Source organism: Streptomyces sp. NPDC020597 (assembly GCF_044335095.1).
Classification (GTDB): Bacteria; Actinomycetota; Actinomycetes; order Streptomycetales; family Streptomycetaceae; genus Streptomyces.
This window is the reverse complement of the sequence record NZ_JBIRUL010000020.1, coordinates 115,027-156,585: the sequence shown is the minus strand read 5'-3', so window position 1 is coordinate 156,585 and position 41,559 is coordinate 115,027. Positions and strand designations below refer to the sequence as shown.

At 72.2% G+C, this 41,559-nt stretch carries 33 protein-coding genes and 1 pseudogene (1 of these 34 only partly in view); 13 read left to right on the top strand and 21 right to left on the bottom strand.

The window, feature by feature from the left end; all coding sequences use genetic code 11:
• Positions 1-479: pseudogene (locus tag ACH4ZA_RS28980) on the bottom strand (1,4-beta-xylanase); the annotation flags it as partial.
• Positions 480-1,037: 558 nt separating this feature from the next.
• On the opposite strand from ACH4ZA_RS28980, the gene ACH4ZA_RS28975 reads away from it, so the two are divergent.
• Entirely contained in the window at positions 1,038-2,975 is a 1,938-nt protein-coding gene (locus ACH4ZA_RS28975) for an RICIN domain-containing protein (protein WP_398432323.1), read from the top strand.
• A gap of 158 nt (positions 2,976-3,133) precedes the next feature.
• Here the strand turns inward: ACH4ZA_RS28975 and ACH4ZA_RS28970 are convergent, their stop codons facing one another.
• Complete coding sequence (locus tag ACH4ZA_RS28970; RefSeq protein ID WP_398432322.1) at positions 3,134-3,346, bottom strand: hypothetical protein; 213 nt, start codon at positions 3,344-3,346, stop codon at positions 3,134-3,136.
• A gap of 515 nt (positions 3,347-3,861) precedes the next feature.
• On the opposite strand from ACH4ZA_RS28970, the gene ACH4ZA_RS28965 reads away from it, so the two are divergent.
• The 4 genes from ACH4ZA_RS28965 (at position 3,862) to ACH4ZA_RS28950 (ending at position 12,618) form a co-directional block, all read left to right on the top strand.
• On the top strand, positions 3,862-5,193 hold the full coding sequence (locus tag ACH4ZA_RS28965; protein WP_398432321.1) for a hypothetical protein: 1,332 nt from the start codon (positions 3,862-3,864) through the stop codon (positions 5,191-5,193).
• A gap of 1,151 nt (positions 5,194-6,344) precedes the next feature.
• Entirely contained in the window at positions 6,345-10,016 is a 3,672-nt protein-coding gene (locus tag ACH4ZA_RS28960; RefSeq protein WP_398432320.1) for a LamG-like jellyroll fold domain-containing protein, read from the top strand.
• Positions 10,017-10,235: 219 nt separating this feature from the next.
• Positions 10,236-11,744 (top strand): DUF4246 domain-containing protein, encoded by a 1,509-nt coding sequence (locus ACH4ZA_RS28955; RefSeq protein WP_398432319.1) that lies wholly within the window; start codon positions 10,236-10,238, stop codon positions 11,742-11,744.
• Positions 11,745-11,892: 148 nt separating this feature from the next.
• Positions 11,893-12,618, top strand: a complete 726-nt coding sequence (locus tag ACH4ZA_RS28950) for an ABC transporter ATP-binding protein (RefSeq protein ID WP_398432317.1) — start codon at positions 11,893-11,895, stop codon at positions 12,616-12,618.
• Positions 12,619-12,705: 87 nt separating this feature from the next.
• On the opposite strand, the gene ACH4ZA_RS28945 is transcribed toward ACH4ZA_RS28950, so the two are convergent.
• The 4 genes from ACH4ZA_RS28945 to ACH4ZA_RS28930 all read right to left on the bottom strand — a co-directional run bounded on the left by ACH4ZA_RS28945 (position 12,706) and on the right by ACH4ZA_RS28930 (position 20,975).
• Positions 12,706-13,662 (bottom strand): ABC transporter ATP-binding protein, encoded by a 957-nt coding sequence (locus tag ACH4ZA_RS28945; protein ID WP_398432316.1) that lies wholly within the window; start codon positions 13,660-13,662, stop codon positions 12,706-12,708.
• Positions 13,663-13,759: 97 nt separating this feature from the next.
• Positions 13,760-16,519, bottom strand: coding sequence for an FtsX-like permease family protein (locus ACH4ZA_RS28940; RefSeq protein WP_398432314.1), 2,760 nt, complete (start codon positions 16,517-16,519; stop codon positions 13,760-13,762).
• A gap of 1 nt (position 16,520) precedes the next feature.
• On the bottom strand, positions 16,521-19,823 hold the full coding sequence (locus tag ACH4ZA_RS28935) for an FtsX-like permease family protein (protein ID WP_398432313.1): 3,303 nt from the start codon (positions 19,821-19,823) through the stop codon (positions 16,521-16,523).
• A 180-nt stretch (positions 19,824-20,003) separates the two neighbouring features.
• Positions 20,004-20,975, bottom strand: a complete 972-nt coding sequence (locus ACH4ZA_RS28930; protein WP_398432312.1) for a LysR family transcriptional regulator — start codon at positions 20,973-20,975, stop codon at positions 20,004-20,006.
• A gap of 183 nt (positions 20,976-21,158) precedes the next feature.
• Between ACH4ZA_RS28930 and snpA the strand changes: the two genes are divergently transcribed.
• The gene (gene snpA, locus ACH4ZA_RS28925) at positions 21,159-21,839 is read left to right on the top strand and encodes a snapalysin (protein ID WP_398432311.1); all 681 of its coding nucleotides are present in this window, start codon (positions 21,159-21,161) and stop codon (positions 21,837-21,839) included.
• 121 nt (positions 21,840-21,960) lie between these two features.
• On the opposite strand, the gene ACH4ZA_RS28920 is transcribed toward snpA, so the two are convergent.
• Together ACH4ZA_RS28920 and ACH4ZA_RS28915 are read right to left on the bottom strand one after the other, a co-directional pair.
• Positions 21,961-22,506, bottom strand: a complete 546-nt coding sequence (locus ACH4ZA_RS28920) for a hypothetical protein (RefSeq protein WP_398432310.1) — start codon at positions 22,504-22,506, stop codon at positions 21,961-21,963.
• A 190-nt stretch (positions 22,507-22,696) separates the two neighbouring features.
• The gene (locus tag ACH4ZA_RS28915; RefSeq protein WP_398432309.1) at positions 22,697-23,047 is read right to left on the bottom strand and encodes a VOC family protein; all 351 of its coding nucleotides are present in this window, start codon (positions 23,045-23,047) and stop codon (positions 22,697-22,699) included.
• Positions 23,048-23,347: 300 nt separating this feature from the next.
• On the opposite strand from ACH4ZA_RS28915, the gene ACH4ZA_RS28910 reads away from it, so the two are divergent.
• Together ACH4ZA_RS28910 and ACH4ZA_RS28905 are read left to right on the top strand one after the other, a co-directional pair.
• Positions 23,348-24,619 (top strand): helix-turn-helix domain-containing protein, encoded by a 1,272-nt coding sequence (locus ACH4ZA_RS28910; RefSeq protein WP_398432308.1) that lies wholly within the window; start codon positions 23,348-23,350, stop codon positions 24,617-24,619.
• A 400-nt stretch (positions 24,620-25,019) separates the two neighbouring features.
• On the top strand, positions 25,020-25,454 hold the full coding sequence (locus ACH4ZA_RS28905; protein WP_398432307.1) for a hypothetical protein: 435 nt from the start codon (positions 25,020-25,022) through the stop codon (positions 25,452-25,454).
• On the opposite strand, the gene ACH4ZA_RS28900 is transcribed toward ACH4ZA_RS28905, so the two are convergent.
• From ACH4ZA_RS28900 to ACH4ZA_RS28875, 6 genes are all read right to left on the bottom strand, one after another.
• The gene (locus ACH4ZA_RS28900; RefSeq protein WP_398432306.1) at positions 25,393-26,892 is read right to left on the bottom strand and encodes an MFS transporter; all 1,500 of its coding nucleotides are present in this window, start codon (positions 26,890-26,892) and stop codon (positions 25,393-25,395) included. The genes ACH4ZA_RS28905 and ACH4ZA_RS28900 overlap by 62 nt on opposite strands.
• A gap of 58 nt (positions 26,893-26,950) precedes the next feature.
• Positions 26,951-27,340, bottom strand: coding sequence for a hypothetical protein (locus ACH4ZA_RS28895; protein ID WP_398432305.1), 390 nt, complete (start codon positions 27,338-27,340; stop codon positions 26,951-26,953).
• Positions 27,341-27,647: 307 nt separating this feature from the next.
• Positions 27,648-28,562: a hypothetical protein gene (locus tag ACH4ZA_RS28890; protein ID WP_398432304.1), complete on the bottom strand. Its 915-nt coding sequence runs from the start codon at positions 28,560-28,562 to the stop codon at positions 27,648-27,650.
• Positions 28,563-28,676: 114 nt separating this feature from the next.
• The gene (locus ACH4ZA_RS28885; protein ID WP_398432303.1) at positions 28,677-29,699 is read right to left on the bottom strand and encodes a TolB family protein; all 1,023 of its coding nucleotides are present in this window, start codon (positions 29,697-29,699) and stop codon (positions 28,677-28,679) included.
• Positions 29,696-31,027: an MFS transporter gene (locus ACH4ZA_RS28880; protein WP_398432302.1), complete on the bottom strand. Its 1,332-nt coding sequence runs from the start codon at positions 31,025-31,027 to the stop codon at positions 29,696-29,698. The genes ACH4ZA_RS28885 and ACH4ZA_RS28880 overlap by 4 nt, the downstream gene beginning before the upstream one ends.
• A gap of 5 nt (positions 31,028-31,032) precedes the next feature.
• Positions 31,033-31,923 (bottom strand): alkaline phosphatase family protein, encoded by an 891-nt coding sequence (locus tag ACH4ZA_RS28875; protein ID WP_398432301.1) that lies wholly within the window; start codon positions 31,921-31,923, stop codon positions 31,033-31,035.
• 553 nt (positions 31,924-32,476) lie between these two features.
• On the opposite strand from ACH4ZA_RS28875, the gene ACH4ZA_RS28870 reads away from it, so the two are divergent.
• Complete coding sequence (locus ACH4ZA_RS28870) at positions 32,477-32,902, top strand: hypothetical protein (RefSeq protein ID WP_398432300.1); 426 nt, start codon at positions 32,477-32,479, stop codon at positions 32,900-32,902.
• A gap of 6 nt (positions 32,903-32,908) precedes the next feature.
• On the opposite strand, the gene ACH4ZA_RS28865 is transcribed toward ACH4ZA_RS28870, so the two are convergent.
• Positions 32,909-33,091: a hypothetical protein gene (locus ACH4ZA_RS28865; RefSeq protein ID WP_398432299.1), complete on the bottom strand. Its 183-nt coding sequence runs from the start codon at positions 33,089-33,091 to the stop codon at positions 32,909-32,911.
• 85 nt (positions 33,092-33,176) lie between these two features.
• On the opposite strand from ACH4ZA_RS28865, the gene ACH4ZA_RS28860 reads away from it, so the two are divergent.
• From ACH4ZA_RS28860 to ACH4ZA_RS28850, 3 genes are all read left to right on the top strand, one after another.
• On the top strand, positions 33,177-34,448 hold the full coding sequence (locus ACH4ZA_RS28860; protein ID WP_398432297.1) for an APC family permease: 1,272 nt from the start codon (positions 33,177-33,179) through the stop codon (positions 34,446-34,448).
• Positions 34,449-34,864: 416 nt separating this feature from the next.
• Entirely contained in the window at positions 34,865-35,509 is a 645-nt protein-coding gene (locus ACH4ZA_RS28855; RefSeq protein WP_398432296.1) for a GAP family protein, read from the top strand.
• Positions 35,510-35,629: 120 nt separating this feature from the next.
• Positions 35,630-35,800, top strand: a complete 171-nt coding sequence (locus ACH4ZA_RS28850; protein WP_057577173.1) for a hypothetical protein — start codon at positions 35,630-35,632, stop codon at positions 35,798-35,800.
• A gap of 87 nt (positions 35,801-35,887) precedes the next feature.
• Here ACH4ZA_RS28850 and ACH4ZA_RS28845 read toward each other — a convergent pair whose 3' ends face one another.
• Positions 35,888-37,225: an MFS transporter gene (locus ACH4ZA_RS28845; RefSeq protein WP_398432295.1), complete on the bottom strand. Its 1,338-nt coding sequence runs from the start codon at positions 37,223-37,225 to the stop codon at positions 35,888-35,890.
• Between the two features lie 54 nt (positions 37,226-37,279).
• Here ACH4ZA_RS28845 and ACH4ZA_RS28840 point away from each other — a divergent pair, with 54 nt between their 5' ends.
• Positions 37,280-38,023 (top strand): AraC family transcriptional regulator, encoded by a 744-nt coding sequence (locus tag ACH4ZA_RS28840; protein WP_398432327.1) that lies wholly within the window; start codon positions 37,280-37,282, stop codon positions 38,021-38,023.
• A 154-nt stretch (positions 38,024-38,177) separates the two neighbouring features.
• Here ACH4ZA_RS28840 and ACH4ZA_RS28835 read toward each other — a convergent pair whose 3' ends face one another.
• The 5 genes in view from ACH4ZA_RS28835 to ACH4ZA_RS28815 are tightly spaced (at most 35 nt apart) and all read right to left on the bottom strand, a layout consistent with a single transcriptional unit that may run on beyond the window.
• Positions 38,178-38,681, bottom strand: coding sequence for a cysteine dioxygenase (locus tag ACH4ZA_RS28835; RefSeq protein WP_398432294.1), 504 nt, complete (start codon positions 38,679-38,681; stop codon positions 38,178-38,180).
• Positions 38,678-38,881 carry a hypothetical protein gene (locus tag ACH4ZA_RS28830; RefSeq protein ID WP_398432293.1) on the bottom strand — a complete coding sequence of 68 codons (204 nt, stop codon included), beginning with the start codon at positions 38,879-38,881 and terminating at the stop codon, positions 38,678-38,680. The genes ACH4ZA_RS28835 and ACH4ZA_RS28830 overlap by 4 nt, the downstream gene beginning before the upstream one ends.
• Before the next feature lie 35 nt (positions 38,882-38,916).
• Complete coding sequence (locus ACH4ZA_RS28825) at positions 38,917-39,666, bottom strand: thioesterase II family protein (protein WP_398432292.1); 750 nt, start codon at positions 39,664-39,666, stop codon at positions 38,917-38,919.
• 27 nt (positions 39,667-39,693) lie between these two features.
• Entirely contained in the window at positions 39,694-40,926 is a 1,233-nt protein-coding gene (locus ACH4ZA_RS28820) for an aminotransferase class V-fold PLP-dependent enzyme (protein ID WP_398432291.1), read from the bottom strand.
• Positions 40,923-41,559, bottom strand: the 3' end of a protein-coding gene (locus ACH4ZA_RS28815) for a phenylacetate--CoA ligase family protein (protein WP_398432290.1). Its footprint extends 650 nt past the window's final position; only the last 637 of its 1,287 coding nucleotides appear in the window; the start codon falls outside the window, past its right edge — the gene reads right to left on this strand; it ends in the stop codon at positions 40,923-40,925. Before ACH4ZA_RS28815 ends, ACH4ZA_RS28820 begins: the two co-directional genes overlap by 4 nt.

The window sequence follows — 41,559 nt, the reverse complement described above, 5'->3', positions numbered from 1 at the left end:
GGGTCCCAGATCGCCTCGGGGGCCCAGGCGTTGCGGCCGTCGGGGATCGCGCCGGCGACGTTGAGCAGCCACGGATCCGACCAGGAGACGAGGTCCGTCGACTCCCACACCACCAGGTTGCGGCTGCCGTTGTTGATGGAGCCGTCCACGGTCGAACCGCAGCCCCAGCACAGGTCGGTCGCGATGATCCAGTACTTGCTGCCGTCGGGGGAGCGCACGAGTGCGGGGTCGCGCACGCCCTTGGTGCCGATCGTGGAGCGCAGCACCATGGCGCCGCCGTTGAGGTCGTTCCAGTGCAGGCCGTCCGTGCTGTGCGAGAGGTACATCTGCTGGTTGGTGGCCCCCTCACCGGTGAAGTGCACCATCAGGTAGCCGGGGTCGGCGGCGGCCGCCTGCTGGGGTGTGAGCACGGCTTGGGATGTGAGGAGCAGGCACGCGGCGAGCAATATCGCCGACAGCCTTGCGCGAAGCGCGGACATCCACGTCTCCTGTCGTTCTGGAAAGCCACCGCCGGGCGAACGGACTCCCGGAACGGGGGCAGGGGGAAGTTCCGTCACCCGAGATCAAACTGTCCGATATATCGAACTATGTTCGTAAGATCGAGCAGACGTTAGAGGCGGGAAACGGAACGCGTCAATACCTCCGACAGCAGCAGACCGCGACCCGCCGGAACCCGCCGCGTCCAGCACCCGGTCGACGCCGTTTCGGGCCACGACCGTCGTCCGCCCTCCGACCGCACGGAGACCCCAGACATGCGATGTCTGACAGGGGATGTCTCGCAGTATTCTTCTCATATACGGTCATTCACCCTCTCATTGAAGCCGGTTCATCCCTTCACACCCGTTGACACGGACGGGTCGCATGGTCGAACTTCATGCGTATCACCCGACGCCTCGGCCCGGAGGGAAGGCCCACTTGCAGGCCCCTGCAAGCACTCGACGGCCTGCTTCCGAATCCCTCGGGCTGCTGTTCCGACCGCCTCACCCCGCACATCCGAGCCGCCTGAAAACGGGAGTAGAGCCATGCCGTCAGGAAAAATGTCACGCCGAACGCTGCTGGGCGCCGTCGGCGCCGCCGTGGCCTCGACAGCCCTGCCCGTGATCCCCGCGTTGTCGCCTTTGCTGGCCGAGGCTGCCGCCGCGGACCCGCAGACCAACCTGGAAAAGCTCGTGAACATGCGGTTCGGCATGTTCAACCACTTCAACCTGGGCACGTTCACCAACGAGGAGTGGGCCGCCCCCAACCAGAACCCCGCCCTGTTCGCGCCCACAGCCGTGGACTGTGCCCAGTGGGCCGATGCCGCGGCGGCGGCGAAGATGAGCTACGGCATCCTGACGACCAAGCATCATGACGGCTTCGCCCTGTGGCCGAGCGCATACGGCACCCAGAACGTCGCGAACAGCTCCTACAAGGGGGACGTGGTGAAGGCGTATTGCGACGCCTTCCGGGCCAAGGGGCTGAAGATCGGGCTCTATTACTCGATATGGGACCGCACCTTCGGCGTCGAGGCCTGGGAGAGCCGGCACAGGGTGCCGGGTCTCGACGTCACCGACGCCATCCAGCCCGGCGACATGACCTTCATCCTCGGTCAGATCACGGAGCTGCTCACCAACTACGGCACCATCGACATGTTCGTCACCGACGGCTACGGGTGGCAGATGGGCCAGCAGGCCGTCTCCTACCAGCGGATCCGCGAGCACGTGAAGTCACTCCAGCCGGACATCGTCATGCTCGACCACGGTGGACTGTCAGTGCCGTTCCTCGGTGACGCGATCTACTTCGAGGAGCCTCTGGGCATCGCGGCGCCGGCCGGGAACACCTACGCCGCCACGCAGGGCCAGACGATCAGCAACGGATGGTTCTGGCATCCGTCCACGCCGACCCAGGGCCTGATGAGCAAGGACGCGATCCTGTCGCACCTGGCAGACCTGGAACCGAAGTACACCTCGTTCATCCTCAACTGCCCGCCCAACCGCAACGGCAAGCTGGACACCAACATCGTCAACCGGCTCGCCGAAGTGGGGGCGGCCTGGAGCCCGAACACCTCCCGCCCGCCCCTGCCGACGCAGATGCTGCGCGCCGAGCACCCCGTGACGCCCGTCAGCGCCTACGCGACCGGATTCCACAGCGGCGAAGGACCACTCAACGCCATCGACGGGCTGAGCGACAGGGGCTACGAGACCTGTTGGTCGACGTGGGGACTGACCCCTGCCCTGCCCCACTCCCTCACGATCGACCTGGGCGGGGTGTGGAGCGATGTATCGACCCTGGAATACCTGCCCAAGCAGTGGAACCGCAACAACACCACCGACGGCGACATCACCTCCTACACCATCTCCACCAGCACCGACGGCACGAACTTCACCCAGGTCGCCACCGGCACATGGGCCGGCGACCACGCCACCAAGGTGACCGAATGGCCCGCCCGGAACGTGGGTTTCGTACGGATCCAGGCCAACGCGGCCACCGGCGGCTACGCCAACGTGGGCGGCGTCAGGATCGGCGGACGGACGGCCAAGCCAGCCCTGCTGTCGAATGTCCTCCCGGCCGGGAACACGGTCTACCGCATCGTCAACCGCAAGAGCGGCAAGGTCGTCGACGTGTACAACTTCGGCACCGCCAACGGCACCAACATCCAGCAGTGGCCGTGGCTGAACAACACCGCCCAGAAGTGGACCTTCGCCTCCACGGGCGACGGCTACTACGAGATCAAGAACGTGAACAGCGGCAAGCTGATGGAGGTGGCCGAACTCTCGCGGTCGAACGGCGGGAACGTCTCCATCTACGCGGACAGCAACGTTCCCCAGCAGCACTGGGCGATCACGCCGACCGGCGACGGCTACTACTACCTGACCAACCGGTTCAGCGGACTGTCCCTCAACGTCGACGCGGGCTCGACCGCCGACGGGGCCAACATCAACCAGTTCACGTACAACCGCGCGCCTGAGGAGCAGTGGCAGATCGTCCCCGTCTGACGATCCCGACGAACCGCCCGGCGGCCCAGTGCACCCTGTGCCCAGTGCCCCGTGACTGACGACCGGTACTCGACAGGGTCACTGAGGCGTGTTTCGAACGTCCCGTCCGCCGGGCGGCTTGCCCCTCGGGAAGACGCCGCCGACTGTCGAAACACGCCTCAGCCCCGGGCGACGCTCCCGGCATGCCGCGCCTCGATCGCGCCGACCACCCGCTCCCGGGCCAGCCTCCGGGCCTGCCTGAGTCTCACGTCGGCCAGCAGCAGGGGCACGCACCAGAGCCAGCCCCACACGCTGCAGGAAACGGTCCCGCTCAGCACCGGCGCCTTGTTGGTGGTGAAGACCAGCACGAGCGTGGCGGCGTACGCGGTCACCCGGTGGCGGACCAACAGGCGCAGCGGGGCCGAGATCGTCGGGCCATTGTGCGAGTCCGGCCTCGTAGGCCCGCTCCGCCTCCGCGTCGTGGTCGTCCTCGTCCTCCGCCGCGTGTGCGAGAGCGAGCCACCGGTAGAGCACCGGGTCGGGTCCGAGTTCCGCCACAGCGGATTCGGCCAGCTTCCGGACCTTCGTGAACGCGTTCACCGCGAAGAGCTCGTCGCAGCGGGCGGCGTATTCCTCGTGTGTCATGCTTCCCGCCCCCGTTGATCAGTGAGGTCACTCCCGCCACCCGAACCCGCCGGTCAAGGCGGGTCTGCGCGAGTCCCGGCGCGGGGCGGGACGGCGCCGGGCCACCCCGCGCAGGCCGGCCGACCGCGCCGCCGGGCGGATGCCCGGGCTGCGAAAGCCCTGACCGAACTGGCGTGTGGTGTGGGATGATCGGGACCATGATCGAAGCTCAAGCACGGAAGGGCGGCTGCCGCCCCGGCCGATGACATGGCCGGACGAGGCCGTGGCCGACGGCACCGCCGCGACACCCGCCCATCCTTCTCGTATCGCGCTCTTCGCGGCGGTACGCGCCGACCGCACCGGCCGCGTCGCCACCCGGCTGCTCCGGCTCGCCCACGCCGACTCCCCCGTCGTACGCCGGGAGGCCCTGGGTCTCCTCCACAGCATGGCCCGCGAACTGCCCTGGCCAGAAGCGGTAGACGCCGCCGCGGCCCGGCTCGCCGACCCCGACGAAGAGGTGCGGCGCCGAGCCGCGTGCCTCGTCGGCCACCGCGGCCGACCCGATCTGGTTCTCGCGGTCCTCGGCGAACTCGCCGATCCCGTCGTGCGCACCGGCCTGGCCAGGGCGCTCGGCCCGGGCGCCGCCCGCCTGACCGGCGACGGCCTCGCGTCGGTCCGCTTCCTCGCCCACCTGGAGACGCTGCGGGCAGCGCCACCCCGGCGATGGCGATCCCTGGACGACGCACTCCTCGAGGACGTCCGGGAAGCCGCCCGGCACCTCGAGGACGTCGGGAGCCTCTGGGGCGAGACCCTGTACGGACTCGGGCGCGAGCACGACACGTACGCCCTCGTGGTCCGCCTCCTCGCCGACCCCGGCACCCGGGACATCGGCGCCGACCTGGCCCGCGAGGCGTGCCACGACTGGCGGGCCGCCCCGGTCGAGCTGCTGCCGTTGCTCGTCCGACACCACAGCCGAAGGGCCACCCCGGCTCTCGACAGGGCCCTCACGACGGCTTCGATCTCCGAGGCGGCGACGCGGATTCACGGCGCCCTCCCGGCCGTAGCCGGTGTCACTTCGCCCAGGAGGACCCGCCGGGCCCCGTCCAACGCGACGGCGCACGACAGCACGTCCGCCGCCGAGCTCCTCGCCGACAGGCCCGTGGGCGTCACCCGACTCGCACACGCCTCCGAGGTCTTCGACGCCCTGCTGGACGCAGGCCCCTTGACCTTCCGGCAGGCGGCCCAGCTCTACAACCTGACGTTCTGTCGTCCCGGCCGCTCACAGGCGGAGTGCGCCCCGCTGTGGCTCCGACACGCCGGCCCTTCCGCACTGTCCCGGCTGCTCGCCCTCATGACACCGCACCTGGCCGACTACGCGTTCGGCGAGTACTACCTCGCGGGTCTCGCCCGGATGGGCGGCCACGCACGCCTCGCGCTGCCCGCCGTGACGGCCCTGATCGACAGGCGTACCCGCATCCCCGTCAACGACTCCACCCGTGACGCCGAGATGAGACTGGACGAGAACCTTCTGGCCGCCGCTCTGCGCACCCGCCGGGCGATCCTCGCCCACCCCGACCCGTCTCCTCCTGGCCCGCCGTCTCCCCCGGCAGATTGACCGCGCCGGCGCCCGGCGGAACTCCGGCAGCGACAGCCCGGAGACGGCCGCTCGCCCGCCCCGCAGCCGGAGCGATGCGGAGCGGGCGAGCGCCCGTCGACGTCAGTGCCGGGTCAGGTGGGGTGGGGTCTGGTCTGGTCTGGTCTGGTCAGGGGACGGCGCTCGCGACCACCGCGGCGTACCCGCCCGCCAGTTCCAGTTCCCGCGGGGGTCCGGCGAAGACCTTGCGGGACGCGCGGAGCACGATCGCGGTGTCGCAGAGGTGGTGCTGATCATCGGGACCTCAGATCGTTGAAGGAGTTCCGGCGCAGCACGAGCAGGGCGCTCAGCAGGCCGGACGCCGCTCCCCACACGCACTGGGCTCCGCCGTCCAGCAGGTTCTCGAGCACATTGAGCAGTGGCCGCCACCCACAGCAGCGGCAGCACCCGTGCCAGGAGCAGGAACGGAAGGGAGTCCGCTGCCCCGGCCGCGCGGCGAGCCGGGCGGCTCGGCGTCTGCGCGGCGAGCCGGGCGGCTGCCGCGCAGACGCCGGAGACGGCGAGCAGCCAGGGCCGGCGCAGTCCGGGCACGGCTCGGAGTCACGGCGGCGGGTGCGGTAGACGGGGCACGGTAGTCCTACTCCACTGGGGTTGAGGTCGGGGACGGCGGGCGGTCGGCTGCCGTGTTCGACGGCCGTCAGGTACTGGCCGATCCACGTCGCGCGTCGTTGTGCGGGCAGACGCGCCAGGCGGTCGCAGCGGGCTCTGGCTCGAACCGGTTCGACGTCGTCCCGACGCACGGTCGCGCAACCGGATACAGAACGTCTCGGCCCGCGGCAGGACAATCCGCACGATCCGTCCCCCTCGCCGGCTCTCGTCGCGTCAGGGGTATTGCTGCGTGATTTCCCCGGTGTTAGCTTCCTGCGAACCGATTCGATGGAGTGATCCTTCCGACGACCCGAGTCCACCCCCCACGACCTGCCGCCATGCCCGGCACCGGCCCGCCCTCGGCAGGCCCCCGCCCTCCGGGAGCCGCGACATCGAACCGATTCGATGTCGCGTGCCACCCGGGTCCGGTTCAGCGGCCCGGCATGCGCCGGCCGCCACGGGCCGGCCCCGGGCCGGCCCCGGGCCGACCGGGACCGCAACCCACAGGATTGAGGACCCAGTCCATGTCATCCGCGTCATCCGCGTCATCCGCCGACAGTCCGGGCCGCCGCCGGGCGTCCGCCGCCGCGGCCCTGGCCCTCGGCGCGGGCCTGCTGGCCGCACCGGCCGTGTCCGCACAGGCTGCCGAGACGCCCCACCCCACGGCCCGCTACACGTTCGACGAGGACGACCTCGCCTCCGGAAAGATCGCCGACAGTTCCGGCAACGGTCTGACGGCCAGCCTGGTCAACGGAGCCACCGCACGGGTCGTCGAAGGAGCCGCCGGCGGCCGGGCGCTCGCCCTGCCCGGCGGGGCGCCCGTCTCCGACGGCGCCTACGTGCGCCTGCCGCGCGAAGTGCTCGGCGACGCGACCGACCTGACGGTGTCCGCCCGCGTGAAGTGGGGCAACGACACATCGTCCTGGCAGCGGATCTTCGACCTGGGCACCGGCACGACGACATACCTCTTCACCACCCCGTCGAACAACGGCGGGGTGCTGCGCACCGCCGTGACCACCGGCGGAGGCGGTGCGGAGTCCCAGGTCTCCGGGTACGCGGCGCTCCCCGCCGACGCCTGGCGCACGGTCACGGTCACCCTCGACACCACGGCCGGAAAGGTCACCACGTACCTCGACGGCGTCGCGGTCTCCTCCTCCCCGACGTCCGTCAAGGCCAAGGACCTGCTGGACGGTTCGGCCACGGCCGCCGGCTACATCGGAAAGTCCTTCTACCCGGATCCGCTCCTCAAGGGCGCGATCGACGACTTCACGGTGTGGCACTCGGCGCTCAGCGCCGAGCAGGTGGCGGGTGTGGTGGGCGAAGTCCCCACGCTGCAGGCGCTGTCGAAGACGTCCTTCGACGTCCGGACCACCACGGGGACGGCCCCGGCCCTCCCTCCCGCGGTCCGCTCCACCTATTCCGACGGCTACGACCGCGACACGCCGATCGTCTGGGACGCCGTGCCGCCGGGCGCGTATGCCCGGCCCGGCACGTTCACGACGGCAGGCACGGCGGCCGGGCGCCGGGTCACAGCCACCGTCACCGTGGTCCGCGAAGGTGAACTCACCGTCGACCTCGCCTCGGACACCGGAGCCTTCCACGGCGGCGCCTCCGGCACCCTCTACGGCGTGTACGGACCGGACGTCCCCACCAACAACCTCATCGAAGGCATGGGCCTGCGCACCGTCTCCACCAAGGCGCAGGACGGCCCCCAGCATCCCGGTGCCGACGCCCTGGAGGTGGTCGGGCCGCTGGCCGACTCCACCGACGGCGACGTGTACATCTACATGACCGACATCCATCGCGGGTTCCCGTACGAGTGGCCGGGCGAGACGCCCGCGGAGAAGGTCGAGCTGTACGAGGAGAAGATCGCCAAGCAGGTCGACCAGGTGCTGCGCCTGCCGAAGCGGTACCAGGACAACGTCGTCTTCGTGCCGTTCAACGAGCCCGAGGGCAACATGTTCGGCACCGGCGAGTGGAGCTACGACAAGGTCAGCTGGTTGGACTCCCCCGCCGCCTTTTTCGCCGCGTGGGACTCCGCCTACAGGCTCATCAAGGGCAGGATGCCCGACGCCCGCATCGCCGGCCCCAACACCAGCATCCTGTACGACCAGGTGAAGGGCTTCCTCACGCACACCCTCGCCGCCGGCACCCTCCCGGACGTGATCACCTGGCACGAGCTGAGCCATCCGGAGGCCGTACGCGCCAGCGTCACCACCTACCGGGCCTGGGAGAAGGACCTGTTCGAGGGAACCGGCCGGGAAGGCACCCGGCTGCCCGTCAACATCAACGAGTACGCCTTCAACTACCACACGTCCGTCCCCGGTCAGATGATCCAGTGGGTGTCCGCGATCGAGGAGTCCAAGGTGGACGCCGACATCGCGTACTGGAACATCGACGGCAACCTCTCCGACTCGGCCGTCCAGTCCAACCGCGGCAACGGCCAGTGGTGGCTGCTGCATTCCTACGCCTCGATGAGCGGCCACACCGTCACGGTCGCGCCGCCCTTCCCCGGCCGGAACTACACCATGCAGGGCGTCGCCACCCTCGACGAGAAGAAGAAGCAGGCCCGGCTGCTCTTCGGCGGCTCCGCCGGCAAGGGCCACATCACCTTCGCAGGCATCCCGACGAAGGTCTTCGGCAAGAGCGTCCACGCCTGGATCCGCGAAATCGAGTGGAGCGGCCAGATCGGCGACAGCCCCGGTCCGAAACTGCTCGCGGAGACGAACCTGAAGGTCGGCGCCGACGGCGCCGTGTCCGCCGACTTCGGCGACGGCACACTGCCGCCGCTCAAGGAGTCCTCGGCGTACGAGATCGTCCTCAGCCCGGCCGGAAAGGCGAGGGCCGTGCAGTCCGCGCCCGTGCGCTGGCAGGGCTCGTACGAGGCCGAGGACGCCGCCCACACCGGCTCCGGCTACTCGAAGAACGGCCCCGAGGGCTCGACGAGCAACGTGTCGAAGTTCTACACGTCCGGCGGCTACGACGTGGGCGGCCTGCGCACCGGCTCGGACGTCGCACTCGACTTCTCCGTGGACGTGCCCGAAGACGGCGCCTACGACCTGAGCGTCTTCGCCAACTCCCTCAACACCTACGACAGGATCCAGGAGCAGGGCCCCACCAACGTGTTCCTGCGGGTGGACGGCACGGCGGACAGCGAGCAGGAGCTGTACCTGCCGCTCGGCTACAAGTGGGTGGTGTGGGACCACAGCGACACCAAGGTCAGGTTGACCAAGGGCAAGCACGTCGTGACCCTCGCCGCGAAGAGCCTCGACGGCAGGCGCGCCACCAAGGGCGACGCCATCGTGGACCGGCTGACCCTGTCCCTGCCGGACGCCTCCGCCGGCACGCAGGTGTACGAGGGCGAACTGGCCTGGCTCGGCGGCGGTTCGCGCCCCGTCTACGACCTGCCCGAGCGGGCGGTCACCGGCTCGGGCGCCGCCCGGATCCCGAAGAAGGGAACCGCCACGTTCTGGGTCTACTCCCCCGCCGACCGTGAGGCGACCCTCGAGATCGGCGCCCTCGGCGGCACGGACGCCCGTGTCTCCGTCAACGGGCACGACGTGCTGCGCCTGGACGAGCGCGCACGCAGGGTCGCCGTCTCCCTCTCCGGTGGCGTCAACAAGGTGACGGTGACGGGCGGTTCGGGCGTCACCCTGGTCGACCGCCTCACGGTCACCCCGACCGAGGGCGTCCTCAGGACGCGCACGTACGAGGCCCAGGACGCCCGGCTGTCCGGCTCGGCCACCCTCAGCCCGCTCTCCCTGGCCACCGGCGGCAGCGCGATCAGCGGCGTCGGCGGCGACCCCGGCAACGGCAACACCGCCACGTTCACCGTCACCGCGGACAAGCCCGGCCTGCACGCACTGCGCATCCGCTACTCCAACCCCGAGCAGTCACCGGCCACGCACTACAACCCGGACCCGCTCACCCGCCACGCCGACCTCACCGTCAACGGCGGCGAGACCCGGCGGGTCTTCTTCCCGCACACCTTCCACCAGAACGACTTCTGGGAGCTGACCGTCCCCGTCCGGCTCGACAAGGGCCGGAACACACTCACCTTCCGCTCAGAGGAACTGCCGAACTTCGACGGCGTCACCTACGCCTCGGACACCTTCCCCGGTGTGCTGCTCCGCTCCCGGTACGCGCCGCTGATCGACCGGATCGTGGTGGCGCCGTACGCGAAGGAGGTGCGATGAGGTGAGCCGCGTCGGCGCCGGGGTGGCGCGCGCGATCGCCGGCCGGCGGGGCGGCATCTCCCGCTGACACCGCCGCCAGACGCCCGGGACCGTCGGACCGACGGTCCCGGGCGCTTCGCCGTCCGCGCCCGGGCCAGCGGAACCGGAGCCACGGCCGCGTTGTCGGTCGGCTGAAGTATCCTTCCCGCCACTGCCCACCGACCCGGAGGATCACGAGAGTTGTCAGGCCTGTCCGCTTTCCCCCTGCCCTTCCACGCTTCCGGCTCCATGGCGCTCGCGAAACCCCGCACACTCCGGGAAGTCCAGATGATGCAGTGCAGCTCGCTCATCCGGGCCAAGCCGCAATGGTTCCTCAAGATGAACGACGCCGACATCGTCGCCAGATGGACCCGGGAAGCGGTCGACCAGGGCCTCACCGAAGCGCAGGTGCACTACGTGCTCGCCGAACTCCGGCACTACGCCGCACTGCGCGACGGCCGAACCGGCGTGGAGGTGTCCGCCGTGGACGGCGTGTGGCAGTCGGACGCTCTCGTCGACGACGGGCTCAGGTCCCGCCTGCGCGAGGCCGTGCGGGTTCTGGAGCAGGTCCCCGAAGCCGAACAGGACTGGCATCCCGGGTCCGACGGTCAGGTACTGGATCTGGTGCATCCCTCGATGTTCTGTCTGGTGAGAGACGTGAGCGGGGCGCCGGAGTGGGCTTGGCAGAACCCGACGAACAGCTACTCGAAGTACGAGTTCTCGGAGAGGTTCCAGTGGCTGCCGACGGACGTGGACGTCAGTGACGACGGCGACGTCACCTTCCGTTCCTACGTCAACAACGTCCGTCCCGAGTCCCACGGCGAACTGGCCGCCGTCCTGCCGGACGTGTTCGCACGCCTGCGCCCCCTGTTCGAGAACGTGCTCACCGATCTGCGTCATCCACGGCCCCTGCGGATCGAGGTCGATCCCTACGGGTGGTACGACTCGGAGCCGGAATACCCGGACAAGTCGGCCTACCCCGACGCCGGTTCGTACGCGGACGCCCGGCAGGCATGGGAAGAGGCCCACGAGGAATGGTGGGAGAACCGCCGCCCGGTCGTCCCGGACGCACCGACGTTCACCCCGCCCGAGTCGCCCGACGCATCCGAACGGGTCGACCTGCGCGGCCGGCGTCTCCAGGTCATCGTCAAGCTCGCCACCATTCACCTCACCCCGGACAAGCCCGAGTACCCGGGCGGCTCCTGGCACGTCGAGGGGATGATGAACGAGCGGATCGTCTCGACCGGCATCTACTACTGGGACAGTGAGAACATCACCGACAGCCGGCTGAGTTTCCGGGCGGCTCTCGACGATCCGCACTACGAGCAGAACGACGACAACGGCCTGCGTGAGGTGTTCGGCCTGGAGAACGAGGACGCGCTGAACCAGTTGCTGGGATCGGCTTCGACCCCGGCGGGCCGGTGCCTGGCGTTCCCGAACACCCTGCAACACCGTGTCGGCTCGTTCCGCCTCACGGACGCCACCCGGCCGGGGCACCGCAAGATTCTCGCGTTCTTCCTCGTCGACCCGTCACAGACCATCGTCTCGACGTCCGACGTGCCGCCGCAGCAACCGTGGTCGGACACCTCGACCATGACGCTCGCACAGGCCGAGGAGTTCCGCGAACAGCTCATGCAGGAACGCAAGTTCTTCGTCGACGAACACAACGAGCAGCTCTACGAACGGGAATTCTCGCTCTGCGAGCACTGACCGGGATCATGTGCGGGACATGCGACCGCAGGTCACGGCTGACGCACCGCCGTCGTCCCCGGAGAGCCGGAGAGCCGGAGAAGCATTGAGCGCCGGGCGCACGGCCGCGATACTGACGCCCTGCCCACAGGGGATCAAGGGAGAGCAGATGAGCCAGGTCGTCACCGGGGCCATGGTGCGCGTCGAGAACGTCCACAAGTCGTACGGCCAGGGAGCCGCCGCCGTCCACGCCCTGCGCGGGGTGTCCTTCGACATCCCGCGCGGTGAGATCGTCGCGCTGAAGGGGCGATCGGGCTCCGGGAAGACCACGCTGCTGAACATCGTCGGAGGGCTCGACACACCGGACCGGGGGCGGGTCACCGTGGACGGCCTCGACCTGTCGGAGCTCGGCGAGGACGGCCTGCTGGCGCTGCGCCGGGACCGGATCGGCTTCGTCTTCCAGTCCTTCGGCCTGATCCCGATCCTGACGGCCGCGGAGAACGTGGGCGTGCCGATGCGGATGCGCCGGGCCGACGTGCGGGAGCGCGAGGAGCGGGTCGAGCTGCTGCTCTCCCTGGTGGGCCTCGCCGATCACGCGGCCCAGCGGCCCGGCGAGCTCTCCGGCGGCCAGCAGCAGCGGGTCGCCATCGCCCGGGCGCTGGCCAACAACCCCTCGCTGCTGGTCGCGGACGAGCCCACCGGTCAGCTGGACGCGGAGACCGGCCATGCGGTGATGCAACTGCTGAGGGCGGTGGTGCGCAGCGAGAACGTCACCGCCCTGGTGGCCACCCATGACGCGACCCTGCTCGACCTGGCCGACCGCGTGCTGGAACTGCGCGACGGCGAGATACGGGACGAGACGAGGGAGCGGGCCGAGCCGTCGCCCGTCATCTGACCGGTTCACCGTCGCCGGCCGGCCGTCACGGCCCGCCGGTGCGGTGTCGGACCGCCTGCCTGCCCGCCGTCGGACCACGGCCGGTGATCAGCTGTGTCCGCTGTCGTCCGGCCATACGGTGATGTGGTCCTCCTCCAGCTCCAGCGCCACCCGGTCGCGCAAGCCGAGGGTCTTCGTGTACTCGGCGGGCAACTGGAGGCGGCCGGCCCGGTCGAGCATCGCGTACTCGCGGGCGACCAGCGTCTCGTGGCCGGTGGTCTCGTCGACCTCGCTGCGGCGCAGGACCTCCGTGGAGGTGCGGCCGTCGCGGATGGCGACCGTGCGGCGGACCTCGGTGGCCACGGCGCGGTCGTGGGTGACGATGACGATCGTGGTGCCCAGCTCCTCGTTCGCCGTGCGGAACGCGGCGAAGATCTGCTCGGCGGTGTGGGAGTCGAGCTCGCCGGTCGGTTCGTCGGCGAGCAGCACCGCCGGGTCGCACGCGAGGGCCACCGCGATCGCGACCCGCTGCTGCTGACCGCCGGACATCTCCTGCGGGCGACGGTCGCGGCAGTCGGCGACCTGGAGCAACTCCAGCAGTTCCAGGGCGCGTTCGGCGCGAGCCCGGGAGCGGGTCCGGCCGCCCGCCAATTGGAGGGGCAGGGCCACGTTCTGGGCCGCGGTGAGATACGGCAGCAGGTTGCGGGAGGTCTGCTGCCAGATGAAGCCGACTGCCTTGCGCCGGTAGTGCAGACGGTCCTTCGCGGTCATGGCCAGCAGGTCGTGGCCGGCCACCCGGGCCACACCGGCCGTGGGGGTGTCCAGGCCCGCCAGGATGTTCATCAGGGTGGACTTGCCGCTGCCCGAGGCGCCCACCAGGGCCATGAGTTCGCCCTCGCGGACGAGCAGGTCGAGGCCCTGGAGTGCCTGCACCTCCACGCCGTCCGCCGAGAAGATGCGCACCAGACGGTCGCAGGTGATCAGGGCGTCGTGGCCGTACGCGGGCCGGGCGCGGGTGGCGGTCGCGTTGTCGGTCAGTTCGGCGAGGGTGGGATTCGTCGTCATCTGGCTCCTTGAACATGGCGGACGCGGCCGGCCGGGTGTGCGCGCCGGGCCGCCGCGTGCGGGCGGCGGCCGCCAGGGGCGCGGTGGGCTGTCCTTCTCACCTGGCGTCGCCTGCTCTCAGCTCCCGCACCGCGCCTCTGCGCCCCGCCCACCACGCCTGTACGGCGGCGATTCCCACGGTCATCGCCACCACGGCCAGCGTCGGCACGGTCAGCGACCAGGGGTCGGGGTAGAGCAGGGTCTGCTCCAGGGGAGCGGCCGAGGGCGGCAGGGCCACCGCGGTCAGGTCCATGCCGGGGGCGAGCAGGCGGATCGCGCACCAGCCCGTCAGGACGCCGCCGGCCGCGGCGAGCAGGGCCTGGGGCAGGGACTCCAGGACGAGCAGGCGGCGGCCCTGTGCGCGGGTGAGGCCCATCGTGCGCAGGCGGGCGAGCAGGGCGACGCGCTCGGGAGCGGCGCGCAGGAGTGACAGGAGCAGCGCGAGCACGGCGTAGCCGGCGCCGGCCGCCACCGCCGCGGTGTAGAGGTGCTCCACTCCGGACTGGAGCGGGGAGTCGACGTAGCGGGCCCTTTCGTCGGCTCGGAGGCGGACCGACGCCGCGTCCCCGGCCGCCTCGCGCAGCGCACGGCCGTCCGCTTCCGGGCCCGTCACCAGCAGCGTCGTCGGCCTGGCCGCCGTGGCGTCGAGCCCGGCGCGGTCCACCACCAGGAAGTCGGCGCCCAGCACGGCGGGGGTGATGTCGCGGACGAGGGCGACGCGGACGGTGACGCTGCTGCCGTCCTCCAATGTGACGGGGAACGGTGACGAGCCGTGGGCGTCGGCGACCCGCGGGGAGGCCACGGCGGGCAGCGCGGCGCCGCCCCCCGGCTCTCCCGGGCGCCTCTTCAGGTCTCCTGCGGAGAAGGCGCCGAGCCCGGTGCGCCTCGTCAGTTCCGCGTAGCCGGTGGGGTCCACGCCGACCAGGGGCACGGACCGGCGTCCGCCGTTCGGCTTCGCGCCGTAGGCGATGCTCACCGCCGCAGTGTCCCGCACGCCGGAGACCTTGCGCACCCGGTCGGCCAGTCCCGCGGGCAGGGGGTCGACGGTCGATTCCAGGCGGGCGTCGGCCCCGACGGCGAGGAGCGCGGAGTGGTCCCGGGTCTCGCCGATGCCGGCCAGGACGGAGCCGCCGAACGAGGCCGTGGTGAGGGCGGTGAGCAGGGCGAGCAGCGGCAGTACCGCGGATGCGGAACCGCGGCCGGCCCGGGCGAGGGCCAGGTGGCCCACCACTCCGCGCGTGCGGCCGGCCGGGCCGGCCAGGCCGCGCAGCGGGAGGGGGTGGAGGCGGACCAGGAGCAGCGCGGCGATCATCCCGACCAGCACGGGCGCCGCCGAGATCAGCTGATCGCCCGACCCGCCGGACGTGCCCTGCCGGCGCAGGGTGACCACCGCGCCGGCGGCCACCGCCACCAGCGTCAGCTCCGCGACCGTACGCCGCCGGGACGGTCGCGCGGACGTCACGTCCTGGCGTAGCGCGGGGACGCGGACGAGCCGGTGAGCGGCCGCCCCGCGCAGGGGAAGAGCGGCGCAGGCGAACACCGTGCAGGCGAGGGCGGCCAGTACGGCGGGCAGGGTCCGGGCGCCGGGGAGGGTCCACAGCGCCACGGCCAGGCCGAGTGCCCCGGCCGGGACGGCGACCACCGCCGTCTCCACGAGCAGGCGGGCGGCGAGACCGTGCAGCGAGGCGCCTCGGGCGCGCAGCAGGGCCAGTTCGGTGCGGCGGCGGTCGGCGGCGAGGCCGGCCGCGAGCGCCAGGACGACGACGGCGACCGTGCCGCTGCCGAACGCCGCGACCGCGATGAGCGGGGACACGCCGGTGTGCAGGCGGGAGTAGGAGTCGAGCACGTCGTCGAGGCCGGTGTCGGCGTTCGTGAGGGGGTCGGTGGCCGTGCGTATCTGCTGCAGGCCGGGGCCCGACACCAGGGCGGCGAGTGCGGACTCGAGAGCGTCCAGGTCACGGTGGCGCAGGGTGTGCGGGTCGGGAGCCAGCCGCCAGTAGCGGTACGGCCGGCCCTCGGTGCCCAGCAGCGCGGGGGCGGCCTCGGGCGGCATGAGCAGGGCGCCGAGCCAGTACCGGGGCGACTCCGGGTCGACGGGCGCCACCGGCATCAGCACGGGCGTGCGCAGCAGGGTGTCCGTGGCCCAGTAGGCGCCCGCCGGGTCGCGGGGTGCGACGATGCCGGTGACCCGGACGGCGAGCGCGTCCCGGCCCGCTCCGGGGACGTGCAGGACCGACCCGACGGTGAGGTGCAGGCTCTTGGCGGTGTCCGCGCTGACCGCCGCCTCGACCTCGGGCGTCGCCGTGGTGACCGTGCCGTTCGCGCGGGGCAGCCGGCCCTCGCGCAGCCGGGCGTGGTCGGCCAGTCCCGCCTGCGCGACGAGGGCGACCCGGGCGGGCAGTCCGCTCGGCCGGGGCAGCCAGGGCTCGGGCACCGCCTGGTTGACGGTGGTGACCACGCCGTAGGACGACTGGGCGGGGTCGGGGACGAAGGGGCGCCTGACGGTGCCGAGGATGCTGTCGTAGTCGCGCTTCACGGTGGCGGGGCGCAGTGCCTGCTCGCGCTGCTCCTGGGGCAGGTTCGGCAGCGGGGCCGGGGCGGTCAGGCCGACGACGCTCCGGAAGTGGGGTACCTGTTCGACGGAGTGGCGCAGGCCGGCGTCCTCGTACCGTTCCAGGGCGCGGGGGAACGCGGCGGCCAGGCAGGCGGTCACCGCCACCAGCAGCGCGAGTGCGAGCGCGGCGCCGGGGGCGGACCGCAGCCGGGTGCGCACCCACGGGGCGACGGCACGCTGCGTGCGCCTGAACGGGATCACCATGTCACTCCCCCTCCCGCAGCGCCTGCACGGTGTCGGCCTGTCGCGTCGTCAGCAGGGCCACGACGAAGAGCGGGACGGCGGCCACGGCCGTCACCAGGGCGGCCACCCGCAGCGGCGGCAGTACCACGAGCAGATCCGGTACGGGGTGGGCGGCTTCGCCGGTCAGGACGATGAGCGGCAGCACCGCGCGGGTCAGGGCGAGGCCGAGGCCGGTGCCCACGGCCAGAGCCAGCGCGATCAGGACGCCCTGCTCGGCGGCGACGGCACGAGCCAGCCTGCGGCGCGGGGCGCCCAGGGCGCGCAGGATCGCGAACTCGGCGTTGCGTTCCCGCAGCGCTCCGGCCGCGCTCACGGCGAACCCGAGTGCGGCGAGCACCGCCGCGGCGGCGGCCGCCGCGGTGAACGCGGCTTCCGGGCCCGCCCCGAACGGGTCGTCGCGCAGTTCGGCGGCGATCTCGTCGCGTACGACGATCTGCGCGGGATCGAGGTCGGGCCGGGCGCGCAGAGCGGTCGCGACGTCCGCGGCGTCCGAGGCCGGGTCGGGTCGCAGCCACCACTCGGTGGGTGCGTGGGCGACCCCGTAGCGCGCCTGGAGCACCCGGTTCACGGCGGGCAGGTCGACGAGCAGGGCGCCTCCGTCGCTGTCCCCCTCCTCGCCCTGGGCCGTCGGCAGTTGCCGTACCGCCCGCACGATCCGCACGGGCACGTTCTGGCCCTCCAGGGCGATGTCCATCGTCTGGCCGGGGCGGGCGCCCGCGGAGGCGAGGAAGCGGTCGGTGGCGAGGGCGGCCACCGCTGTGGTCCGGGGCTGTGTCACCTGCATGCGCAGGGTCAGTGACGGGCTGAGCCAGGGCTGGTCGGACGGGACGTAGCCCGTGCCGTACACAGCGGTCGGATGCGTGGCGGGGTGGACGCGCGGACGGGCCGGGGCGGTTGCGGCGTCGGCCGAGCCCTGCCCGTCGGCGCTGGAGGCCGCCGTCCAGGACGACGCCGGCAGGGTCAGCCGCTGTGCCGTGCCGGCGGCGGCCGTCGCGGTCAGCGCGTCGAGGGTCAGGGTGTGCTGTTCCGCGCGGGCGGACGGCACGGGCAGCACGAATTGCACGCCGGTGAGGGTCAACGGTCCGTGCGCGCTCGGCAGTTCCACCGTCAGCGGGTGCGGGCGCGCGTCGGCGGGGAGGGTGCCGGACGGCAGTGAGTAGGGCACGCCGTGGTCGTCCTGCAGCGTCTGGGTCACGGTCGCCGCGCTCTGCGTGTCCGGCGCCGAACTGCGCAGGGTCGCCGTCAGCGTCAGCCGGGTCGCCCCGGCGGGGACCCGAGCGCCCGCCGGCTCACCCGACGGCCGCAGTCCTTCCAGCAGTCCCTTCATCGGGGCGGGCGCCAGGTCGGGGCGCATCAGGACGGTGTCCGACGCGTGCGCGGTGTCCAGCGCCAGCACCGTCGCCGTGCGGTCGCCGGACAGTGGCAGCGTCGTCCGCACGGCGGGAGCGGCCTCACGTACGTGAGGCACGGCGGCGTACTGCTGGGTGAGGCCGAGTTCGCCGCCGCCGGCGCCCAGGATGCGTATCGGCGCACCCGCAGCGAAGTCGGCCTGGTCGTCCTGCGAGCGCCCCCAGGAGGAGCCCTGTCCGATCGCGAGCACGCCGAGCGCGACGGCCAGGACGAGCAGCAGTACGGGGCCCGCGCCCTGCCCCGGGCGTCGGCTGAGCTGCCAGCCGGCCAGCGCCGTGGCCAGCCCGCGCCCGCCCGTCGCCCGGCGTTCGGCGAGGCGGGCGGCGGGCGGCAGCAGACGCAGGGTCAGGACGGCGCCGGCCAGCAGCGCGAGGGCGGGCGCGGCGACCAGCAGCGGGTCGATGCCCAGGGCGCCGGTCGTGTCCGCGCTCACCGCGCCCGACGTACGGCGTTGCAGTTGCCAGTACGCGACCCCGGCCACCGCCAGCAGTCCCAGGTCCGCCCCGGCCCGCAGCCACGCGGGCAGCGCGCGGGCGCGCAGGGTGCGGAACCCGGTCGACGCGACCACCGGCAGGGTCACCGCCAGCGCGCACCCGAAGGCCACGCCCGCCGCCGTCAGCCACACCGCGAGCCCTCCGCCGGCCGGTGTCTCGAGCTCAAGTCCGATCCGGGAGAGCGCCCCTTGCCCGGCGAGCAGCCGGGTCAGCGGGCCTGCCAGCAGCGGGGCGACGAGCAGTGCGGGTCCGGCCAGCAGCAGCGCCTCCAGGGCGGCGAGGCGGGCGAGGGCGGCACGGGAGGCTCCGCGGGCGCGCAGCAGCCGGGTCTCGCCGGTGCGTTCGGCGGCGAGCAGCCGGGCCACGAGCATCAGGGCGCAGGCCGCGAGCAGGGCGAGCTGGAGGGCGACGATCAGGAGGGTGGAGCGGGAGACGAGCAGGGAGCGCTCGACCCGGTCGAGGACGTCGGGGAGCGCGGTGCTCGCGGTCGTCCCGCCCGCGCCGTCGTCCCCGGTGCGCAGTTCGAGCAGGGCTGCGGGCGCGGTGCGTGCGGCGGTGCGCAGGGCGTCGATGCGGTCGGCGGTGAGGCGGGTGAAGTCGGCGGAGGCGAGCCACGCGGACGGTCCCTCGCTCACCCGGCCGCCGGTGACGACGGAGGGCGCCGTCAGCAAGGGGCCGTAGGTGGTGAAGTCGGAGGTCCGTCGTACGCCCCGACCGCCGAGTTCGTCCGTCAGCCAGTAGGGGGAGGCCTGGTCGGCGGGCCGGTACACGCCGGTGACGACGATCCGCACGGGCGGCCCGTCGAGCCGGTCGGTGACGGTGACACGGGCGCCGGGCGCCAGTTCCAGCCGGCGCGCGGCGGTCTCGGGGAGCGCCACCTCGACGTCCGGCGTGCCCGCGCGCGGGGGCCGGCCCTCGCTGAACCGCACCTGTGAGGGGTCGAGCGCCGCGAAGTGCGTGAGGTCGGGCTTGTCGGCGCGCCGGGCGGCTGCCGTCCGGGGGGTCGCGGGCAGGGCGTACGGTCCGGAGCGCACCAGCGTCCGTACGGTCACCGGCAGACCGTCGAAGGTCCGGCGCGCCCCGTCGCGTACGGCGGTGTCGGCGGCCCGGCGCTCGTCGGCCTTCACGTCGGCGGTGACGACGAGTGCGGCGTCGGCGGCGTTGCGCGGCTCGGCCAGCGAGTGGCGCAGGGCCGCGTCGCCGATCGCGGCCGAGTACGCGGCCAGGGCCGCCAGCACGGAGGTGGTGAGCAGGACGGTGACGAGCGCGGCGGTGATCAGCGCCCCGTGCGCCCGCGCTCTCGCCAGGACAAGCGCGGCCCGCCCCGAACGCACCCCGAAACGCCCCCCGTAAGTCGCCACCCGGCTCCCCCAAGCCTCCGCTGACATCATCGACCACACCTTTCGGTGATGTTGTCAGACCGGGAGCGGTGAGGTAAGCGCTGGTGAAGCGGGCTTGATCGGATTGTGACCGGAAATCGGCATGCCCTGACCGGAATCCGGGCCACCTCGACTGCGCAGTTGTCGGGGGTTCGACGCCGCTTACGCGCCCACCGGGCGCAGGGTCTGTGCGGGCCGCCCGGCGGCTCCGCGCGTCAGCCAGTCGCGGTACGCCGGCGCCTGACACGCCGCTTCCCAGTAGGCCTCCTCCAACTCCGGCGACTGGGCGTCGAGTTCGTCTGCCGTGCGGGCCGCGAGCAGCAGCCGTACTCCTATGGGGTCGCCGTGCAGGGGCCGGATGACCAGGTCGGAGCGAGGCGGGAGCGCGGTGGGCTGACTCACCGTGACGACCTCGCCGATGGCGGCCAGGAGGTAGGCGGTGAGGTAGTCGCCGTGCAGCAGGTCGGGCTTGATCCCGGCTGCGCGCAGGACCCGGCACAACCCGTCCCACTCGCCGTCGACCGTGGCGTCCACCATCCAGCGGTCGTGGGCGAGGTCCGTGAGACGTACCTCGCGGTGGGCTGCCGCGGGATGGTCTGCGGCCATGGTGACGAACTGTGGTTCGCGTTCCACCAGGACGCGTAGACACAGCCCGTTCGGGACGCGCAGCGGGCTGCCCTCGACCTCGTGCACGAACGCCAGGTCGAGTGTGCCCTCGGCCACGTGACGGAGCAGGGCGTTCGCGGAGACGTCCATCTGCAGGCTGGGCTCGATCGCGGGCATGCGGGCACGCAGCCGGCTGAGCCACCCCGGGATCGCCCGGCTGGCCGTGGCGCCGATGCGCAGCCGGTGACCGCCCGCGGTGTGGGCGGCCGCGGCCCGGGTCTCGGCCACGATCGCGGAGAACTCGGCGACCAGCGGCCGGGCTCGGCCGACCACGATCTGCCCCAGCGGCGTCGGACGGCTGCCCGTGGAGCCGCGGGCGAAGAGCCGGCCGCCCAGCAGTCGCTCGATGCGGCGCAGCTGGGTGCTCAACGAGGGCTGGGCCATGCCCAGTTCGCGGGCCGCCTTGTGCAGGCTGCCGGCGTCGGCGATGGCGCACAGTACGCGTAGGTGCCTCACCTCGAGCTCCATGCCGCGGAGCGTAAGGGCTGGGCCTGACGGGGCGCCAGACATTCAAACAGCAACATAACAGCAGGAGTCGCCCCGATAGCCGTGCGCTATCCCCAGTTGCCATCATCCCGCGGCCGCCGGGCTGCCCCACACTCGGCCCTACCGATCGTTCACCACCCCACACGAACGAGCAGGAGCCCCCACATGACGTCCACCCGTACGTCCTCCACGTCCGCGAAGGCCTCCAGGAGACTGCTGGCGCTCGGCCTGGGCGTGACGTTCGCAGCCCTCGGCAGCGCGGTCCCGGCGAGCGCCCACACCACCGGCTCGGCCGCCCCCGCCGCCGGGTACACCGGTTCGGCCCAGGAGGCGGCGAACAACAAGGCGTTCTTCGATGCGGTCCTCGCCTCGGTCGCCGCGAAGCAGGCCGCCGACCCGGGCCTGCGGTCGGTGACGGTCTACTACAACGCCACGCAGGCGCCGAACTTCCGCTCCCAGATATCGAGCGCGGCCTCGATATGGAACAGCTCCGTGAGCAACGTCAAGCTGCAGTCCACCTCCGGCAGCGGCGACTTCTCCTACTACGAGGGCAACGACTCGCGGGGCTCGTACGCCTCCACCAACGGCCACGGCAGGGGCTACATCTTCCTCGACTACGCCCAGAACCGGCAGTACGACTCGGTCCGCGTCGCCGCGCACGAGACCGGTCACGTGCTGGGACTGCCGGACCACTACTCGGGCCCGTGCAGCGAGCTGATGTCGGGCGGCGGTCCCGGCACGTCCTGCACGAACCGGTACCCCAACTCGACCGAGCGTGCGCGCGTCAACCAGCTGTGGGCCAACGGTCTCGCCAAGGCTCTCGACAAGCTGAACAAGGTGGGCTGACGGCCCGAGGACCCGTCACCCGTGCTGCAGGCGGGCCGTGCCGCGGAGGGCACGGCCCGCTTCGCCGTGCCGCGTCACCGGCTCGTCCGAGGCGTTGACGCGGCGCCCGCGTGTCACGGGGTCACAGGGCGCCCTTCTTCGCGCCGGAGAACGCGGCGAACGCGCCGATGCCGAGGAACAGGAAGGTCATCGCGTCGGCCGTCTCGCTCCAGCCCTCGGTCAGCACGTCGAAGTGCTCGGTGAACAGCGAGGTCGCGGAGACGCCGAGTTCGTCGCCGCCGATCACCGCGATGCCGATGAGCTGACCGAGGTAGACCGCACCCAGCGACAGCAGGGCACTGACGACGGGCAGCACCGGGTTGGCCCCGCCGATCCTGCCCGCCGCGAAGCCGATGAGGAAGCCGACGCCGACGGCCGCGTAGCCGATCTCGTACTCCGTCGCGCCGACGATCGCGCCGTACACGCCGGCCGAGACCAGAGCCACGACGACGGCGACGACCAGGCCCAGGGCGACGTTCCTGCGGGCGGGCGCCGGGGGCGGCAGGGCGGGACCTGACTGCTGGGCGAAGGGGTTTCCGTCGGTGGGCTGCGGAGCACCCGGTGCGCCGACGGCGGGCTGCTGGGCGAACGGGTTGCCCTCGGACGGCGGCGGAGCTGACTGGGTCATGACAGATTCCCCCCAGGGACTGATGCGGCAAGTGGCGTGATGTGTGCGCACGAATGTGCGACAGGACGCCGAAGACTAGCAGCCGCGGCGGCCCGCTTCGCGCGGATTACGGAGGCTTCCGAGAGGCGTCAGGACGGCTGACCGGCTCGCCGCCGAGCGGCGGGGGTCACCGGCCGCCGAGCGGCGGGGGTCACCGGCTGCGGGCAGTGGGGTGGAAGGGTTCGTACAGCGGGAGTTCGGCGCCGCTGGGGAGTCGGATCGCGGCCAGCCGCCCCCAGCGCTGTTCGCTGACCGGCCGGGTGATCTCGACGCCCTGCGCGCGGAACCGGCCCAGCTGGGAGTCGAGGTCGTCGCACATCAGGAAGACCTCGTGCCGGGGCGGGCCGTCGGTCGGGTGGACCGCGACCTCGGCAGGGGGCAGTGCGAAGACGAGCCAGCCGCCGCCCGCGTCGACGCCGGGAAAGCCGAGGACGTCACGGATGAAGTCACGGTCCGCCTCGGCGTCCTGGCTGTAGAGGATGACATGCACCCCACTGATCACGGCTGGCTCCTGCCCTTGGACGTGCCGGCGGTCGGGTCCTGCGACATCCTCGCCCGCTCGGAGGAGCGATACCGCGCACGACACAGGACGACACGACGCTCGTCCCGCGTCCGGTCGCGGCGCACGCGGCTGCGGAAGCCCGGAAGGCGACGCCGGTCGTGTGCCGCCCTGGAACCGACTCAGCCTCATCGACGTGCAGGTAGGGGAGTGCCTCGAACGCCGTCCCGGGCCGGACATGACTGCACGGGCCGACAGATGGATGCGGGTACGGACCAGATGGATGCAATCCACGATGACGTGGTGGAGTTCGCACTGCTGCTGACGCGCCTGAAGGAGCGCACGGACCACAGCTACGCGGCGCTGGCCCGACGGCTGGGCATGAGTGCCTCCACTCTGCACCGCTACTGCGCCGGAGAGGCCGTCCCCCCGGACTTCACCGGGATCGAGCGGTTGGCCGCGCTCTGCGGCGCCTCCCCCGAGGAACGCGTGGAGTTGCACCGCCGATGGATCCTGGCAGTCGCCGCGCGGCAACGGTCCCGCCTTTCCGACGCCAGGCGGGCGCCGCAGCGCCATGACACCGTGAGCCCGGCGTCCGCGTCCGTCGGCCATGGCGACCGGACGGACGAGGCGCCCGGGCAAGCCGTGCCGGGCGCGGAGACGGTGTCGGGCGCACCATCCGTGCCGGGCGTGCAGGGCGGCCCGTTCCGGGAGCCTGTCTCGCCGGCCGACCGACCGGCCCCCGCCCGGCGTCCTCGACGAGGACTCGTGCGATCGCTGTCACTGGCGGCCTCGCTCGCCTTCGCGCTCGCCTGCCTCACCGCATCCGCTGCGGGGCCCCTGGTCGGCGACGGTGGGCCGACTCCCTCCGCCCCCACCGCATCCAGTCCCTCGGAGCCGGCCGCGCACGGCGGTGTCAGCCCGCGGAAGAACCGCGCGGAACAGGTCCCGCCACCGGCCCCGCTCACCTGGACGGCCAAGTCCCAGCTCTGGCAGCTCGACTGCGACCACGACTACGTCATCGCCAAGCCGCCGGCGCAGGTCCCGCCGCCGCCGACGCCGGCCGACGCCGCGGGGTGGGCCACGTCCCAGAACGCGATCCACGGACGCACCACCAATCTGCAGATCTCGGTGCAGGGGCGCGGCGCCGCCGCCGTGGTCCTCGAGGCACTGCACGTGCGCGTGATCGACCGCGTCACCCCCGCGGACCGCTCGGGCGCCGCCTACTCCATGTACGAAGGCTGCGGCGCCATCCTCGTCCCCCGCCACTTCGCCGTGAACCTCGACGCCCGCCGCCCCCTGGCCCGTTCGGTGCCCGGCAACGACCCGGACAGACCCGCCCCCGCGATCGGCTTCCCCTACCGGGTGTCCCTGCGGGATCCGGAAGTCCTGCTGCTCGCCGCCCGCACCGAGAACTGCACCTGCGACTGGTACCTCGACCTCGACTGGTCCTCACAGGGCCGAACCGGCACGGTGCGCATCGACGACCACGGCCGCCCGTTCCGCACCACCAGCATCAACGGGCTGCCGCACTACTGGTACCAGGACCACCGCGGCTGGGTCCCCATGACCTGACCGCCTGCCCGGACGATGCGCAGGGACCGGACGCCGCTTTCGTCACAGCCCCGGGTGACACCGGCCCACGCGTACGGGCGGTGACGTCGGTTCCGGCGTCGCCACCGCGAAGCCGGCCGCGACCCTGCGGGATCTGGTGCGGCCCGCCTCCGGACCGGACCGACGCACCGCCTTCGGCCCCTTCCGCCCCCGGGAATACCCGCGGGTGCTGGTCGCACCTGCATGCGATCACCGCCTCAACAACCGCTGATCCAGGGGGGATTCAGATGGACGAAGCGGATTCACCTCCGCCTGCGAGACGACGGCGGGCCGTCGCGCCGCTCGCCGCCGTCCCGCTGCTCGCCTCGCTGCTCGGCCTCACCGTGGCGGCACCGCGCAGGCCGACGATCCAGTCGACCCGGTGTGCGCGACGCTCGCGACCGCGCCGTTCGGGGACCCGGGGGACGCCGTCCGAAAGGCGACCGTCGCGAGCACCTGCCACACCGTCACCGCCGAGACGCCCGGCCTCTGCCAGGTGTCGCTGAACGACAGCGGCTACCGGGGGTACACGACCCAACAGGCCGCCGACGGCACCCCCGTGGACTGCAAGGGGACCAGGCAAAAGACGTGCACGGTCCCCGCGGCGGGCACCTACACGCCGTCGGTCTCCAACCGTGACTGGCAGTCCCGGGACACGGCCCTCACCTTCGTGTCGCTCGCCTCCACCCGCGGCTGCGCCGACCCGCTCGGCACCCGTTGGGACCAGCCGGACCTCCTCGCGAGGTCGGAGGCGGTCAGCCCACCGACTCCGGTACGGCCGACTGCGCCGGGACGGGTCTCGGGGGGCCGGTGGTGACCATCAGGCCCGCCACCAGGCCGGCCAGCAGCATGATTCCGGCGGCCCACCAGATGGCCACCGTGTAGCCGTGCACGGTGGCCTCGGCCGCGACCTGCGCCCGGCGCGCGGGGCCGGTCGGACGGGCCGAGAGGAACGCGGCGCTGCTGGTGGTGGCGATCGTGTTGAGCAGTGCCGTTCCGATGGACCCGCCCACCTGCTGTGAGGTGTTGACGGTGGCGGAGGTGACGCCCGCGTCCTGGGGAGCGACCCCGGCCGTGGCCGTGGCGAAGACAGGCATGAAGGTCAGGCCCATGCCGAGGCCCATCAGCAGCAGCGCGGGCAGGATCTCGCCGGCGTAGGAGGAGTGCACGGTCATCCCGGTGAGGATCACCATGCCGCCCGAGGCGAGCAGCATGCCGGGGACCATCAGCATGCGCGGCGCCACGCGGTTCATCAGCCGGGCGGAGATCTGGGTGGAACCGATGATGATCGCCAGGGTGAGCGGGAGGAAGGCGAGCCCCGTCTTCACGGGGGAATAGCCGAGGATGACCTGGAGGTAGTAGGTCATGAACAGGAACAGGCCGAACATCCCGATGATGGCCAGGCCCATGGTCAGGAAGCAGCCCGCGCGGTTGCGGTCCTTGATGATGTGCAGGGGCAGCAGCGGCACCCGTGCCTTGGTCTGCCACCACACGAAGACCGTGAGCAGGACGATCCCGCCCGCGAAGAGCCCCAGGACCAGGGGGTCGGTCCAGCCGCGCGGCTCGGCCTCGCTGAAGCCGTAGACGATCGCCACCAGGCCGCCGCAGCCCAGCACCGCGCCGGGCACGTCGAGCCGGACGTCCGCGTGGCCGGCGCGGTCGTGGAGCAGTACGAGGCCGCCTGTCACAGCGATGACGGCGATGGGCACGTTGACGTACAGGCACCAGCGCCAGTTGAGGTACTCGGTGAGCAGACCGCCGACGATGAAGCCGATCGCGGCGCCGCTGCCGGCGAGCGCGCCGTAGATGCCGAAGGCCTTGCCGCGCTCCTTGGGGTCGGTGAACGTCGTGGTCAGGAGGCTGAGCGCGGAGGGGGCGAGTACGGCCGCGAAGACGCCCTGGAGGGCGCGGGCGCCGAACAGCATGCCCGATCCGGTGGCCGCCCCGCCGAGCGCGGAGGCGGCCGCGAAGCCGACCAGCCCGATCACGAAGGTGCGTTTGCGGCCCACCCGGTCAGCGATACGGCCGCCGAGCAGCAGCAGCCCGCCGAACGCCAGGGTGTAGGCGGTGATCACCCACTGGCGGTCGCCGTCGGAGATGCCCAGGTCCTGCTGCGCGGAGGGCAGCGCGATGTTCACGATCGTCGCGTCCAGGACGACCATGAGCTGGGCGAGGGCGATGATCACCAGGCCCCACCAGCGGCGGGGATCGGGTGCGGTGTCGGCGGAGGATTCACCTGTCCGGGTGACACTCATTTGGACAGAACACCATGAATCTCCTCACACCGCATCCTTGGGCCGATCGGACCCCGACCTAGCAGGTGGGGCTGCTGGAGATCTTTATGCCGGTGACGACAGAGGCGTTGGAGAACACGGTCTGGCTGTTCGGCGAAAGGCAGATGGATCCCCCGCTCTGGAGCCGCAGGTACACCACGTCGTCGTTCCGGGTGTTCAGGACTCCGTAGTGCGGACGGGGCGTGACCGCCTGATAGGAGCTGGTGACGTCCTTGTACTTCGAGAGCGGCGTGCCCGCGAGCAGGGCGTGGTCGTCCGCGTAGAAGCAGACGTACGGGTACGGACAGCCCTGGGTGGGCGGCTCCGCGTGCGCGGCGGACGCGCCGGTCACGGACATGGCCGCGACGGCCGCGCTCACTCCGGCGAAGCAGGCGGCCTTCCGGACGGCAGGCCTCAGGACAGGCTTCATCTTTCCTCCAAGAACTCGGGTCGTCGTGCGAAGGGGACAAGGCGCCGGGTGTCGGACCCGGGCAACCGCTGGGAAGGGTCTCGGTCGACGTCCGTCACTTCGACAGGATGATGGGCCGTCCACTGCTTCGGCCGGTCCGACAGCCCCAGCCTCCGATGCCTTCCCCGCCTGGGACAACAGCCGCCGGCCTCCCTGCGACAGCGGGACGATCCCACCCCCGGCGACCTGCACCGACAGGGAAGCCTGGGATGGCAGTCGGGGATGCGGACCCCGTGCGGGCGGAAGGGGCCGACGGCGCGTCGGGTGTTCAGCGCGTGGGAGTCAGTTCCGGCGTCCGCTCCGGCTGCTCCTCCTCGTGTGCCTCGGGGCCGCCGAACCAGGCCACCGCGACCGCGCCTGCCACCGCGAGGACGAAGCCGAGCATCGCCATCCAGGCGAGGCCCTCCCGTGAGGCGTCGCCGAGCCAGAGCACGCCGATCGCGCCGGGCAACACGGTCTCGCCGACGACCAGGGCCGCGGTGGCCCCGTTGACCGAGCCGATCTGCAAGGCGACGGTGTGCAGGTACATCCCCCCTACGCCGGCCGTCACGATCGCGTACAGGGCAGGATCCGTGAGCATGGCGGCCGGATCGAAGGGGGCGACACCGTTCAGGATCCGGACGCCCACGCCGAGTGCGCCGAAACCGAGACCGGACAGCAGACCGGCAAGGATCGCGGCGCGGGGACCGACGAGGCGTACCGCGACCGTGCCGCCCACCATGAGCGCGAGCGAGACCGCCAGGAGCCACCAGTGCGTGGCGATCGGGATGCCGTCTCCGCTGCCCTCCTCCCCCGCCGCCGTCGCGAGCAGGACGAGCGCCGCGCAGACCACGCCGATGGACGTCCACTCGGCGCGGGACAGCCGGACATGGAGGAGGCGCACGCTCAGCACGGCGGTGATGATCAGGTTGGCGCTGATCACGGTCTGCGAGAGGAACAGGGGCAGCAGCCGGGCGGCCAGCGCGCCGAGCGCGAAGCCCACGAAGTCCAGGACGGTGCCGACGACGAACTCCCAGGTCATCGCGGCCTTCGCGGTCGAGGAGAGGCTGGGCCCCCCGTACTGGGTGCGGGCCGTGGTGGCCGCATCGCTCCGCGCGGACCTGCGGGATCCGACGGCTTGCAGGACTGAGCCTGTGCCGTAACAGACGGATGCCGCAACGGCGGTCAGCAAGCCGATCAACACGATTCGCTCCGTTCCTGACGGGCGCCGCCTCGACGCCGTCTCGGTTGACCAGACGGCACAGGGGCACGGAGCGTTGCCTCGCCGTCGGGTTCGTCTCCCTCCCTCGCGGGGGCGTCACCCCAGATAGGCGGGGGCGACCGCGGATTTCATGAGGCGGCGGGCCCTGCCGGCGCCGTCGGCGGGGACGGTCCACAGGTCGGAGCCGTAGTCGCCGGGGAGGGCGTAGACGAGGGTGTCGCCGTCCGCCCACAGGGCCTGGTCGTCGATGTTGCGGCTCTCGGCGGTCGCGGTCTCGCGCATGGTGCGCAGGTTCAGGACGTACAGCCGCCAGGGGGCGTCGGGGGAGGCGCCTTCGACGCGCTTCTTGTAGGCGATCCGGGTCCCGTCGGGCGAGAGCGAAGGACATTCGACGTTGCGGTGCAAGGTGGTGAGGGTGCGTGCGGCGACATCCCCCCGCACGAGGTAGGTCTTGCCGCCGGTCGCCAGCGTCGCGTAGAAGCGGGAGTCGTCGGCGAAGGTGACCCCCCAGACGTTGACGTCCGCCGCGTGATACGGCCTGCCGTCCCTGATGACGTCGAACGTCTCCAGGTTGTCGTCGATCGCCCAGGTGCGGGTGTCGACGATGGCGGTGCGGGTGGAGAAGTCGGTTCCGGCGTACGAGTCTCCGCTGACGAACACCGTCCAGGCGACCAGCCGGCCGGAGGGCGAGACCCGGGCCCGGGTCGGGACGCCGCCCGCCGGGAAGTGGCGCCGTTCGCGCAGGCGGGCGTCGAGCACCACCGCGCGATAGGTGTCCTGCAGGGGGCCGTGCTCGGCCTGGAGGCAGATGCCGGTGCCGGCCGCCGCGTGGAAGCGCAGGCACTTCACGCCCGACACGGTGCGCGGGCCCTGCGGATCGCCGGCGGGCACGGTGGCGATCTCGTCGCGGTGCGGACCCCACGCCAGGTTGCGCACCAGCAGCCGGCGTTCGGCCGTCGGCCGCAGTGAGACGGCGCCGGCGCGCACGGCCGGACCGTCCGCCTGCTGCTCGTCCCGCAGGCCCGACCGGTGGGCGGCGTGGAGCACCGCGCCGACGCCGGCCGCGCCGAGCAGCACGACCGCGGCCAGCAGGATCACCAGGCGGGTTGTCCGGGTCATGCGCGCACCTCATCAGTGGTGAACGGCGCCTCGTCGGTGGCCGCGGGCGCCTCGTCGGCGGTGTGGAGGACGAACGCGGCCACGACGGCGCTGACGGCCAGCGCGGCGGCGGTGACGGCGAGCGCGGTACGGCCGCCCCACAGGCTCCACGCCGCGCCGAAGGCGAGCGAGCAGGCGAACCGGGCCAGCGCCTGCCCGGTGCCCACCAGTGCCTGTCCGGCGCCCTGGTGCTGTGCCGGTACGGCCCCGGCGGTGGCGGCGGCGAGGACGCCGTCGGTGGCCGCGTAGAACGTGCCGTGCAGGACGAGCACGGCCACGACGGCCGGGACGCCGTGCCATGGGGAGAGCACCAGGCCGTAGCCCAGCAGCAGGACGCCGTGGCCGGCCAGGAAGATCCGGCGGCGGCTGACGCGGTCGGCGAGTGCGCCGAGCGGCACGGCGAGCAGCAGGAAGAAGGCGGCGGTGCCCAGGGGCAGCAGCGGGAACAGGTGGGCGGGCAGGTTCCCTTCGCGCTGGAGCAGCAGGTACAGGAAGGAGTCGCTGACCGTGGTCAGACCGAGCAGGGCGGCGCACACCGTGAGCCTGCGCAGCCGCGGGCGGCGCAGCAGTCCCACGGCGTCTCGGATCGTCGGCGGCCGGGTCGGCTCGGGCCGCCGTACGGCGTCGGCGGGCGCCGGGATGCGGCCGGGTACGAAGAGCACCAGCACCAGGACGCCGAGCGCGGCGACGCAGGCGCTGACCGCGAAGACCGCGTCGTATCCGTCGACGGCGGCCCGCAGCACGGCGAAGGCGACGAGCGGGCCGAGGAGCGCGCCGGTGGTGTCCATCGCCCGGTGCACGCCGAACGCCCGCCCGCGGTGCCGGGGTTCGGTGGCCAGCGAGATCATCGCGTCCCGAGGGGCGGTGCGCAGGCCCTTGCCGGTGCGGTCGACCGCGAGCACGGCGCCGAGCACCGGCACGGTGTGCGCGAGAAGCAGCAGCGGCTTGCACAGCGCCGACAGTCCGTAGCCGAGGCCCGCCACGGCCTTGTGCCGGCGGCCGCCCCGGTCGGCGAGGTGGCCGCCGGTCAGCCGGACCAGGGCTCCGACGCCGTTGTTGATGCCGTCGAGGAGACCGAAACCGAGCGGCGACAGGCCGAGGGTCGCGACCACGTAGAGCGGGAGCACCGCCGTGACCATCTCCGAGGAGATGTCGGTGATGAGGCTGACCGAGCCGAGGGCCAGCACGGTGGCGGGCACGGCGGCCGGCCGCCGCCCCGGACGGGTGTCCGGGACGGCGGCGGCCCTGGTGCCACCGGAATCCGTACTGCGGGAGTCCGCGAGGTACACGGGCGTCAGTTCCAGATGCCGGTGATGTCGGACGCCGACGCGGCGTTGCCCGCGTGCGTGGACAGACCGGCCAGGTCCTCCAGGGTGCGCAGCATGTTGTAGTGGTTGTAGGTGGTGGCCGTGGAACTTCCGGCGGTGACGTGCTCACCGTAGAAGACGGTGGGGATGCGGTTGCCGGACAGTTTGTTGTCCTCGTCGAAGGTGACGGCGAGGATGCTGTTGTGGGTCCTGGCCCAGGTGGCGTAGGCGCCCAGGTTGTTCTTGATCCAGGTGTCGCCCGTGGAGACCGAGCAGTCGTGCATGTCGCTGCACAGGTTCGGGACGACGAAGGAGACCTTGGGGAGGGCCGTGTAGTCGGTGGGGAACTGCCCCATGGTGAGCGCGGTGTTGGTCGGCACGTTGGAGAAGCCGAACCAGGGGTTGTGCTTCTGCGCGTAGTTGCCGCTGCTGCACGTCGTCGAACCCTGGCTGGGCAGCGACTCGTTGTAGCTCTTCCACGTCTTGCCCGCGGCGATCAGCTCGGAGCCGAGGTTGGGGGCGGACATGGACCCGACGCTGACACAACTGTCGTCGGTGCGGCCCTGGTTGGAGCCCGAGAAGAGCATGTAGTAGTTCGGCTCACTGGGGTGGGTGAGGCCGTAGGACTGGGTGAGGTTGGCGCCACCCGCCTTGAGGGTGTTGTTGATGTACGGGGCGCTGGAGCTGCCGATGACCTGCGAGTAGGCGTGGTTCTCCATGACCACGACCACCACGTGGTCGGGGGCCGGGAGAGCGGCGGCCTGCGCGGTGGTGGACGTGACGGTCCACAGTCCGATCGAGGCGGCGGTGAGGGCGACGGCTCCGGCGAGTGCGGAGAGGCGACGTCGGTTGCGCTGGGGAGCCTTGACGGCGGCCATGACTGTCCTCCGGACAGAAGCGACGGACGTTCGAGGGGCGGCGCCGCAACACTAGGGGCCGCGGACCGCCCCCGGGTGAAGGCCAGACGAACCGTGGACCCCGACAGGCAAAGACCACCCCAGGCCCGGGTCACACGCAGGGAAAGTCCGACCAGGCACGTCCCGCCGGGTCCTGACCGGTGACCAGGACGCCGGGGCAGGCGACGCCGCCCGGCCGGGGTGCGTGACTACGTGTTTTCACCGATGTCAGGGATGTTCACGGCGCAGACACTTGTTCGTGAGCCGCATGTCGGCGCACGCCGGATGCTGTCGGGCGGGTTCCCGATCGCGTGTCGGAGCTCGGTTCGGCCTTCTGTCGCCGCGCCGGCCGGCGAGCAGCACGAGAGAGCGGTACAGGGAAGGCAACGTGAACCGTCAGCAGCACACGCAATTCCATGCCTCATGCGGGCACTTGATTGCGGCCCCGGCCGACCGCGCCGGGCAGAACGTCCGTTGTCCCCATTGCCACCAGGTGGTTGCGGCGCCGGCCGCCGATGTTCCGTACGCCTCGCCCGTGCTCACGCCCGGCCCTGTTCCGGGGCCGGCCGGGCCGGTGGAGCCGGCCGGGCTGACCGCCGTCTACGTGAGCGCCCTGGTCGTCGGTGTGCTCGGAGCCGTCTGCGTCTACCTCGTCATGTTCGACGAGCTCGACGAGTCCGAGCTGGTCACGATCACACCGCTGTGGTTCTTCCCGATCGTCTTCGGCCTGTACGGTTTCGTCTCCCAGCGGCTGTTGCGGCGTATCGCCGCGGGACACGCGGAGACCCTCAGCCAGGCCGCACGCCTGTCGATCGACGTGGCCGGCCACTGGGCGCTCCCGGCGATCTTCCCGTTCCTGGTGCTGAAATGGCGCAGCTCCCTGCTGGTGTCGCTGGCTGCGGCGGTCTTCTGGGCCGTACTGCTGTGGTTCTTCTTCACGGCGGTCTTCCCGACCCTCTGAGCGCGGTCACCGGGCAGAGGAGGCGCCCTGACCAGGGGTGCCGGAGACCACGTTCTGCGGCCGGCCGACCCCCGGCACCAGTTCGCGGACCCGGTGGTCGCTCACGGCCAGTTCGGTCAGCAGCCTCCACCGCACCGGGTGGGCGGCCAGCCGTACGAACGCCGGGGCGGCAGCGCCAGAGGGCCTCATGGTGCCGGGAAATACATCAAACCATGTTGATGTACCTTGCTCTCCGGCAGTCGCGCTCCTCCACGCCGGAAGACGGAGGCACGTCATGCACCAGCCCACCGGGTTCGCGTCGTCTCAGCTGCAGCGGCGGCTCGGCGTCTCGGACGCCGTCCTCGTCGGACTGGGCTCGATGATCGGCGCGGGCATCTTCGCGGCGCTCGCTCCGGCGGCCCGCGCGGCCGGTTCCGGACTGCTGGTCGCTCTGGCGGCTGCCGCGGTCGTGGCGTACTGCAACGCCACGTCCTCGGCCCGGCTGGCCGCCCGTCACCCGGCCTCCGGCGGCACCTACGTCTACGGTCGTGAACGCCTCGGCGACTTCTGGGGATACCTGGCGGGCTGGGCGTTCGTGGTCGGCAAGACCGCCTCCTGCGCGGCGATGGCGCTGACCGTCGGTTCATACGTGTGGCCCGGTCACACTCACGCCGTGGCGGTCGCCGCGGTGGTGGCGCTCACCGCCGTGAACTACGCCGGGATCCAGAAGTCCGCGTGGCTGACCCGTGCCGTCGTCGCCGTCGTCCTGGCGGTGCTGGCGGCGGTCGCCGTCGCCTGCCTCACCTCGTCGGCGGCGGACGCCGGCCGGCTGGACGTGGGCTCCGACGCCACGGTGACCGGCGTACTGCAGGCCGCGGGCCTGCTGTTCTTCGCCTTCGCCGGGTACGCCCGCATCGCCACCCTCGGCGAGGAGGTCCGCGATCCCGCGCGCACCATCCCCCGTGCCGTCCCGCTCGCTCTCGGCATCACGCTGGTCGTCTACGCGACCGTGGCGGTCGCCGTCCTGACGGTGCTCGGCCCCAGCGGGCTCGGCGAGTCGGTCGCGCCGCTCTCGGAAGCGGTGCGGGCCGCCGGGGCGGACCGGCTGACGCCCGTCGTCCGGGTCGGGGCGGCCGTCGCCGCGCTCGGCTCCCTGCTCGCCCTGATCCTGGGTGTCTCCCGCACCACCCTGGCCATGGCCCGCGACCGGCACCTGCCGCATGTCCTGGCCGCCGTTCATCCGCGCTTCCAGGTACCGCACCGCGCCGAACTGCTGGTGGGCGCCGTCGTCGTGCTGCTGGCCGCCACCACCGACGTACGCGGGGCGATCGGCTTCTCCTCCTTCGGCGTCCTCGTGTACTACGCCGTCGCCAACGCCTCCGCCTGGACGCTCACTCCGGACGAGAACCGCCCGCCTCGCATCGTCCCCGCGGTGGGCCTCGCCGGCTGCCTGCTGCTGGCCTTCACCTTGCCCGGCGCGTCCGTCGCGTGGGGCAGCGCGGTCCTCGCCGCAGGCGTCGCCGCGTACGGAACACGCCGGGCCATCACCGCCCGTCGGGCGTCCTGAACCGCTCACCGAGCGAGCGAACCGACGCGCAGGGGCGCCCTCTCCCGCGTGAGGGGCAGGTCGGCGCCCGCAGGTCGAGGCCGGGCGCTGCGGCGACCGCGGCGCGGAAGGCGGTCGGGCGTTCGCCCATCGGTCGTGGCCGGGCGTTCGCGCATCGGTCGTGGCCGGGCGTTCGCGCATCGGTCGTGGCCGGGCGTCGTTCATCGGTCATGGCCTGCGGGGAGGAGCGGTTCGACTCCCCCTTCGGACTGCCCTCGGGACAGCCGGTGCTGCCCCGTCCGGGTGTGGCTTGCTTGACCGGCAGGGTCGTCGCCTGCAGAGTCGGAAAAGCGGCGCCGCAGCACCGCCGCGCCGGCCGACCCGCCCGCCCAGGCACGGGCGTCAGGCGGCCCTGACATCCGGGAGCGGTTGAACCGATGGTCCTCGACCTGGTGGTGATCGGTACGGCCGTCACCCTGGGGCCCCTGCACAACAGCGCCTTCATCCTGCTGCTCTCCTCACGGCGCGGCGTTCGTCAGGGGCTGGCCTTCCTGCTGTCGTGGCTGGTCAACCTGGTCGTGGTGATCGCCTGCGTGCTGCTGCTGACCGGCGGTCAGCCCCCGTCCCGTCGCAGCGCGCCGTCGACGGCCGTGCTCGCTGCGAAAGTCGCCATCGGCCTGGCGCTGGTGCTCTACGGCGCATATCGGCACCGCCGACCGCCCCGCCCGCACGGCCCGCCGCGCTGGACCGCCCGTATCGACAACGCCTCGCCGGCCACGGCAGCCGGCCTGGCATGGATGCTTCAGCCTTGGGCACTGGTCGGCGCCGGCGCGGCGACCGCCGTCGACGCCAACCTCTCCACCCCCGCCGACTGGCTCGCCCTGACCGCCTACTGCCTGCTCGCCACCCTCAGCCTCATCGTCATGGAGATGTACGCGGTCCGGGCGCCCGCGGTCGCGAACGCCCGGCTGAACACCCTGCGGAGCTGGCTCGCGCGACACCAGGAACGACTGATCGTCACGCTCGCCGTGCTGACGGGCCTGTGGCTGACGGCCAGGAGCATCGTCGAACTGGTCACCTGAGAGGGGCGGGCAGCGCACTCCGCCGACGACTGCTTCCCGCGACGCCGCCAAAGAAACCAGGCAGATCAGCTGCGTGTTCTTCGATTCGCCGGGCAAGCGGACCAACGGAGGTTGATAACTATGGTTCCCCTGCTTCTCGTTCTTCTGCTGGCTCTGGTCCTCTTCGGCGCGGGCTTCGCCCTCAAGGCACTGTGGTGGATCGCCGTCATCGTGCTGGCGGTCTGGCTGCTCGGCTTCGTCATGCGCAGCGCCGACACCGGCGGCCGCAAGGGCCGCTGGTATCGCTGGTAGTCCCCCGCACGACGACCGCCCTGTGGGCTCCGGGAACACCCGGGGCCCACACGCATGTCCCGCGCCGCTGAGGTCCGCTCGCCGACGTCACCGCGAGCCGGGCGACGAAGGCCGGGCCGCCGGGGCCCTTGCGGGGGTGACGCCGGTGTCGCCTCCGTCGCCATCGGTGCCGTCCGTGCCCTGGTCCGCGCGATCCGCGTGATCCGCGTGATCCGCCTGATCCATGCCATCTGCGTCGTGCGTGTCGTGCGTGTCGACGTACTTCGGCTCGGACGCGGCTCCGAGGTGCGGCGCGGCCGGTTCGGGCAGGTCGCGAAAGCTCAGCCAGCTCAGCAGAGGCATCAGGACGAGAGGGGTCAGGGCGGTCCGCAGGGACGTGGAGTCGGCGAGAGTGCCGATGGCGGGGGCGGCGAGACCGCCGACGCTGACGGTCAGGCCGAGGGTGATCCCGCCGGCGGTGCCGACGCGCGAGGGCAGGTAGTCCTGGCCGAGCGTCACCTGCAGCGAGAAGGGCACGTACAAGCCGGCCGAGGTCAACGCCACGCACGGACAGACGGCCGGTCCCGGCAGCCACACCACGCCGGCGAGGGCCGCGGCGGCGATCAGGTACGACCGGCGCGAGACGGTGACCCGGTCCCAGCGGCTCGCCAGATATCCGCCCAGCACGGAACCGACCGCGCTGCCGAGGTAGAGCACGGTCAGGGCCGCGGTGCCGGCGGCCGTGCCGCCGCCCAGGCGCTCGCGGGCGTACAGCGAGATGAAGGCGCTCAGGCCGACGAACGCGATCGACCGGAAGACCACGGCCAGTGACAGCTTCACGAAGGAGGCGACGTCGTCGCTTCCGGCTTGCCCGGCCGTGCCGGGTCCGTGCGCCTGCCGCTGCTGCAGGGCGCGCACGACGGGCAGGCACAACGCGGCGCCCACGAGGGCCGGCAGCACCAGCAGCGGCGTCCACCGCAGCCCTCCGGTGGCCACCACGGCGGTGACCATGAGCGGCGCCGACGCGAAGCCGATGTTGCCGCCGGTGGAGAACCAGCCCATGGCCCGGTGACTGCCCCGGCCCGCGATGCGGGCGACGCGGGCGGACTCGGGGTGATAGGCGGCCACTCCGACTCCCGAGACGGCGACGAACACGAGCGTGAGCGGGTAGGAGCCGCTCAGTCCGCTCAGCGCGACGCCGACACCGCCGAGGAGCGTGCCGGCCGGCAGCAGCCAGGGCATCGCCCGACGGTCGGTGAGCGCGCCGAACACGGGCTGCGCCACGGAGGACAGCAGCGAGGCGGCCAGCACGATGCCCGAGGCGACCGCGTAGGTGTAGGAACGCTCGGCGACGAAGAACGGCACCAGGGACGCCACGGCTCCCTGGTAGACGTCGACGCAGGCGTGTCCGACGGACAGCAGGGTGATCGATGTATTCCTTCGCACCCCGCCATCGTCCGGACCCGCGCCCTTGTCGCGCTTCCGGTAAACTGCCGGATGATGCCGCAAATCCGCCATGAGCCGATCGCGCCGACGCGCAGCCGGCGGCTGGCGTCCGGCGGCGCGATCGACGCCCATCGGCACGACGACCACCAGATCGTCTACGCCGGCCGCGGAGTGCTGGCCGTCACGACCGACGCGGGCTCCTGGGTCGCCCCCGGCACCCGCGCCATCTGGGTCCCGGCCGGCGTCGTCCACGCCCACCGGGCCCACGGCGAACTCGAACTGCATTTGGTGGGACTGCCCGCCACCGTCAACCCGCTCGGTCTCGACACACCGACCGTGCTGGCCGTCGACCCGCTGCTGCGTGAGCTGATCGTCGCGTACACCCGCACTCCCGACGACGACAGCCCCGAGCGGACCCGGCTGCGCGCGGTCCTGCTCGACCGGTTGCGGGCGTCCCCCCAGGAGCCGCTGCACCTGCCGACACCGGCCGCTCCCCTGCTGCGGACGCTGTGCTCGATCCTGCTGGCCGACCCGGCCGACCCCCGCACTCTCGCCGAGCTGGGCAGCCAGGTCGGCGCGAGTGACCGCACGCTGTCCCGGCTGTTCCGCAGCGACCTCGGCATGACCTTCCCCCAGTGGCGCACCCAGTTGCGGCTTCAGCGCGCACTGGTCCTGCTCGCCGAGAAGGAGCCGGTGACCGCGGTGGCGCACCGGTGCGGCTGGTCCTCTGCGAGCGCCTTCATCGACGTGTTCCGGCGCACCTTCGGCCACACCCCGGGCTCGCACGCCAGAGGCTGACCGTCACCGCCGCGCGAGGGCCTCCGTCGTCGGGCCGGCCCCCGGCGGCGCCGTCGCCCGCCCACGGCTCGTCCCGCTCCCGGCAGCAGCAGCCCTTGCGGGGCGCGCCGGTCATGTCGGCGCGCCCCGCGAGGCCGGCGTTCCCGGCGAGGGGTCAGGCGGTCACCAGCCCCGGCCGGGCGCCCGTCTCGCAGTGGGGGGTGGTGTGCGCCGGCATCTCGGTCAGGCCCGGGTGGTAGACGTGCAGGCTCACCGCCGGCGTCAGCGCGTCGTTGACGACCCGATGCACGTACCCGGGCGCGAAGACCCGCTGAGCGCCCGGCTCCAGCACATGCTTCCTTCTCTGCGTCCACTCGGTGAGCGTGCCCTGAAGGATGGTCAGCACCCCGGACGAACGGCCGTGGTCGTGCAGTTCGCTTCCCTGCCCGGCGACCCAGGACAGCAACCACACCTCGTATCCCGGCCCGGTGCGCAGCCGGTGGTACCAGCGCGTCGTGGCGTCGTACCGGACGAGGTGCTCCCACTGGGGGCGGTCGGCGGCGACGGAGCGGGCGAGGCCGGCGAACTCGGCGACGGTGGAGGGGTGTTCGCGTGGGCGCTGCAGGAGGTGCGGGACTTCCAGGATGTCGCCGGCGATCTGGAGGTCGCTGTCGCTCACGTACAGACCACCCGGCTTCCGGGGAGCAGGCGCGCGTGGTGGGGCCCGGCTGCCGTCGCGGTATCCGGGGCCGTCACGGCCGTGCGGCCCGGGTGGGCGGCGACGGCGGGCGTGCGCGCCGTGGGAGGGCCGTCGCGCCAGGTGATGAGGTGGGCGCAGCACCGGGGCAGCGGCAGGCCGGGGGTCTGTGGTCCGTTCATCGCTGATCCTTAACGTCAGGGAGATTTCGACTGCTTCACGGGGTGCGGTCGAGAGCGGGCCGGGGCGTGCGGCACGAGGCCAGGTCCTGGACCAGCGCCTCGTACCACAGGTCCGCGCCGTCGGGAGCGGTCAGGAAGTGCGCGGCCTCGAGGCTGCGCCACGAGAGGCGGTCGGTCTCCTCACGCCAGGCGTGCGCCGACGACGCCGGGATCACGGCGTCCTGGGTGCCGTGGTAGAGGAAGACCGGGCACCGCAGACGTTCGTGGGTCCCGGGTCTGCGATAGCTCTCGCTCGCGTGGAGTTCGGCCCGGATGGTGGGGAGGAACATTTCGAGAAGTTCCTCCTCGTCCGTCAGGTCCGAGCTGAGCCCGCCGATGCCGGCGAGCTCGGAGAGCAGCTCGGCGTCGCCCAGCGAGCGCCAGTCGATCGGGGGCAGGGGGGTGGACGGCGCGCGCTGGCTCGCCGCGAACACGGCCTCGACCCGCTTGCCGGTCGCCTCCAGTCGCGCCGCCATGTCGTACGCCACGAGCGCCCCGTAGCTGAGGCCGGCGAACGCCAGTCGCTCGGCGCGCGCGATCTCCGCGGACAGCGTGCGCATCGTGTACGCGCTCACCGCGGCGACGTCCGGGAGGGGCTCCTCGAAGAGCCGCCCCTCCCGGCCCGGCAGGTCGGGCAGGACCACCTCGACGTCGTCCGGCAGGTCTTCCCGCCAGCTCCGGTACCGCCCCAGGCCTCCGCCGGCGTGCGGGAAGCACACCAGGGTCAGGGTCCGCAGGCCGGACATGTGCACACCTCCTGTCGATCGGTGGTCTCAGCGGCGTGAGGCGACGGCCGCGGTCGGGCCGATCCAGCTCAGCAGTTCGTCCAGCGCCTCGTAGAGGTCCTCGATCTCGCGGACCTCGTTGTAGAGGTACGCGGAGACGCGGAGGATCTCCCCGCCGGCCAGGTCGCTGACCAGCGGCTGTGAGCACATGTGACCGCTGCGCACCATGAAGCCGTAGGAGTCGCTCAGCATGCGGGCGACCTCGCCGGTGGGGACGCCCTGCTCGAGGCGCAGGCTCACGAGCGCGATCCGGTCGGTCAGGTCCGGCGGGCCGATCAGACGCACGCCGGGCCGGGTGAGCGCCCCGCCGACCAGGGCCGCGCCGAGGTCACGCTCGCGCCGCCGCAGCGCCTGGGCGTCCAGTGACTCCAGGTACCTGATCGCGGCGCCGGACCCGATGACGGAGGCGATGGCCGGCGTGCCCGTTTCGAACTTGAAGGGTGTGCGCCGGTCCACGCTGCCGTCCAGATCGACCCAGTCGACCATGCCTCCGCCGACCGACATCGGGCGGAGCCCGGCGAGGAGCCGACTGCGGCCGAAGAGGACGCCGACCCCGGTGGGGCCGAGCATCTTGTGCATCGAGAAGGCCAGGAAGTCGACGTCGAGCTGGTGCACGTTGATGCGCTCGTGGGGCAGGGACTGCGCGGCGTCGAGGACGATGACCGCGTCGGTGGCCGCACGGATCTCGGCGATCAGCTCGGCCACCGGGTGGACGACGCCGGTGACGTTGGAGCAGTGGGTGAGCGCGACCACCTTCGGCCGGCTGCGCAGCAGTTCGCGGAAGTGGTCGCGGTCGAGCCGGCCGTGGGCGTCGACCCGGGTGAGCGCGAGGCGGCCGGCCCGCCGCCACGGCAGCATCTGCGAGTGGTGCGCGTCCATGCACCCCACGATCGGGGCGTCCGGTTCCAGGCCCAGCCCCTGGGCGACCAGGTTCAGGGCCTCGCTCGTGTTGCGGGTCAGGACCACTTCGTTCGCCGCGGCGCCGAGGTGGGCGGCGATCGCCACCCGGGATGCCTCGTAGGCGTCGGAGGCCTCCTCGGACAGCCGGTGCTTGCCGCGGTGGATGTTGGCGCCGTTGGTCTCGTAGTACTCGGTGATCGCCTCGATGACGGGCCGCGGTTTCAGCGTCGTGGCCGCGTTGTCCAGGTAGGAGATCGTCTGCCCGTCGATCTTCCGCCGCAGGGCCGGAAAGTCGTCCCGGAGGTTGTCTCGAAGGGTCATCGCGCACCTTCCGCGGATATCTGTGAGACGCAGGGCTGGAACTTGCCGCTGCGTTCGCCGGCGATGTAGTCGACGGCCTCGACGCGCACCGGGTTCGGCGCCAGGGCTTCGGTCAGGCGGTCGGTGAGCGCGGCGACGCCGTCGGTCCGCGCGCCGGCCTCGGGGATGTACCGGAAGGTGCACGCTCCGGTGCGGTCCTGCTCCAGCTTGTAGATCTCGATGCCGGGGGCGTCGCCGACCACGGCGTCGATCGCGCCCGGCGTGACGACCCGGCCGTCCGCCAGCTGGATCATGTGGGTGGCGCGGCCCTCGATCCGCACCAGCGGCAGCTCGCTGCCGCAGCCGCAGGCGCCGCCCAGGGGGGTGAAGTGGTCCCCCGTGGCGTACCGGATGCGGGGGACGAGTGCGTCGTCCTTGGTGGTGACGTACAGCTCGCCGGTCTCGCCGGCCGCGACGGGCTCGCCGTCGCGGACGAACTCCACGTGGAAGTCCTGGTCGTTGATGTGCCGCATCCCGTCGTGGCACTCGAATCCGAGATAGCCGAGCTCGGACATGCCGATCATGTCGCCGATCGCCAGGTCCGGCCCCATGAACTCCTCGATCTGGCGTCGCGCCACCCGTGTCATGAGGGTG

Bases quoted from the DNA above. Each gene is read 5' to 3' on its own strand.
- ACH4ZA_RS28930 (WP_398432312.1), bottom strand. From the start codon at position 20,975: ATGGAGCTCGAGGTGAGGCACCTACGCGTACTGTGCGCCATCGCCGAC.
- ACH4ZA_RS28850 (WP_057577173.1), top strand. From the start codon at position 35,630: ATGGTTCCCCTGCTTCTCGTTCTTCTGCTGGCTCTGGTCCTCTTCGGC.
- ACH4ZA_RS28945 (WP_398432316.1), bottom strand. From the start codon at position 13,662: ATGACGACGAATCCCACCCTCGCCGAACTGACCGACAACGCGACCGCC.
- ACH4ZA_RS28885 (WP_398432303.1), bottom strand. From the start codon at position 29,699: ATGACCCGGACAACCCGCCTGGTGATCCTGCTGGCCGCGGTCGTGCTG.
- ACH4ZA_RS28895 (WP_398432305.1), bottom strand. From the start codon at position 27,340: ATGAAGCCTGTCCTGAGGCCTGCCGTCCGGAAGGCCGCCTGCTTCGCC.
- ACH4ZA_RS28960 (WP_398432320.1), top strand. From the start codon at position 6,345: ATGTCATCCGCGTCATCCGCGTCATCCGCCGACAGTCCGGGCCGCCGC.
- ACH4ZA_RS28865 (WP_398432299.1), bottom strand. From the start codon at position 33,091: ATGAGGCCCTCTGGCGCTGCCGCCCCGGCGTTCGTACGGCTGGCCGCC.
- ACH4ZA_RS28875 (WP_398432301.1), bottom strand. From the start codon at position 31,923: ATGGCCGCCGTCAAGGCTCCCCAGCGCAACCGACGTCGCCTCTCCGCA.
- ACH4ZA_RS28940 (WP_398432314.1), bottom strand. From the start codon at position 16,519: ATGGTGATCCCGTTCAGGCGCACGCAGCGTGCCGTCGCCCCGTGGGTG.
- ACH4ZA_RS28920 (WP_398432310.1), bottom strand. From the start codon at position 22,506: ATGACCCAGTCAGCTCCGCCGCCGTCCGAGGGCAACCCGTTCGCCCAG.
- ACH4ZA_RS28975 (WP_398432323.1), top strand. From the start codon at position 1,038: ATGTCACGCCGAACGCTGCTGGGCGCCGTCGGCGCCGCCGTGGCCTCG.
- ACH4ZA_RS28840 (WP_398432327.1), top strand. From the start codon at position 37,280: ATGCCGCAAATCCGCCATGAGCCGATCGCGCCGACGCGCAGCCGGCGG.
- ACH4ZA_RS28950 (WP_398432317.1), top strand. From the start codon at position 11,893: ATGAGCCAGGTCGTCACCGGGGCCATGGTGCGCGTCGAGAACGTCCAC.
- ACH4ZA_RS28900 (WP_398432306.1), bottom strand. From the start codon at position 26,892: ATGAGTGTCACCCGGACAGGTGAATCCTCCGCCGACACCGCACCCGAT.
- ACH4ZA_RS28860 (WP_398432297.1), top strand. From the start codon at position 33,177: ATGCACCAGCCCACCGGGTTCGCGTCGTCTCAGCTGCAGCGGCGGCTC.
- snpA (WP_398432311.1), top strand. From the start codon at position 21,159: ATGACGTCCACCCGTACGTCCTCCACGTCCGCGAAGGCCTCCAGGAGA.
- ACH4ZA_RS28820 (WP_398432291.1), bottom strand. From the start codon at position 40,926: ATGACCCTTCGAGACAACCTCCGGGACGACTTTCCGGCCCTGCGGCGG.
- ACH4ZA_RS28830 (WP_398432293.1), bottom strand. From the start codon at position 38,881: ATGAACGGACCACAGACCCCCGGCCTGCCGCTGCCCCGGTGCTGCGCC.
- ACH4ZA_RS28855 (WP_398432296.1), top strand. From the start codon at position 34,865: ATGGTCCTCGACCTGGTGGTGATCGGTACGGCCGTCACCCTGGGGCCC.
- ACH4ZA_RS28825 (WP_398432292.1), bottom strand. From the start codon at position 39,666: ATGTCCGGCCTGCGGACCCTGACCCTGGTGTGCTTCCCGCACGCCGGC.